At 52.5% G+C, this 57,671-nt stretch carries 48 protein-coding genes, 7 tRNA genes and 3 pseudogenes (1 of these 58 running past the window's edge); 31 read left to right on the forward strand and 27 right to left on the reverse strand.

The features are described 5' to 3' along the window. Positions 1–56 precede the first annotated feature (56 nt). Entirely contained in the window at positions 57–713 is a 657-nt protein-coding gene (locus tag INT21_RS10345; RefSeq protein WP_193061860.1) for a sensor histidine kinase, read from the forward strand. A 19-nt stretch (positions 714–732) separates the two neighbouring features. On the opposite strand, the gene tsaA is transcribed toward INT21_RS10345, so the two are convergent. After that, complete coding sequence (gene tsaA / locus INT21_RS10350; protein WP_193061859.1) at positions 733–1,461, reverse strand: tRNA (N6-threonylcarbamoyladenosine(37)-N6)-methyltransferase TrmO; 729 nt, start codon at positions 1,459–1,461, stop codon at positions 733–735. A 105-nt stretch (positions 1,462–1,566) separates the two neighbouring features. Here tsaA and INT21_RS10355 point away from each other — a divergent pair, with 105 nt between their 5' ends. Further along, positions 1,567–2,127, forward strand: coding sequence for a GNAT family N-acetyltransferase (locus tag INT21_RS10355; protein WP_089039756.1), 561 nt, complete (start codon positions 1,567–1,569; stop codon positions 2,125–2,127). A 5-nt stretch (positions 2,128–2,132) separates the two neighbouring features. On the opposite strand, the gene nadC is transcribed toward INT21_RS10355, so the two are convergent. Continuing rightward, entirely contained in the window at positions 2,133–2,987 is an 855-nt protein-coding gene (gene nadC, locus INT21_RS10360; protein ID WP_089039755.1) for a carboxylating nicotinate-nucleotide diphosphorylase, read from the reverse strand. 83 nt (positions 2,988–3,070) lie between these two features. Here nadC and ampD point away from each other — a divergent pair, with 83 nt between their 5' ends. The 7 genes from ampD to INT21_RS10395 all read left to right on the forward strand — a co-directional run bounded on the left by ampD (position 3,071) and on the right by INT21_RS10395 (position 12,400). Beyond that, on the forward strand, positions 3,071–3,637 hold the full coding sequence (ampD, locus tag INT21_RS10365) for a 1,6-anhydro-N-acetylmuramyl-L-alanine amidase AmpD (RefSeq protein WP_089039754.1): 567 nt from the start codon (positions 3,071–3,073) through the stop codon (positions 3,635–3,637). Positions 3,638–4,056: 419 nt separating this feature from the next. Then, on the forward strand, positions 4,057–6,729 hold the full coding sequence (gene aceE, locus INT21_RS10370) for a pyruvate dehydrogenase (acetyl-transferring), homodimeric type (RefSeq protein WP_193085167.1): 2,673 nt from the start codon (positions 4,057–4,059) through the stop codon (positions 6,727–6,729). Between the two features lie 58 nt (positions 6,730–6,787). Then, positions 6,788–8,821, forward strand: a complete 2,034-nt coding sequence (gene aceF / locus INT21_RS10375; protein ID WP_193085168.1) for a pyruvate dehydrogenase complex dihydrolipoyllysine-residue acetyltransferase — start codon at positions 6,788–6,790, stop codon at positions 8,819–8,821. Between the two features lie 249 nt (positions 8,822–9,070). After that, positions 9,071–9,724 carry an adenylate kinase gene (gene adk, locus INT21_RS10380; protein WP_089039751.1) on the forward strand — a complete coding sequence of 218 codons (654 nt, stop codon included), beginning with the start codon at positions 9,071–9,073 and terminating at the stop codon, positions 9,722–9,724. 109 nt (positions 9,725–9,833) lie between these two features. Continuing rightward, a complete protein-coding gene (gene tsaB / locus INT21_RS10385; RefSeq protein WP_193061856.1) occupies positions 9,834–10,535 on the forward strand; it encodes a tRNA (adenosine(37)-N6)-threonylcarbamoyltransferase complex dimerization subunit type 1 TsaB in 702 nt (233 codons plus the stop codon). A gap of 5 nt (positions 10,536–10,540) precedes the next feature. Beyond that, positions 10,541–11,251, forward strand: a complete 711-nt coding sequence (locus INT21_RS10390; RefSeq protein ID WP_443603321.1) for a class I SAM-dependent methyltransferase — start codon at positions 10,541–10,543, stop codon at positions 11,249–11,251. Positions 11,252–11,278: 27 nt separating this feature from the next. Then, on the forward strand, positions 11,279–12,400 hold the full coding sequence (locus INT21_RS10395) for a phospholipase D-like domain-containing protein (RefSeq protein WP_193085169.1): 1,122 nt from the start codon (positions 11,279–11,281) through the stop codon (positions 12,398–12,400). 18 nt (positions 12,401–12,418) lie between these two features. On the opposite strand, the gene INT21_RS10400 is transcribed toward INT21_RS10395, so the two are convergent. Continuing rightward, positions 12,419–13,093, reverse strand: a complete 675-nt coding sequence (locus INT21_RS10400) for a YecA/YgfB family protein (protein ID WP_089039747.1) — start codon at positions 13,091–13,093, stop codon at positions 12,419–12,421. A 90-nt stretch (positions 13,094–13,183) separates the two neighbouring features. Here INT21_RS10400 and INT21_RS10405 point away from each other — a divergent pair, with 90 nt between their 5' ends. The 5 genes and pseudogenes from INT21_RS10405 to INT21_RS10425 all read left to right on the forward strand — a co-directional run. Beyond that, entirely contained in the window at positions 13,184–13,732 is a 549-nt protein-coding gene (locus tag INT21_RS10405; protein WP_193061853.1) for a SprT family zinc-dependent metalloprotease, read from the forward strand. A 169-nt stretch (positions 13,733–13,901) separates the two neighbouring features. Then, on the forward strand, positions 13,902–15,851 hold the full coding sequence (acs, locus tag INT21_RS10410; RefSeq protein ID WP_193085170.1) for an acetate--CoA ligase: 1,950 nt from the start codon (positions 13,902–13,904) through the stop codon (positions 15,849–15,851). A 273-nt stretch (positions 15,852–16,124) separates the two neighbouring features. Beyond that, positions 16,125–16,427: pseudogene (locus tag INT21_RS10415) on the forward strand (response regulator); the annotation flags it as partial. Between the two features lie 68 nt (positions 16,428–16,495). After that, positions 16,496–17,727, forward strand: a protein-coding gene (locus tag INT21_RS10420) for an IS3 family transposase (RefSeq protein ID WP_226930558.1) whose coding sequence is annotated in 2 segments (ribosomal slippage) — positions 16,496–16,772 and positions 16,772–17,727 — 1,233 coding nt in all. Because the reading frame shifts where the segments join, the coding sequence is not laid out codon by codon here. Positions 17,728–17,762: 35 nt separating this feature from the next. Continuing rightward, a pseudogene (locus INT21_RS10425) lies at positions 17,763–18,128 on the forward strand (response regulator transcription factor); the annotation flags it as partial. A 419-nt stretch (positions 18,129–18,547) separates the two neighbouring features. On the opposite strand, the gene INT21_RS10430 reads toward INT21_RS10425, so the two are convergent. The 4 genes from INT21_RS10430 to INT21_RS10445 form a co-directional block, all read right to left on the reverse strand. Beyond that, positions 18,548–22,495: a NahK/ErcS family hybrid sensor histidine kinase/response regulator gene (locus INT21_RS10430; RefSeq protein ID WP_193068619.1), complete on the reverse strand. Its 3,948-nt coding sequence runs from the start codon at positions 22,493–22,495 to the stop codon at positions 18,548–18,550. Positions 22,496–22,590: 95 nt separating this feature from the next. Further along, on the reverse strand, positions 22,591–23,121 hold the full coding sequence (locus INT21_RS10435; protein WP_193061850.1) for a hypothetical protein: 531 nt from the start codon (positions 23,119–23,121) through the stop codon (positions 22,591–22,593). Positions 23,122–23,227: 106 nt separating this feature from the next. Continuing rightward, positions 23,228–25,009, reverse strand: a complete 1,782-nt coding sequence (locus INT21_RS10440) for a sodium:solute symporter family protein (RefSeq protein ID WP_193061849.1) — start codon at positions 25,007–25,009, stop codon at positions 23,228–23,230. Positions 25,010–25,015: 6 nt separating this feature from the next. Beyond that, entirely contained in the window at positions 25,016–25,276 is a 261-nt protein-coding gene (locus INT21_RS10445; RefSeq protein WP_038477966.1) for a DUF4212 domain-containing protein, read from the reverse strand. Positions 25,277–25,871: 595 nt separating this feature from the next. Here INT21_RS10445 and INT21_RS10450 point away from each other — a divergent pair. From INT21_RS10450 to ttcA, 3 genes are all read left to right on the forward strand, one after another. Beyond that, complete coding sequence (locus INT21_RS10450; protein ID WP_193061848.1) at positions 25,872–27,689, forward strand: putative nucleotidyltransferase substrate binding domain-containing protein; 1,818 nt, start codon at positions 25,872–25,874, stop codon at positions 27,687–27,689. A gap of 5 nt (positions 27,690–27,694) precedes the next feature. Beyond that, on the forward strand, positions 27,695–28,345 hold the full coding sequence (locus INT21_RS10455) for a DNA polymerase III subunit epsilon (protein ID WP_193061868.1): 651 nt from the start codon (positions 27,695–27,697) through the stop codon (positions 28,343–28,345). Positions 28,346–28,411: 66 nt separating this feature from the next. Next, on the forward strand, positions 28,412–29,377 hold the full coding sequence (ttcA, locus tag INT21_RS10460) for a tRNA 2-thiocytidine(32) synthetase TtcA (protein WP_193068621.1): 966 nt from the start codon (positions 28,412–28,414) through the stop codon (positions 29,375–29,377). Here the strand turns inward: ttcA and fnr are convergent. From fnr to ccoN, 11 genes are all read right to left on the reverse strand, one after another. Further along, on the reverse strand, positions 29,364–30,116 hold the full coding sequence (fnr, locus tag INT21_RS10465; protein ID WP_193061847.1) for a fumarate/nitrate reduction transcriptional regulator Fnr: 753 nt from the start codon (positions 30,114–30,116) through the stop codon (positions 29,364–29,366). The two genes, ttcA and fnr, sit on opposite strands and share 14 nt — an antisense overlap. Positions 30,117–30,174: 58 nt before the next feature. Beyond that, the gene (gene hemN / locus INT21_RS10470; protein ID WP_193068617.1) at positions 30,175–31,602 is read right to left on the reverse strand and encodes an oxygen-independent coproporphyrinogen III oxidase; all 1,428 of its coding nucleotides are present in this window, start codon (positions 31,600–31,602) and stop codon (positions 30,175–30,177) included. A gap of 128 nt (positions 31,603–31,730) precedes the next feature. Further along, positions 31,731–32,426 carry a sulfite exporter TauE/SafE family protein gene (locus INT21_RS10475; protein ID WP_193085171.1) on the reverse strand — a complete coding sequence of 232 codons (696 nt, stop codon included), beginning with the start codon at positions 32,424–32,426 and terminating at the stop codon, positions 31,731–31,733. Further along, entirely contained in the window at positions 32,423–32,644 is a 222-nt protein-coding gene (ccoS, locus tag INT21_RS10480) for a cbb3-type cytochrome oxidase assembly protein CcoS (protein ID WP_193061844.1), read from the reverse strand. The genes INT21_RS10475 and ccoS overlap by 4 nt, the downstream gene beginning before the upstream one ends. After that, on the reverse strand, positions 32,641–35,118 hold the full coding sequence (locus tag INT21_RS10485) for a heavy metal translocating P-type ATPase (protein WP_193061843.1): 2,478 nt from the start codon (positions 35,116–35,118) through the stop codon (positions 32,641–32,643). The genes ccoS and INT21_RS10485 overlap by 4 nt, the downstream gene beginning before the upstream one ends. After that, positions 35,115–35,639: a FixH family protein gene (locus tag INT21_RS10490; RefSeq protein WP_193061842.1), complete on the reverse strand. Its 525-nt coding sequence runs from the start codon at positions 35,637–35,639 to the stop codon at positions 35,115–35,117. The genes INT21_RS10485 and INT21_RS10490 overlap by 4 nt, the downstream gene beginning before the upstream one ends. A 7-nt stretch (positions 35,640–35,646) precedes the next feature. Beyond that, a complete protein-coding gene (ccoG, locus tag INT21_RS10495; protein WP_193061841.1) occupies positions 35,647–37,083 on the reverse strand; it encodes a cytochrome c oxidase accessory protein CcoG in 1,437 nt (478 codons plus the stop codon). Positions 37,084–37,300: 217 nt separating this feature from the next. Continuing rightward, positions 37,301–38,230: a cytochrome-c oxidase, cbb3-type subunit III gene (ccoP, locus tag INT21_RS10500; RefSeq protein ID WP_193061840.1), complete on the reverse strand. Its 930-nt coding sequence runs from the start codon at positions 38,228–38,230 to the stop codon at positions 37,301–37,303. Then, on the reverse strand, positions 38,227–38,448 hold the full coding sequence (locus INT21_RS10505) for a cbb3-type cytochrome oxidase subunit 3 (protein WP_193061839.1): 222 nt from the start codon (positions 38,446–38,448) through the stop codon (positions 38,227–38,229). Before INT21_RS10505 ends, ccoP begins: the two co-directional genes overlap by 4 nt. Positions 38,449–38,451: 3 nt before the next feature. Next, positions 38,452–39,060 carry a cytochrome-c oxidase, cbb3-type subunit II gene (gene ccoO, locus INT21_RS10510; RefSeq protein WP_193061838.1) on the reverse strand — a complete coding sequence of 203 codons (609 nt, stop codon included), beginning with the start codon at positions 39,058–39,060 and terminating at the stop codon, positions 38,452–38,454. A gap of 19 nt (positions 39,061–39,079) precedes the next feature. Beyond that, positions 39,080–40,504: a cytochrome-c oxidase, cbb3-type subunit I gene (gene ccoN, locus INT21_RS10515; RefSeq protein ID WP_193061837.1), complete on the reverse strand. Its 1,425-nt coding sequence runs from the start codon at positions 40,502–40,504 to the stop codon at positions 39,080–39,082. A gap of 177 nt (positions 40,505–40,681) precedes the next feature. On the opposite strand from ccoN, the gene INT21_RS10520 reads away from it, so the two are divergent. The 8 genes from INT21_RS10520 (at position 40,682) to INT21_RS10555 (ending at position 42,376) form a co-directional block, all read left to right on the forward strand. Further along, positions 40,682–41,431 carry an alpha/beta fold hydrolase gene (locus INT21_RS10520; protein WP_193061836.1) on the forward strand — a complete coding sequence of 250 codons (750 nt, stop codon included), beginning with the start codon at positions 40,682–40,684 and terminating at the stop codon, positions 41,429–41,431. Between the two features lie 93 nt (positions 41,432–41,524). Further along, positions 41,525–41,600 (forward strand) — tRNA-Val (locus INT21_RS10525). Positions 41,601–41,650: 50 nt separating this feature from the next. After that, positions 41,651–41,727: transfer RNA gene (locus tag INT21_RS10530), tRNA-Asp, on the forward strand. 51 nt (positions 41,728–41,778) lie between these two features. Further along, positions 41,779–41,854: transfer RNA gene (locus INT21_RS10535), tRNA-Val, on the forward strand. Positions 41,855–41,904: 50 nt separating this feature from the next. Continuing rightward, positions 41,905–41,981 (forward strand) — tRNA-Asp (locus INT21_RS10540). A 36-nt stretch (positions 41,982–42,017) separates the two neighbouring features. Beyond that, positions 42,018–42,094: transfer RNA gene (locus tag INT21_RS10545), tRNA-Asp, on the forward strand. Positions 42,095–42,145: 51 nt separating this feature from the next. Next, positions 42,146–42,221: transfer RNA gene (locus INT21_RS10550), tRNA-Val, on the forward strand. 78 nt (positions 42,222–42,299) lie between these two features. Beyond that, positions 42,300–42,376, forward strand: a tRNA-Asp gene (locus INT21_RS10555). Positions 42,377–42,523: 147 nt separating this feature from the next. Here the strand turns inward: INT21_RS10555 and INT21_RS10560 are convergent. The 5 genes from INT21_RS10560 to INT21_RS10580 all read right to left on the reverse strand — a co-directional run bounded on the left by INT21_RS10560 (position 42,524) and on the right by INT21_RS10580 (position 48,840). After that, positions 42,524–42,925, reverse strand: a complete 402-nt coding sequence (locus INT21_RS10560) for a GlcG/HbpS family heme-binding protein (protein ID WP_125751197.1) — start codon at positions 42,923–42,925, stop codon at positions 42,524–42,526. An 87-nt stretch (positions 42,926–43,012) separates the two neighbouring features. After that, positions 43,013–44,245 carry a glycolate oxidase subunit GlcF gene (gene glcF, locus INT21_RS10565; protein ID WP_089039728.1) on the reverse strand — a complete coding sequence of 411 codons (1,233 nt, stop codon included), beginning with the start codon at positions 44,243–44,245 and terminating at the stop codon, positions 43,013–43,015. A 14-nt stretch (positions 44,246–44,259) separates the two neighbouring features. Next, positions 44,260–45,360, reverse strand: a complete 1,101-nt coding sequence (gene glcE / locus INT21_RS10570; protein ID WP_193061835.1) for a glycolate oxidase subunit GlcE — start codon at positions 45,358–45,360, stop codon at positions 44,260–44,262. A gap of 51 nt (positions 45,361–45,411) precedes the next feature. Next, on the reverse strand, positions 45,412–46,911 hold the full coding sequence (gene glcD, locus INT21_RS10575; RefSeq protein WP_193085172.1) for a glycolate oxidase subunit GlcD: 1,500 nt from the start codon (positions 46,909–46,911) through the stop codon (positions 45,412–45,414). Positions 46,912–47,148: 237 nt separating this feature from the next. Continuing rightward, positions 47,149–48,840 (reverse strand): L-lactate permease, encoded by a 1,692-nt coding sequence (locus tag INT21_RS10580; RefSeq protein ID WP_193085173.1) that lies wholly within the window; start codon positions 48,838–48,840, stop codon positions 47,149–47,151. Positions 48,841–49,293: 453 nt separating this feature from the next. Between INT21_RS10580 and INT21_RS10585 the strand changes: the two genes are divergently transcribed. The 3 genes and pseudogenes from INT21_RS10585 to INT21_RS10595 all read left to right on the forward strand — a co-directional run bounded on the left by INT21_RS10585 (position 49,294) and on the right by INT21_RS10595 (position 50,776). Further along, the gene (locus INT21_RS10585) at positions 49,294–49,986 is read left to right on the forward strand and encodes a glutathione S-transferase family protein (protein ID WP_193061832.1); all 693 of its coding nucleotides are present in this window, start codon (positions 49,294–49,296) and stop codon (positions 49,984–49,986) included. Between the two features lie 93 nt (positions 49,987–50,079). Continuing rightward, positions 50,080–50,158 (forward strand): annotated as a pseudogene (locus INT21_RS20570) (thiol:disulfide oxidoreductase); the annotation flags it as partial. Between the two features lie 261 nt (positions 50,159–50,419). Beyond that, positions 50,420–50,776, forward strand: a complete 357-nt coding sequence (locus INT21_RS10595; protein ID WP_038477905.1) for a phasin family protein — start codon at positions 50,420–50,422, stop codon at positions 50,774–50,776. Between the two features lie 609 nt (positions 50,777–51,385). On the opposite strand, the gene uraD is transcribed toward INT21_RS10595, so the two are convergent. Beyond that, positions 51,386–51,928, reverse strand: coding sequence for a 2-oxo-4-hydroxy-4-carboxy-5-ureidoimidazoline decarboxylase (uraD, locus tag INT21_RS10600; protein WP_193085174.1), 543 nt, complete (start codon positions 51,926–51,928; stop codon positions 51,386–51,388). 164 nt (positions 51,929–52,092) lie between these two features. Between uraD and uraH the strand changes: the two genes are divergently transcribed. The 3 genes from uraH to INT21_RS10615 all read left to right on the forward strand — a co-directional run bounded on the left by uraH (position 52,093) and on the right by INT21_RS10615 (position 54,469). Further along, positions 52,093–52,446, forward strand: a complete 354-nt coding sequence (uraH, locus tag INT21_RS10605; protein ID WP_095604053.1) for a hydroxyisourate hydrolase — start codon at positions 52,093–52,095, stop codon at positions 52,444–52,446. Between the two features lie 82 nt (positions 52,447–52,528). Continuing rightward, positions 52,529–53,728, forward strand: coding sequence for a urate hydroxylase PuuD (locus tag INT21_RS10610; protein WP_193061831.1), 1,200 nt, complete (start codon positions 52,529–52,531; stop codon positions 53,726–53,728). 24 nt (positions 53,729–53,752) lie between these two features. Further along, positions 53,753–54,469 (forward strand): GntR family transcriptional regulator, encoded by a 717-nt coding sequence (locus INT21_RS10615; RefSeq protein ID WP_089039719.1) that lies wholly within the window; start codon positions 53,753–53,755, stop codon positions 54,467–54,469. Between the two features lie 94 nt (positions 54,470–54,563). Here INT21_RS10615 and INT21_RS10620 read toward each other — a convergent pair whose 3' ends face one another. The 3 genes from INT21_RS10620 to INT21_RS10630 all read right to left on the reverse strand — a co-directional run. After that, positions 54,564–56,030, reverse strand: a complete 1,467-nt coding sequence (locus INT21_RS10620; RefSeq protein WP_193085175.1) for an NCS1 family nucleobase:cation symporter-1 — start codon at positions 56,028–56,030, stop codon at positions 54,564–54,566. Between the two features lie 67 nt (positions 56,031–56,097). Next, positions 56,098–57,468: an NCS1 family transporter gene (locus INT21_RS10625; RefSeq protein WP_193085176.1), complete on the reverse strand. Its 1,371-nt coding sequence runs from the start codon at positions 57,466–57,468 to the stop codon at positions 56,098–56,100. Between the two features lie 192 nt (positions 57,469–57,660). Next, positions 57,661–57,671: the final stretch of an aspartate/glutamate racemase family protein gene (locus INT21_RS10630; RefSeq protein WP_193061828.1), read on the reverse strand. Its footprint extends 745 nt past the window's final position; 11 of the gene's 756 nt are visible here — the last part of the coding sequence; the start codon falls outside the window, past its right edge; its stop codon occupies positions 57,661–57,663.

Below are 57,671 nucleotides of genomic sequence, written 5' to 3' on the forward strand. Positions count from 1 at the left end.
CCTGACTCAAACAAACCGGTCTCCGGAATAACCGGGGCGGTTCACAACGATCTAGTATGCTTAGTTTCTTGTCACATGACATGAAAGCTCCTCAGGCAAGAGCGCTAGCATTTCTAGAAGCCCAAAAAGATCCAGCGTCGGCCACGACACAAGCTAATTTCTATAATCATTTGGAACAGTGCCTCACGATGGGGCTTGGGATGATTAATGACTTTATTAACTTAACACGAGTTAAGTCATTTGACTTGAAAAGAGAGTTTGTGCTCTTTGAAGATGTTGTTATGGAGGTGCTCGATCAAGTTTATCCGCTAGCGAAAGTGAAAGATATTAAACTAGTCAGTGAGCTACAAGATGAAGACGGGGCTCCTGTATTGGGCGATAAAGGCTACCTTGCAAGATCGGTATTTAACTTAATTGAAAATGCTGTTAAGTATACACTGTCTGGTGGCGAGGTTAATGTTCTTGTGTGTCGACAAGGTAAGTGGGTTGTGCTGCAGGTTTCTGATACTGGTGTTGGTGTTGAGCCCGAAGAGATTAATAATATTTTTGACGACTTTACGCGCAGCGATAAAGATAGCGTGGCGGAAGGGCATGGCCTCGGACTGGCATTGGTGAAAACGGTAGTCGCTAAGCATGGCGGTGAGATTTACTGTGAAAGTGAATTTGGTAAAGGCAGTCAATTTACCATGAAGCTACCTTCTTGTGAGTTGTGAGTTGTCGAAGTGCCAATTGTTAGTTGTTTTTTTGAATGTTGATGATATAAACGACGTTGCCTAGCTCAGGCATCTGTTGTACTTGAAAACGAATATTGACATCTCTTAACTGCATGCCATATTCCCGTTCTAGTTGATCCTGATGGTAGGCGGGTCGTGGGTCTTGGCCTAATACTTGAGTAATGAGCCGCCTTAAGTCACTAGCATCTGCGCGTTGAGCGAGCGCTGTTTCGGCCGCTGAGGAGAATTCTACAGGGTAGAAAGGTGGCGGTGCTGGGGCAAAGCCTGAGCGTGCATTCGGAACGGCTTCAGTCCAAGGCAGGTAAGGTTTGATATCCACTACCGGTGTACCTGTCATTAAATCTGCTCCTTTGAGCAGTAGGCTTACACCATTGTGCGTATCAATACCCACTAGCTCAACAAGTGATAGCCCTAAACGATTAGGCCGATGTGTGCTACGACTCGCGAAGACCCCTATTTTTTTATTGCCACCCAGTCGGGGAGGGCGTACAAGGGGAGCCCACTCTTCGGGACTGCGGTGAAAAATAAAGCTGATCCATAAGTGGCTAAATGCTTCTAGTCCACGAACGCTTAATGGTGTGTTGAAGGGGGGCGTTAATACCAGTGTCGCTTTCGCTGCCGTCGCTAGTCCTGGTTGGCGAGGAATGCCAAACTTATCAGGGTAGTCGCTTTCAATATAACCTATAGGGTTGATGGTAAATGACTCATTTATGGATATATCGTGCATGACACACCTTACGTGTAGATAAAAACGAAGTATAAAGCAGTCAAGCATCGAGTTGGGATGCAATGACCCGTTAAGGTGCGATAATTAAATAGTGGAGTTGTATATATGCTAAGTACTAATGTGACAAGTACTAACGCGACAAGTACTAACGCGAGCCAAACACCTTCTGCGCCCACTCCACGAATTATCTATCGTGAAGGGTTTGCCCGTGATGCAGCTGACCAAGCAGAGGTGTTTTATCACGCTGTGATGCAGGGCGCCGCTTCCCATTATGGTGTAGACGAACGCCGAGCTTGGGCGAGTGCTCTGCCACGCGAGGCAAGCGCCTGGGCGGCCAGACAAACGCTTTATACTACATTGGTCGCCAGCTGTGATGGGCGATGTGTAGGGTTTTTAGAGCTGGATGTTGCGGCCAAACGTATAGAGACACTTTATGTGTGGCCTTCACTGACTGGACGTGGGATCGGTACCACACTGTTGATACACGCTGAACGTATGTTGCTTGAGCAGGGCGTCTCGAGTGTAGAAATTGAAGCAAGTTTAGTGCTTTATGAACGTTTGATTCGCCGAGGTTTTAGCAACCTCGGCGAGCAGTGGGTAGAGCGCAGTGGCGAACTTTTGAAACGCTATCGCTTAGTCAAAAAGCTCAACGCTGTCGAAACCTGAGCACATCAAACGTCGAAGGTGTGGGTAATACGCATTGATAAATCGATCGATTTTAGGTCTTTGGTAAGTGCGCCGCTGGAAATACAGTCAACACCGGTATCGGCAATTGCCTTTAATGTGGCTGCGCCGACATTGCCAGAGGCCTCAAGTGTTGCCCGCCCACCATTTATTTCGACGGCTACATGTAAGTCTTCTAAGGCGAAATTATCGAGCATGATAATGTCTGCCTTTGCGGCGAGTGCTTGATCAAGCTCCTCAAACGTTTCCACCTCTACCTCTACTGGCAGGTCACTTGCCAGTTTACGAGCTTGCTCAACGGCTGCCTGAATACCGCCACAAGCAGTAATATGATTCTCTTTAATTAAGAAGGCATCCCACAATCCAATGCGATGATTATGTCCACCGCCACAGGTGACTGCGTACTTTTGGGCTAGGCGCATTCCAGGCAACGTTTTACGCGTATCGAGTAGACGGACATTAGTGCCTTCAATTAAATCAACGTAATGTCGTGTTGAAGTAGCCGTGGCAGACAATGTTTGCAGCATATTTAGCGCCGCTCGCTCACCGGTCAGTAGGCTGCGAGCAGGCCCTTCTAGCTCTAAAAAACACTGATCTGCTTGAAGAGAGTCTCCGTCTGCTGCCTGCCAACGTAGCGTAACGCGGTTATCTAACCGTCGAAAAATCTCGTCTACCCAGGCAACACCACAAAGTACTGCGGGTTCACGCGTAATGATGCTGGCGGTTGCCCATTGGTTCTCAGGGATTAGCTGCGCTGTAATATCGCCAGGGCCAATGTCCTCAGCTAGTAAGCGGGCTGCGCTAGCGCGTATCTCGTCGGCAAGAGCGTTTTCATAATGCATGGCGGTGCGTTCTCTAGGCGTTATTGGGTGTGTTGGGCATTATAGTGAAAGGGAACGCCAACGTAGAGGAGAGTGTATCTGTTATGAAAAGTACAGCCTTTGAGGGGCAGTGGCCAAGCGCTAGGCAAGTGGCATCACCCAACTGCGATCAGCGCCCCAATAGTGAGGTCTCGCTACTGCTTATTCATGCGATTAGTTTGCCGCCCGGCCAGTTTAGTGGTGATGCCATTGAAGCGCTGTTTACTAACCAGCTAAATTCAGCCGAGCACCCCTTTTTTGCTGAGATTGCACATCTTAGGGTATCGGCTCACTTTCTGATTCGCCGCGATGGCGAGTGCTTACAGTTTGTTGATACAGATCATCGCGCTTGGCATGCCGGGCGCTCATTCTGGTTGGATCCGTATCAAAAGGCGTGGCGAACAGCCTTAAATGACTTTTCAGTGGGTATTGAATTGGAAGGTGACGACGTGACCCCCTTTACCAAAGCGCAATATCAAAGGTTAGTAGCGGTAACTCAGTGGCTAATAGCGCGCTACCCACAGCTGGATAAGTCGCGTATTACCGGTCATGCCCACGTGGCTCCACTGCGTAAAACTGATCCAGGACCAGCCTTTGATTGGGCTTATTATTTTCAGCAGTTAGATGCTTAGCGCCGGGCTAATAAATTCGTCAAAGAACGTTGTAAACTTAATTAAGTGCTTCACTCGTAAGTAAATAAAACGGTAGTTTGGCTACATTTTTGAGCGTTTGGTAGATGCATCTAAAGTCTTACTGTTTTTTTATGTTGCGGTGCAATAGTCTGTTTTCGATAGCCTTTTAGGGCTTGCTGGAATTGGCAGAGTGACGACTTTGCGGTATCTTCTCATATACAAAAGGCTAACTTTTACGACAATTGTGTAGCTTTACTACATCGAAAAGTACGTAGCTTGTTGAATGTAGAAAGAAAACATCTACACGGCGCTTAGGCGTCGGCGTTTTATCGGCCTGTGGTGGCTAAACACCGCAGCCGCCCCAGGCCCTAAGGGTTGGCGGGGCTCATTGTCATTTATCGTCATTCGGAGAGACCTCTATGAGTCTGGAGACAAGAGAAGATCTCGATCCGCTCGAAACCACGGAGTGGCTGGAATCCCTGGAATCAGTACTGGATCGTGAGGGCGAAGATCGTGCCCGCTACCTGATGACCCGCTTGGCGGATCGCCTGCGCCGGGACGGGATGAAGGTACCCTTCTCGGTGACAACCCCGCACCGGAATACGATCCCTGTGCATCGCGAAGCACCGATGCCCGGCGATCTGTTTATGGAGCGCCGCATTCGGTCGTTGATTCGTTACAACGCCATTGCCCAGGTCATCCGTAATAACCGCGCCAACCCCGGGCTGGGCGGCCACATTGCCAGCTTTATGTCGTCGGCCACGCTGTACGATGTTGGCTTTAACCACTTCTTCCGCGCCCCCAAAGGCGATTTTGAAGGCGACCTGATTTACATCCAGGGCCACGTTGCCCCGGGGATTTACGCGCGTTCCTACTTGGAAGGCCGTTTATCAGAAGAGCAGATGGATAAATTCCGTCGCGAAGTCGACGGCGATGGCCTGTCTTCCTACCCGCACCCGTGGCTGATGCCGGACTACTGGCAGTTCCCCACGGTGTCCATGGGCCTTGGCCCGATTCAGGCCATCTATCAAGCCCACGTGATGAAGTACCTGCATCACCGTGAGCTGAAAGACATGTACGACCGTAAGATCTGGTGCTTCATGGGCGATGGCGAGTGTGATGAGCCGGAGTCACTGGGCGCAATTTCCCTGGCGGGGCGTGAAAACCTCGATAACCTGATCTTCGTTATCAACTGCAACCTGCAGCGCTTGGACGGTCCGGTGCGCGGCAACTCCCGCGTCATGGACGAGTTCGAAGGCGTGTTCCGTGGTGCCGGTTGGAACGTCATCAAGGTGGTCTGGGGACGTCACTGGGATCCGCTGTTCGAGAAGGACAAGAAAGGCATCCTGCAAAAGCGCATGGATGAAGCGGTCGACGGTGAGTACCAGAACTACAAGGCCAACGGCGGTTCGTACACCCGTGAGCACTTCTTCGGTAAGTACCCCGAAACCGAAGCGATGGTCAACGACCTGTCTGATGAAGACATCTGGAAGCTCAACCGCGGTGGCCACGACCCGTTCAAGGTCTACGCGGCCTACCACGAAGCGGTCAACCAGACCAACGGTAAGCCCACGGTCATTCTGGCGCACACCGTCAAAGGCTACGGCATGGGCAGTGGCGATGGCGAAGCCGCCAACGAATCCCACCAGGTCAAGAGCATGGAGTACGAGGCGTTGCGTAAATTCCGCGACCGCTTCGGTATTCCGCTCACCGACGAGCAGCTCAAAGATGTGCCCTATTACAAGCCGGAAGAAGACTCCCCCGAGCTGAAATACATGCACCTGCAGCGGGAACGCTTAAACGGCTACCTGCCGAGCCGCCGCAGTGACTTTGAGGCGCTGGAGATCCCCAGCCTGGAAGACAAAACCTTTGCCGCGCAAATGGTCGGTTCCAAAGGGCGCGAAGTCTCGACCACCATGGCGTTCGTGCGCGTTCTGAACGGTCTGGTGAAGGATAAGAAGCTCGGCAAACATGTCGTCCCGATTATTCCTGACGAAGCGCGTACTTTCGGCATGGAAGGCATGTTCCGTCAGCTTGGCATCTACACCTCGGAAGGTCAGAAGTATGAGCCGGTCGATAAAGGCCAGATCATGTTCTACCGCGAGGATCAGAAAGGCCAGATTCTCGAAGAAGGGATTAGTGAAGCCGGTGCCATGTCCGCGTGGATTGCCGCCGCGACGTCCTACAGCAACAACAACGTCACCCTGCTGCCGTTCTACGTCTACTACTCGATGTTCGGCTTCCAGCGCATTGGTGACTTGGCCTGGGCCGCCGGTGACCTGCAAGCCCGCGGCTTTATGGTCGGCGGCACTGCCGGGCGTACCACGCTCAACGGTGAAGGCCTGCAGCACCAGGATGGCCACAGCTTGATTCAAGCCTCCACCATCCCCAACTGCCGCAGCTACGACCCGACCTATGCCCACGAAGTGGCGGTCATCCTCCAGGATGGTCTGAAGCGCATGTTCTCCGATAAAGAGAACTGCTTCTACTACCTGACGGTGATGAACGAAAACTACGAGCACCCCGCGCTTGAGAGCGTGCCCACCGACGATATCGTCAAAGGCATGTACCTGCTCAACGAAACGCAGGGCGACAAAGGCCGCGTGCAGTTGATGGGCTCTGGCACCATCCTGCGCGAAGTCGAAGCGGCTGCCGAGCTGTTGGCCAACGACTGGGGCATTGGCGCGGATATCTGGAGCGTGACCAGCTTTAACGAGCTGCGCCGCGAAGCGCTGCTGCTGGAGCGTGAAGGCTTCCTGAACCCGGACGCTGAGGCCAACAAGCCCCACGTGACGAAGTGCCTGGAAGGCCGTGACGGCCCGGTGATTGCCTCCACCGACTACATGAAGCTCTACGCCGACCAGGTGCGTGCCTGGGTGCCTAGCGAGTACACCGTGCTGGGCACGGACGGCTTTGGCCGTTCCGACACCCGCGAGAAGCTGCGCTACTTCTTTGAAGTAGACCGCTACTTCGTCACCGTGGCGGCGCTACGCGCGCTGGCAGACCGTGGTGAGCTTGATCGCAAGCACGTCGGCGAGGCGCTGAAGAAGTATGGCATTGATGCCAGCAAGCCAAACCCGCTGACCAGCTAAACCGCTGCCCGGCGGGCAAACGCCCGCCGGCTCGATCCGATTTGGAAGGAGCGCGACCTTGAGTAGCGAAATCATCAAAGTTCCCGATATCGGTGGCGATACCGATGTCGAAATCATCGAGATTGCGGTGTCAGAAGGCGACGTCATTGAAGCGGAAGACACCCTAATCACCCTGGAATCTGACAAAGCCAGCATGGACGTCCCGGCCCCGAAAGGCGGCAAGGTGCTCAAAGTGCTGGTCAAAGAAGGCGATAGCGTCTCCGAAGGCGACGACATCGTTGAGCTGGAGGTTGAAGGCGGCACAGACGGTGGCGAAGAGACGTCAGCCCCCGCGTCTGACAGCCAGCCCAACGACGCGCCAGCGAAAGAAGACAAACCGACGCAGGAAGACGCCCCCGCACCGGCAGCGAAGAAAGCCAGCGGCGGCAAGCAAACGGTCGATATTAAAGTGCCTGACCTGGGCGGTTCCGACAGCGTTGAGATCATCGAAGTCGCGGTCAGCGCCGGTGATGAGGTCAACGCCGAAGACACCCTGATCACCCTGGAGTCTGACAAAGCCTCCATGGACGTGCCCAGCCCGCACGGCGGTAAGATCGTTGCGCTCACGGTTAAGGAAGGCGATACCGTCTCGGAAGGCGACGTGATCGGCCAGATGGAAATCGCTGGCGACGGCGGTGATACATCGGCTGAAGAAGACGCATCGCAGGCCGCTAGCCAAGCCAGCAGCGAGCCGCAAGCCGCTGCTGAAGAACCGGCCGTTGAAGAAGATAGCGGTAGCGGTGAGCCTGAGCGCAAAGAGATTCGTGTACCTGACTTGTCAGGTTCTTCTGACGTGCCGATTATCGAAATTGGTGTGGCGGCAGGTGATGAGGTCAACGAAGAAGACCCTCTTATCACTCTGGAATCTGACAAAGCGTCGATGGACGTGCCGAGCCCTTACAAAGGCAAGCTCTTAGAGCTTACTGTGAAAGAGGGGGACACCGTCTCTGAAGGCGATGTGATTGGTTATATAGAAGTAGCGGGTGCCAAGAAGGCAGCCCCTAAAAAAGCGGCGCCGGAGAAAGCTCAGTCCTCTAGTGCCAGTCAGTCAAGTGCGAAGCCTGCCGCTTCACCAGAAGGCACGCCTAGCCCTGAAGCGCAGATGGCCTCTCATAAGCCCCGCGATGGGAAACTGGTACACGCAGGCCCCGCCGTTCGGATGCTGGCACGTGAGCTCGGCGTCGACCTCGGTCTTGTTAAGCCTAGTGGCCCGAAAGATCGGGTGCTGAAAGAGGATGTGCAGGCCTACGTGAAACAGGCCATTGCCAACCAGGGTAAAGCACAAACAGCGGCTGCCCCGGCGGCGAGTGGTGGTGCTGGCATTCCCGCGATACCGGAAGTTGACTTCAGTCAGTTTGGCGACATAGAAGAGAAGCCGATGGGTCGCCTGCTCAAGATGGGCGCGACCAATCTGCACCGCAGCTGGCTCAATGTGCCTCACGTGACGCAGTTCGATGAGGCCGATATTACCGAGCTTGAAAGCTTCCGTAAGGCCATGAAAGCCGAGGCTGAAGCCCAGGGCGCCAAGCTGACACCGTTGCCGTTTATGGTCAAAGCCTGTGCCTTTGCACTGCGTAAATTCCCCCAGTTCAACGTCAGCCTGAAAGGCGACGGCGAAACGCTGGTATGGAAAAACTACGTGCATATTGGGATTGCCGTGGATACGCCGGATGGCCTGATGGTGCCGGTGGTGCGTAACGCTGATAAGAAATCCTTGATCGAGATAGCCAAGGAGATGGCGGAGCTAGGCAAGAAAGCGCAAACCAAGAAGCTTAAGCGTGATGAGATGACCGGTGGCTGCTTCACCATTTCGAGCCTTGGCTCGATTGGTGGCACCGCGTTCACACCGATCGTTAATGCGCCGGAAGTGGCGATCCTGGGGGTATCGAAAGCGCAGATGAAGCCGGTATGGGATGGCAGCGCCTTCCAACCGCGCTTAATGATGCCGCTCTCGCTCTCCTATGATCACCGGGCGATTAACGGTGCGGATGCTGCCCGCTTTACGGCCTTTCTGGCCGATGTGCTGACGGATATTCGCCGATTGCTGCTGTAATCGTCTCACAGTAAGCCACCAGCGGCGCCCAATAGGGCGCCGCTTGTGTTTAAAACAGTTCAGTAGGTCTGCAACGAAGGGTGACCAAAGTACAAGAAATTGCCACCTGACTGTTTTTGCTTAAGAAAATGTTAAAAAAATGCGTTATCAGGCTTTTGGGGAGTTGTGTCATCCGAACGGCACGGTTATTGTCAGTCCATTATTCAAAAATTATTCATATCTAACGACTAACATTCAAGGAGCAGTGCCATGCGTTTAATCCTGTTGGGTGCCCCCGGCGCGGGGAAGGGGACTCAGGCTCAGTTTATCTGTGAGCAATTTAAGATCCCTCAAATTTCCACCGGGGATATGCTGCGCGCGGCCATCAAGGACGGTACCGAGTTGGGTCTCAAAGTAAAAGAGATTATGAATAGCGGCGGTTTGGTGTCCGACGATGTCATTATCGATCTTGTTAAAGAGCGTATTAGCCAACCCGACTGTGAAAATGGTTTCTTGTTCGATGGTTTTCCGCGCACCATCCCGCAAGCCGATGCGATGAAAGAAGCTGGCGTTAAGCTGGACCACGTGTTGGAAATTGCCGTACCAGACGAAGAAATTGTGAGCCGTCTTGCAGGGCGTCGTGTGCATCCGGCATCTGGGCGTGTTTACCATGTCGACCATAATCCGCCCAAAGAGCCGGGTAAAGATGACGTGACTGGGGAAGCGCTGATTCAGCGTGAAGATGATCAAGAGTCTACCGTGCGCAACCGTCTGTCGGTTTATCACGACCAAACCGCACCGTTGGTAGATTATTATCAGCAGTGGGCGAAAGAAGACCCTGAGGCCGCGCCGCAGTATCATCGCGTAGAAGGCGTAGGCAGCGTGGCTGACATTACTCGGCAAGTGAAAGAAGCGCTTTGCTAAGTAGCACATGCTAGTGAATGTCACGATGGCCCGCAGGTTACCTGCGGGCCATCGTCGTTGAGGCCGCGTAAAGGTATAATGACGGTCTATTTTATGGAGTGCAGAATCGATGTCATCGTTATACCTTCTCGCACTGGACGCATCTTCTAGTGCCTGCTCTGCGGCTTTATTGCGCCAGCAGGGTAGCCAGCGTGAATGCTTGGCGCGTTTCGAGATGACGCCAAGGGCCCATACCCGGCGCTTAATGCCGATGGTGGATGACATTCTCGCTGAGGCCAATATTTCTACGCAGCAGCTAGATGCGGTTGCGTTTGGGCGTGGCCCTGGTTCATTCACCGGCTTGCGCATCGCTGCCGGTGCAGCGCAAGGCTTGGCGTTTGGGCTGGATCGTCCATTGTTGGGTATTTCCACCTTGGAAGCGCTCGCGCTTCAGGCCCATCGCCGCTACCATTTTCGCCATGTAGTGACCGCGTTAGATGCCCGTATGGGCGAAATCTATGCGGCTACTTGGCACTGTTTAAATGACACGCTTAGCTTGCAAAGTGACGAAGTAGTCGTGGCGCCTGCTAACTTTTGTTTGCCTGCGGAGGAGACCGACTGGGTAGGCGTGGGCTCGGGGTTTACGCTGTGGGATGACTTTGCGTTAAGCCTACAAGCCAACATGTCTCAGCACCTCACTGATCTTGAGCCACGGGCCGAAGAGATGGCATGGCTCGCCGCTCGTGATTTGGAAGCGGGGTTAGGTCAGGCAGCCAATGAAGCACAGCCAGTTTATTTGCGCAACGACGTGGCCTGGAAAAAGCCAGCATGAGCCACATGGCAAGCCCAGAGACGCTTGTGCTGCCTTCGGGGTTAGCGCTTAGCTACGTTGATGGCCAATTGGCACTGTCAGGTGATGAGCGCCAATACGGAAAACCGCTTAGCGTGGATTTTGCCGCTGGAAAGGCAGCCCATCGCCGTCAGTTTGGTGGTGGTCGCGGGCAGTTAGTGGCAAAAGCCTGTGGGCTTGCTAAAGGCATCACACCTAACGTCGTGGATGCCACGGCTGGTTTGGGTAGGGATGCGTTCGTACTGGCAAGCCTGGGCGCAAATGTCTTACTAATTGAACGTGTCGCGGCGATTGCCGCACTGCTTCAAGATGGTCTCGCGCGTGCTGCAAAAACACAGACGACAGCAGAGATTGCCTTGCGTATGACGCTCCGCCATGGTGATGCCGCTAAGCAGTTGGCTGCTCTTGTGGAAAGCGCAGCTTTTGATCCTGAGGTTATTCATCTTGATCCGATGTTTCCGCACCGTGAGAAGTCGGCGTTGGTCAAGAAAGAGATGCGCGTGTTTCGAGAGTTGGCGGGAGACGATGATGATGCACCAAGCTTATTAGAAGCGGCGTTGGATGTAGCGACGCATCGAGTAGTGGTCAAGCGACCCCGTAAAGCACCCCCTATCGGCGGCCCCGCGCCGCAGCATACGCTGGAAGGTAAAACGAGCCGGTACGATTTGTACGTCCATCGTTCGCTAACTCGTCGCTGAGCCGTTTCATCAAGAGAAGGAGTCTCTATGCAGCACGTGTGGCGTGAAGGCAACCGCACTACTCTGTTGCCGGAAGCAACGCGATTTTTGCCAGCTATGTTTGATGCGGTTAGTCAAGCGGAGCACTACGTGCTGGTGGAGCTCTACTTGATGGAGTCAGGTAAGTTAGCGAACCAGATGAGTAATGCGCTGATCGACGCTGCTGAACGCGGTGTAAAGGTGTGTTTGCTGCTCGATGGTTATGGCTCCATGGGATTGGAGCAGCGTGATCGTATACGCCTAGAGCAAGCAGGTGTCGCATTACGGTTCTTTAATCCCATTGGTTTTCACTCGCTGGCTCGCAACTTAAGCCGTGACCACCGTAAAATTGTTGTCGTGGATGGAGAGGTTGCGTTTACCGGCGGATTTGGCGCGGTGGATGAGTTTCTGGAAGCATGGTACGAAATTGCGGTGCGCATCGAAGGCCCGGTAGTCGCTGATTGGGAAGAGCTTTTTCGCCGCTTATGGCGTTCCCGGCTAACACGGCAAGCAGGTGATGGGCGGGCTAGCTCAGTGTTGCCGCCACAGCGGACAGCCGTACATTATGCTGATGGCATACGCGGCCGAGTGATGTCAGCGAGGGGTTATCGTTACCAAGCTATTCGCCACTCGCTCCATGCGCGGGTAAATCAGGCAAACAAGCGGCTTTGGCTATGTACACCTTATTTTGTGCCGACCTTCACGCTGCGCCGACGCCTGATTCGCGCGGCACGGCGTGGCGTGGATGTTTGTTTACTATTACCGGGCAGTAAACATGACCACCCAGGCGTGCGCTATGCAGGACAACGGTTTTACCAAGCGTTGTTAAAAGCCGGCGTGCGGATTTTTGAGTTCCAGCCCACGTTTATTCATGCCAAGTTTGTGTTAGCCGATGACTGGGTCAGTCTTGGCTCATGTAACTTCGACCATTGGAATCTGCACTGGAACCTTGAAGCTAATCAAGAAGTAGAAAACCAAGCCTTCGCCAAACAAGTTCAATCGCTGTTTGAGCGTAACTTTGCTGCCAGCCAAGAAGTCGATGCTGCCGCCTGGGCCGCACGGCCCTGGCGGCAGCGAGCCCGAGAGTGGGTCTATGGCGTAGTGGATGGTATTGTCACCCGCCTTAAATAATGCGCGGTTAGCAATCGGCTATCGACGCTTTTTACCTTTGGCCGGGGTTTTCTTGCGTGGCTTAGGTTTCGGCGTTTCGGGGGGCACGCGGTAATGAAGATAAAGATCCAGGACTAGTTCTGGCAGTTGAGCAACAAAGGTTTCCTGACTGGCCTGATCTTGGGCCATCTCAGCCATTTCTGGCTCATCATCGAATAAACCTGAAAGCGACATAAAGGGTAACAGTAGCGTGGCGGCAGCTTCTTCGTCATCTTGGAACCACGCGCTTTCGTCGCTAAAGACACCTTCCATAAACCCCGCGCACCAGTCGCCGATGGGCGTTTCCTCCGCGGGGATACCATCGAGCGTTAGCTCGAAGGGTAGCTCTGGTAAACCACCTTGTTCAAGCACTGCGACGGCGTTGTCACGTAGCAGTGTTAACAGTTGGATAATCTCGTCTCGTTCGGCATCATCCCGATAACTTGGCTCTCCCTGAAACAGCTCAGCTAGCCATTGACTGGTGGGTAATTCGCTAGGGGCAACCGCCAGCGCCACTAAAAAGCCATGGGCAGAGATAAGATCCAGCGCATCTTCGCCGACCTGCTCTGAGTCGAGAAAGTCATCCAATCGATCAAGCTGCTCGTCATCAAGTAGTGGCTGAGGTGGGGTGGTATTGGGCGACGTTGCTGCGGGAACGTTATTGCGCTCTGCCATAAGGGGCCTCATCATAAAAATCGTCTTTGAGAAAAAGATGTTGATCGGCAACACTCGTTGGCAACATCGTTACTGGTTAGTTTATCACTAATGAAGACTTTACCACTGCCCCCATGGCCTGCTGAAAAACTTGCAACACTCTCTTCAGAGGCGCTCATGCACGCCGTGCGAGACAGAACTGATGAAGCGTTAAGACGCTGCCAAGAAGTCTATCCTGCGCTGCCAGCGCCAAAGGTGTGGTTCGACCTAAAAGGTGCCTCAGCAGGGCAGGCCCATCTAGGGCGTGGCGGGCTGCGTTTTAATCCTGTTTTACTGAGCAATAATCGGCAGGCGTTTTTTGACGAGGTGATTCCCCATGAAATGGCGCATTGGTTAGTCTTTCATTTAGCCAATGGCACGCGGCTCAAACCGCATGGTCGAGAATGGCAAGCCGTCATGCGAGACCTGTTTGGCCTTGAGCCTAAGGTGACTCATCGCTTTGATGTTCAGGATGCCCAGTCTCGGCCATATTATTATCAATGTGGCTGTCAAACGCATTGTTTCACAGCCAGGCGTCATTCTTTAGTGGTAAAGGGGCGTCGCTATCGCTGCCGCCATTGTGATCAGACCTTGGTCTACAGTGCTTTTAGAAAACCTTGAAAGTGTTTTAACTTATTGTTTTTAATATTGAAAATGTTAATACCAATGTCTAAAGGGAAGCCGGCGTTGGGAGGTTTATGCTAGGTAAATATTAAGCGCGTCGGTGCGACTAATAATAATACCGACACCATTTTCTAGAGAGTGCAATTTCACGGACAGAGGCAACTTCATGAGCGAGCATAAAAACGTCTATCCAGTGCGCGATAGTATCGCTGCCAGTGCATGGGCTGATAAAGATAAATATGCGGCAATGTATCAGCAGTCCATGGACGACCCGGAAAGTTTCTGGGCTGAGCAAGCAAAGCGTCTGGATTGGATCAAGACGCCAACCAAGATTAAAAACACCTCCTTTGCACGCGATAATGTTGATATTCGCTGGTTTGAAGATGGTGAGCTAAACGTTAGCGCCAACTGTCTAGATCGCCACTTGGAGAAGCGTGGCGACCAAACGGCGATTATCTGGGAAGGGGATAACCCTAACGATTCAAAACACATTACTTACCGTGAGCTTTATGAGCGCACGAACCAGCTGGCCAACGGCCTGAAGTCGCTGGGAGTTAACAAAGGCGATACAGTGACGCTGTATATGCCGATGATTCCCGAGGCGGCCATGGCCATGTTGGCATGTGCACGTATTGGTGCTGTGCACTCTGTTGTGTTTGGCGGCTTTTCGCCGGATGCCGTCGCTCAGCGGGTCATTGGTGCTGATTCTAAACTGGTGATCACTGCTGATGAGTCGGTGCGTGGTGGTAAACACGTGCCCCTTAAGGAGAACGTCGATTCAGCGTTGACGCGTAACGGCACCGATGTATGTAAAAACGTATTGGTGGTGAAGCGTACAGGCGGTGATATTGATTGGCAGGAAGGTCGTGACATTTGGTTTGACGAGCTGGTGGATAAGCAGTCTACCGAATGCCCAGTTGAGGCCATGAATGCCGAAGATCCACTGTTTATTCTCTATACCTCTGGGTCAACCGGTGCGCCTAAGGGCTTAAAGCATACCACTGGCGGCTACCTGACCTACGCCGCGATGACCCATCAGTATGTTTTCGACTATCAAGAAGGTGAAATTTACTGGTGTACAGCGGACGTAGGCTGGGTGACGGGCCACAGCTATATCGTGTACGGACCGTTTGCCAATGGTGCAACCACGCTAATGTTTGAAGGCGTACCGAGCTACCCAAGCCATGGCCGCATGGGCGAAATTGTCGATAAGCATCAGGTCAATATCCTCTATACCGCGCCTACCGCTGTCCGTGCCTTAATGGCGCATGGTGATAACGTGATGGACTCTAGCAAACGTGATTCATTGCGCTTGCTGGGTTCTGTGGGCGAACCTATCAACCCAGAAGCCTGGGAGTGGTTCTATCGCGTTATTGGCAATGAGCAGTGTCCTATTGTGGATACTTGGTGGCAAACCGAAACGGGCGGCATTATGATCGCGCCACTTCCCGGTGCTACAGATCTAAAGCCTGGTTCTGCGACAACGCCCTTCTTTGGTGTGAACCCCGCGCTGGTGGATAATGAAGGCCATAAATTAGAAGGCGAGACGGAAGGCAATCTAGTCATTCTCGACTCCTGGCCGGGCCAAGCGCGCTCCATTTGGGGCGACCACGAACGCTTTGTACAAACCTACTTCTCTACTTACGATGGCATGTATTTTACTGGGGATGGCTGTCGTCGGGATGAGGATGGCTATTACTGGATTACAGGGCGGGTTGACGACGTGCTTAACGTCTCAGGCCACCGTATGGGCACTGCTGAAATAGAGTCGTCTCTGGTTGCTCACTCGGCAGTGGCAGAAGCCGCCGTCGTTGGCTTCCCGCACGATATTAAGGGCCAGGGCATCTATATCTATGTAACGCTCAATGATGATGTTGATCCCACGGATGAACTCAAGAAAGAGCTGACTCAATGGGTACGTAAAGATATTGGCCCGATTGCATCGCCAGATGTAATTCAGTGGGCGCCAGGGCTGCCAAAAACACGTTCTGGTAAAATTATGCGGCGCATTTTACGTAAAATTGCAGCTAATGAGTGTGACGGCCTGGGCGATACCAGCACGCTGGCTGATCCGTCAGTAGTGGACGAACTCATCGAGCATCGTGCCAACCAGTAATGCTCTTTGCCCCCAGTTATCTTTCTAATGGGGGCACTTTTAAATGACGGATGTCATTCATTTGCTATGTTAAATAAGGCAAACTGGACAGATCCGTTGCAGTGCCGGCCATGGAGCCGGCACTGTTATTTCTGTTTGGATGACGTATCTATGACAAATAGTGCATGTGATGCTTGGGAATGACGAAGCCCATGGGGTACCATGCTTCAACCGTATGAGCCTAGCGTCGCGGCGGTAGTCAACCCCGCTGCTCGAGGAACCGGAGGAATATCCATGGCAGTAGCCCATAAGTTTATCGTCGCAGACGACCATCCGCTGTTTCGTGCAGCGCTCACTCAGGCGTTGCGCCAGTTAGCCCCCCAGGCTGAGATTGTCGAAGCCGACACCATGGAAGCCACCACTGAGGTCGTTAATCGACATCCTGATGCTGATTTGATTTTGCTAGACCTCCATATGCCAGGAGCGCATGGCTTCTCAGGTTTGATTCAATTGCGTGGCCAGATGCCCGATATTCCGGTGGCGGTTGTTTCAGGCAGTGACGAGCCCTATGTAGTACGTCGTGCCATCGATTACGGCGTATAGTGGACCCCGAAAACAAGACACTGGTTTAAGATATGCTGAGGCCGGTTTCGAAGGGACCAGAGATGTCGAAGCAAAAACGTAACACCCACTCTCCAGAGCTGAAGGCCAAGGTGGCCTTGGAGGCGGTTCGTGGCCTCAAGACGGCCAACGAAATCGCGCAGGAGTTCGGGGTCCACCCCGTACAGGTCGGCCAGTGGAAGAAGGCACTGCTGGCTGACTCCGCCACCTTGTTCGACAAGAAGCGTGGCCCGAAGCCCAAACCTGAGTATCAGACTGACGAAAAGCTCTACGGTGAAATCGGCCGTCTGAAGATGGAGCTCGACTGGTTGAAAAAAAAGTCCGGGATCAGCCTGCCATGATCCGCCGCGGCTGGATTGACGCGACTGACCGGGTGCCGCTACTCCGACAGTGCGCCTTGGCAGGCATTGCCAGATCAACGGTTTACGCTCAACGACAGCTGAAGATGCCAGAGGATCTGGATATTGAGCTATGCCATGCGCTCGATGAGATCTACACGCGCTGGCCGTTCTACGGCAGCCGCCGGATGGTGGTTGAACTCGGTCGCCGAGGCTTCCGGGTCAACCGCAAGCGTGTGCAGCGACTGATGCGGGGCATGGGGCTGGCAGGAATGGCGCCGGGCCCCATGACCAGCCGGCCGCACCCGGAGCACAAGATCCACCCGTACCTGCTGCGAGGTGTGTCAATCACACGCCCCAATCAGGTGTGGAGTACTGATGTGACGTACATCCGGCTGGCATATGGCTTCGTGTACCTGGTGGCGATCATCGACTGGTACAGCCGCAAGGTGCTGAGCTGGCGGCTGAGCAACACCATGGACGCCGACTTCTGCGTAGACGCCCTGGAGAGCGCCCTACGGCTACACGGCACGCCGGAGATCTTCAACAGCGACCAGGGGTCTCAGTTCACGAGCCAAGCCTTCACGGGAGTGCTCAAGGATGCGGGCATCGCCATCAGCATGGATGGCCGTGGCCGGGCATTCGACAACATCTTCGTCGAGCGGTTATGGCGGACGGTCAAGTACGAGGACGTGTATCTCAAAGGCTATGCGCGCCTCGGCGAGCTGACCCTCGGCCTGTCCGACTACTTTGCGTTTTACAACACACAGCGGCCCCACCAGTCACTGGGCAACCGCACGCCAGACGATGTTTATCAGTCGGGCCTCGGTGGCGGCGCCTCCATTCCTGACCACTTCGGTAGTCAGAGGGTCACGCCACAGGATCAAGACTCAGGGCAGCGCTGTGCAGCTGCACCCATGGTCGAGGCGATAGCTTAAACTCAGATGATTTCTGTCTTGACGATGGGGTCCACTATAGCGCGTCAGGCTTTATTCCTAAATCTTCCTCGCTACAGTTGATTGCTGAAGCGGTGGGGGAAATTCTGCAAGGGGAAGTTTGGCTGCCAGAAGCGTTGGCGAACGTCTTAGATGAAACCAGCGAAGAAGAGTCGCGTTTTGCGGAGGCAATTGCCTCTCTGACGCCGCAGCAGTTTCGTGTGCTCAATATGCTGACGGAAGGTTTGTTGAATAAACAGATCGCCTATGAGCTTAGCGTCTCAGAAGCCACTATTAAGGCCCACGTGACGGCTATTCTGCGGAAGCTGGGAGTGCACTCGCGCACCCAGGCTGTTATTGCTGCTCAGAAACTTGAAGTGGAACCGCCGAAAGTTTCTTCTTGAAGGGTAAGTTGGATTCCCGATAACCCCCTTCGGGAATGACGGTGTGGTGCGTCTATCTCGCGGCTCCGTCATTCCCGCGTTCCTCACCACTGTGTCATTCCCGCATGCTTTTAGCGGGAATCCATTTTGAAGCAGGCTCCTAGGCATCAGCGAGAAAGGTCAAACTGGATTCCCGATAACCCCCTTCGGGAATGACGGTGTGATGCATCTGTCTCGCTTCGGGAATGGCGGTATGGTGCATCTGCCTCGCCGCTTTGTCATTCCCGCATGCTTTTAGCGGGAATCCATTTTGAAGCAGGCTCCTAGGCATCAGCGAGAAAGGTCAAATTGGATTCCCGATAACCCCCTTCGGGAATGACGGTGTGGTGCATCTGTCTCGCTTCGGGAATGACAATGTGATGCATCAATCCGCCGTATCATTACGTTTTCCCTCCTGCTCGGCTAGCCTGAAGAGTGCGAGTTAAAAGCGCGCGTAGCGCGGCGGGTTTGACCGGCTTAAGCAGCAGTTGATAACCCGCACGCTTGATCTCCTCGGCCACCGCTTCCGTGCGGTCGGCGGTAATCACAATGCCTGGTACGGCTCCCTCAAAGCGCTCGCTGAGTGCTTCGAGTGCCATTAGCCCCGTGACTTCATTGTCCAGATGATAGTCGGCCAAGATGGCGTCGGGGTCGCCGTCCATATTACGCAGAATCGATTTTGCACCGCCAATGCTGGTCGCCGTGAATACTTCACACCCCCAGCCGCTTAGCATGGCCGTCATGCCCTCTAAAATGAGCGTTTCGTTATCGATACACACAATGCGGGTACCCGCTAACTTATTACCGCTACGGCGGTTTTGAGGTTCTTGGTCCGCTAAGGTTACTTCACGGGCGGCAACAATGGGAACGCTGACGCAGAATGCAGTCCCCGCCCCTACCCAGGATCGAACCTTAATTGGGTGGTCAAGTACACGGCTCATACGATCAGCGATTGAGAGACCTAAGCCAAGCCCTTTCTCACTCTCTTTATGGCGTGAGACTTGATCCAATCGGCGGAACTCTTGGAAAATTTCCGTTAGCTTCGATTCAGGAATACCAGGCCCGCTATCCCATACTTCTATGGAAAGCCGTCCCGCTTGGCGGCGGCAGCCTAGTAGCACACGACCTTCTTGGGTATAGCGGATCGCGTTGGATAAAAAGTTTTGTACAATCCGGCGAAGCATCTGCGGATCGGAATCTACCCATTGTTGCGTCGGTACGACGACAAGATCCAGCCCACGGTCATCGGCCATCACTTCAAATTCGGCACGCAATGGGCGAATAATATCTGCGAGTGCAAAATGGCTGCGTCGCGGTGTAAGCGCACCCGCATCAAGCTTTGAAATATCTAGCAGAGTGCCAAGCAGCTCTTCAGCGGCTTGAAGTGAGTTATCAATATGGCTGATGGTGCGCTGGGTGTCGCTAGCGGTGACGTTTTGCATTAATGCAGAGGTAAACAGCCGGGCTGCGTTCAGCGGCTGTAGCAAGTCATGACTAGCGGCAGCCAAAAAGCGCGTTTTGGAGGCGTTAGCATCTTCAGCTAACTGTTTCGCTTGGCGCAGCGCTTGCTCTGCTTCAGCGCGCACACGGTTCTCTTGGCGCAGCGCCGCGTTGGCCTCGGAAAGTGCTTGCGTGCGCTCGCGAACGCGCTCTTCCAGGGTTTCGTTGGTCACTTTTAAGGCGATTTCGGCTTGGCGGCGCTCGGTAATGTCTTGATAAAGCGCGAAGAAGCCTAAAATCGATTGGCTATCGCCAAAGTGGGGCGTATAGGTGACCAGCATATAGCGCATGGCATCATTAACGCGCATTGAGACTTCAAAACTGACGCGTTCGCCTGCCAGCGTTCGCTGAACCCACGGCATGCGCTCTTCGGCTTTTTTAACCGGTAATACGTCTTCGTAGCGGCGTCCAATCACGGCATTACGATCTATGTCGAAAGCTTGTTCGTAGGCGCGATTGGTAAATAGGTAACGGCACTCTTTATCAAAGTAGGCAATCAGTGCGGGTACATTATCGGTGTAGATACGGATGTTGTTTTCAGAGCGGATCAGCGCCTCTTCGATGCGCTTCTGCTGAGTAATATCTTGATAGGTATAGACAAAACCACCACCAGGCATCGGGTTGCCTTGGACTTCCAATACGCTGCCATCTTGGCGATAGCGCACATAGCGGTGAGGCTGGCCGTCGCGAATGTTGTCTAGCAGCAGTTGGACATGCTCTTCCGGGTCACCTGGGCCATATTCGCCGCTGTGCGCGTTGTAGCGAAAAATGCGATCCATGGGGGCGCCGACCCGTATCAAGTGATCAGGGAAGCGGAACAGCTCTAAATAGCGTTGGTTCCACACCACCAAGCGCAAATTTTGGTCAACCACGCTAATACCCTGGTTGATGTTTTCAATGGTGGCTTGCAGTAGTGCGCGGTTGAACTCTAAGACTTGAGAGGCTTCATCAACGATTGAAATGACATCTGAAATGCCGATGCCGCGCCCCTGAAGCGCCGAGTTAACGACTATCCGTGCTGACGATGCGCCTAACACTGACGCAAGAAAGCGCTCAGTAAATTGGATGACGTCGATAGACGCCCGTGAACTATCTTCCATGGGTTTGCCCGCGCGGCGTGCGTAATCCTCAAATGCACGATCCACTTGGTCTGCCCCAAGAAAACGCTCACACAGCACTTTAAGGTCACCGACAGTGGTGGCACCTGTCCATGGGCGGTTTACGGATGTTTGACGAGTTTCTACGCTATCGACAAACAGCGATGCCTGAATACGCTCGACGACCCGCTGAGAAGTCACCTGTGACACAAAGATATAGCAGAACAAGTTGATACCCAGCGACAGCATGACTCCGTGGGTAAATGGATCGCTGAGGTTTAAGCCAAAGAGGGTTGTCGGCGATAGCCAATTAAGCCCTAAGGGGCCGCCCGCCAGCCATGCTTGAGGCAGCACTCCGGCATTGATCATAGCCGGCATTAACAAGCTGTATGCCCAAATCGCAAAGCCTGCGTTCATGCCAACAATAACGCCGAGGCGGTTACCGCGCTTCCAATACAGCCCGCCGATGAGTGCGGGGGCAAACTGAGCGGCGGCCGCAAAGGACAGCATGCCAATTGAGGCCAACGAGGTGAATTCGGCAATGAGCTGATAGAAGCCGTAAGCCATTGCCAATACAGCAACAATCGTCAGGCGGCGCGCGCGGAGTACTAAGCGGCCATAGTCACGAGCTTTGGTGTCGAACCAACGCAACCTAAATAGTGCTGGGATCACAATTTCATTAGAAATCATGATGGATACTGCCACTGCCGCCACAATAACCATGCCTGTCGCGGCAGAAAATCCGCCAATAAAGGTGAGCAGGGTCAGCCACTGCTGGCCAGACGCCATCGAAAGAGCAAGTACGTAAGTATCAGGCTCAACCCCGCTTTCCGAAAACAGCAGTAGACCGGCTGCCGCCAAAGGCACCACAAAAAAGGCGACAGCAAGTAAGTAAAGAGGAAATAGCCAGCGTGCTTTCGTTGCATCATCTGGATGGATATTTTCCACCACTGCCACATGAAACTGACGAGGCAGGCAAAGTATGGCGAGCATGGCGAGCAGCGTTTGCGCCCAGAAACTTTGGCCAAAATCTTGGTTGGCTAGCTGGCGCTGCAACTCCAATTGACTTTCGGCGTGGCCCATCAGTTCGCCGAGGCCATCAAACATGCCCCAGGTAACAAAAGCGCCGAGGATGACAAAAGCCAGCAACTTTACCAGAGATTCAAATGCTACTGCATGAATTAACCCTTCGTGGTGCTCTGTCGCGTCCGTGTGGCGAGTGCCAAAAAGGATAGCGAAGATTGCCATGACGATAGCGACATAAAACGCTGTGTCGCCAAACAGCGGCGTATGGGTCATATCCGCTGCGTCAGTAAGAACACTAAAGGTGGTAGACACCGCTTTTAACTGCAGGGCAATGTAGGGCAGGGTGCCAATGAGGGCAACTAAACTAGCAAACGCCGCAAGGGATTGGGTTTTGCCGTAGCGGGAAGCAATAAAGTCAGCGATTGACGTGACGTTTTGGTGTTTGGCAACACGAATCATTTTTGCCAGAACAGGCCAAAACAGTAAAAACGTTAAGATTGGCCCGACAAAGATACTGGCGAATGACCAGCCAGCCGTGGCTGCTTGCCCCACCGCGCCGTAAAACGTCCACGAGGTGCAGTAAATGGCCAATGCCAAACTGTAGATGATTGGCCGTCTGCGACTGGCGCCGTGAGTCCGTGCACGACGATCACCGAACCAGGCAATTCCAAACAGCACCGCAATGTAAAGCAGTGATACCGCGACCAGCAGACCGCCATGAAACATGTCGTCTCCCCACGTTGAAGGCTTCGCCTAGCGACGATCTAATATCAAATAACGATCATCTAACTAAAGACCCTATTCTAGGCGAAGGAGGGGCATCACGTCTGCTGATCGGCGGCAAGTTGGCAAACGGTTGTTAACAACGGCGCAGTTTGCCGTAGCGTGCGACGCTCGCTTAACTCAGCGTCGCCCGTCTCTGTATTCAGGGGGACTATCTCGCGGTGAGTACAGTTCAAGACATAAGGCTGGGTGGTCAGTATATCGGTATGGCGGCGTTCGAATTGATAGAGAATAAATTCAGCAATTAACTCATCGTCAATGTGACGAGCGCGCACATTGTCGCTATCAACGATGCTGAATTTAGTCGTCATCGGGAACACAAAGGTCCATGGTCGCCACACGGCACTAGACGTATCGCTGGAAATGACGATGGCAGTTTCAGGTAGTTGAGAGCGCTTGTGTTCAAACCAGCTGTATTCGGTTGAGACCTGATACCCCAGCATACCCAGGCCACCAAAAACGGGCACAATCCATTTAGGCAGCCGTTTACGGCTAAGCGTTCTAAGTAATAGACCTATCCCTGCGGCGGCAAGCCCTGCAAATACAGCGGCAACAAGATGCCAGATCATAAAATATCCTTTCTAAATGACATCGGGCTCCCCTAAGGAAGCCCGATGATAAGTATCGATTCCGAATCTAATGGCAGTGTGCCAAAGAGGAGGAGCCGATTATGACTTAGTGGTCGACCGCGACACCAGCACCTTTCGGATAACGAACGCTTTCTACCAGGTCTTGAATCTCCTGCGGAGGCTCTTCCGTTGCGCTAGAGACAGCAAACGCAGTTGCAAAGTTAATCATCGCACCTACTGCACCGAAGGAGAGCGGTGAAATGCCCAGAATCCAATTATCTGGCGTGTTGGCCAGCATGTTGGTGCCGGGGACGAAGAACCAACCGAGATAGGTGAAGATGTAGAGCAGGGTGCAGATTAGACCTGCCAGCATGCCGCAAATCGCGCCTTTGCTGTTCATGCGCTTGGAGAAAATGCCCATCATCAGCGCTGGGAACAGTGAGGCACCAGCGATACCAAAGGCAAGTGCAACCGTCTGCGCTGCGAACCCGGGCGGATTAAGCCCAAGATAGGTAGCCAGAAGAATCGCGCCGCCCATTGAAATACGTGCTGCCAGCATTTCACCCTTTTCAGAGATCTTCGGATTGATCATTGTTTTGATCAAATCGTGACTAATGGCTGACGAGATGGCCAATAGTAGACCTGCTGCTGTTGAGAGGGCCGCAGCAATACCGCCTGCTGCAATCAGGCCGATAACCCAGCCTGGCAAGTTGGCAATTTCTGGGTTTGCTAATACCAGAATGTCATTATTAACGGTCAGCTCGTTACCTTCCCAGCCACGATCAGAATAGTCGGTAGCATCATTGTACATTTGGATGCGGCCGTCATTGTTAAGATCGTTGAAGGCGATAAGCCCGGTTTCTTCCCACGTGCGCACCCACTCAGGACGATCTTCATAGAGAATCGGATTGCGGGCGGCTTCTTCGTAATTCTCTACTTGTCCTGCCATCTCTGGATAGACGGTGGTAGCCAAGTTCAGGCGCGCCATGGAACCAACCGCAGGAGCGGTGAGATACAGCAGCGCAATAAACACGAGTGCCCAACCAGCGGACCAGCGCGCGTCAGCAACTTTCGGCACAGTGAAAAAGCGAATAATAACATGGGGTAAACCAGCAGTACCCACCATTAGCGACAGGGTAAACAGCACCATGTTCAGCTTATTATCGACGTCGGCGGTATAGTCGCGGAAACCAAGTGCATTGACCACTTCGTCCAGCTTGGTCAGTAGCGGAATACCAGACTCCGTATGAGTACTGAACATACCAAACATCGGAATCGGGTTGCCGGTTAGTTGCATGGCAATGAACACCGCCGGAATAGTGTAGGCGATGATAAGCACTACGTACTGAGCGACCTGCGTGTAGGTAATGCCTTTCATGCCGCCAAAAACGGCATACAGGAACACAATCAGCGCTGCGATCCAGATACCCCAGGTGTTGCTCACTTCCAAGAAGCGCGAGAAAGCAACACCAGCACCGGTCATTTGACCGATAACGTAAGTAACAGAGGCAACGATCAAACACACAATCGCGACGAAGCGCGCAGTGTTGCTGTAGAAACGGTCACCAATAAAGTCAGGCACTGTAAACTTGCCAAACTTACGCAGGTAAGGCGCTAGCAGCATTGCCAGGATAACGTAACCACCTGTCCAGCCCATCAAGAAGGTGGAGTTAGCGTATCCGCCAGACGCTAGCAGACCGGCCATTGAAATAAACGATGCCGCTGACATCCAGTCAGCGGCAGTCGCCATACCGTTGGTGATAGGGTGAACGCCACCACCAGCAACGTAGAAGTCTTTAGTCGACCCGGCTCGTGCCCATATCGCAATCCCGATATAGAGCGCAAACGACGCGCCGACAAACAGTAAGTTAATGGCAAACTGGCTCATACTGGCTTACTCCCCAAGGCCGAATTTTGCATCGAGTTTGTTCATTCTCCAGGCATAGAAGAAGATCAGTACGATGAAGGTGAGGATGGAGCCCTGTTGAGCGAACCAAAAGCCCAAGTCAGTCCCACCAACGGGAATGCCCGCTAACAGCGGACGAAAGAGGATGGCACATCCATAAGAAACGAACGCCCAAACGGCCAAGCATCCAAAGATTAATCGGACGTTGGCTTTCCAGTATTCAGCAGCATTGGATTTGTCATCTGCCATTGTGGTGCTCTCCAGTTGTGATTTTTAGGGTTGGAAAGTTAACTCAGGATAGCGTGTGATCCATTAGGGCAATCCTTCATAGAAAACCGCTCTTTTAGTTGTCTGCGATGATTTAGTGCGATTAGACGCATATCACCTTGTTGGTTAAGTTGCTCTGCTGGTTAATGGTTTGGCAAGGTTTTCTTCAGTGCCTTGATAAGTGTTTAACAAGTGCCACGTGAACATCCTGTATAGCCCGTTGTTAATAGTGGGCAATAATTGCAAAAAATAAATCCCAGACTTTGGTATCAATGAGCTTTCAGTACGTATTGTGATGTTTGTTTTTTAAAATAAATACTTGTTTTTGATATTTTTTTAGTTTCTCTTCCTGGGTGATAGGACGATGGTCTATGGGTCGCTTAAAAGCAATGTTTGCTACTTTTAATAGGTGGTATATTAAATGGCCAAGTTTGCTAATTCATGTCGCTACTTTGGTCGCTAAACGAACGTCTTTACGACGTTAGCGGTATAGCAAAAGGTATAATAAAGGCGTTGGTTAAAAAGCAATCAAATCTTAAGCCATTGTGTTCTTCATCGCGATTAACTGGGGTCACTCATGATTGACGTTGATCTTTCCCAATTGCCCTTCACATTAATTGATGATGAAGGGCGTGACCACGTTCGTCGTGGTATGGACATCGCCTATTTTGATCGTGATGAAATTATTATCGAGATGGGGCAAGCGGGTGAATCGGTATTTTTGATTCACAAGGGCGAAGTTGCTGAACTGGATCCTACCCTGCCAGCGTCCAGTGCACGGATTGGGCACTACACGGCTGGTGATCTGTTTGGTGCCATTAGTATTCTGAATGGTAAAAGCCGCTATCGCTTCCAAGCTGAGCAAGAATGCTTGTGCTATGTGATGCCGAAGGCGCTATTTATAAAACTATGCCGTCATCATCCCGACTTCGAAAATTTCTTCAAACAGTCGCTATCTCACAAAGCGCGGTTAATGACTGAAAAGCGTGCCGAAGGCGGCGTGACCATGGCCGGCTTTATGTTGGCTAAGGTCAGCGAATGTATGCGTGAACCTCTTATCATGGATGCATCGACAGATATTGCCAGCGCGGTGCGTCAGCTCAACGATAGCCATGCAGATAGTTTGCTAGTCAAAACCCAGGGGGAGTTTGGCATTGTCACCAAAACCGATTTGCTCAATGGTGTGGTGCTGAACAACTTTGAGCATACAGCGCCCGTTGAGGATGTGGCCCATTTCTCGTTGGTAACCGTTACCCCCCATCAATACTTATTTGAAGCGCTCGTGCTGATGACGCGGCATAAAGTAACGCGGGTGGTGGTGATGGAACAGGGCGCCCTGAAAGGGGTGGTGGAGCTAACGGATGTCCTTAGCTATTTTTCGAGCCGTAGCTATGTCGTTAGTCTGCAGGTGGAGCAGGCAAGTAGCTTAGAAGCATTGGCGGCTGCCAGCCAACGTACGCCAGAATTGGTGAATGCGCTTATGGCGCAAGGGGTCAAACTACGTTTTGCCATGGACCTACTGGCCGCGTTGAATGGCCGAATCATCAATAAAGCGTGGTCATTTGTTATTCCTGAGCAGTATCACTCCCAAAGTTGCCTAATGGTGATGGGTAGTGAAGGGCGCGGCGAACAAATTCTTAAAACAGATCAAGATAATGGCCTGATTTTAGCCGATGACAGCCAATGGCCTTCGCTTGCCGAAGACATGAATGCGCTTACCCAAACGCTGATTCAGCTCGGCTACCCACCATGCCCAGGTAATATCATGGTGTCTAATCCTGAATGGGTTGGCACTGTGTCGCAATGGAAAAACAACATTGCTAAATGGGTGAGTGCAAGAGATGGCGATAGCCTAATGAAGCTGGCGATTTTACTGGATGCCCATGGTGTGGCTGGTAATCCGCAATTGCTAGACAGCGTGCGTGCGGAGCTGTTTGAACGCTGCTCACGGGATGAGCTATTGCTGTCCTACTTTGCGCGCGCTGCACTGCGTTTCTCAACACCGCTAACGCTATTTGGCTCCTTAAAAAAGCCCCAGCATGGGATCGATATTAAAAAAGGCGGTATTTTTCCCATTGTTCATGGGGTGCGCACAATGGCCCTCGAGCGACGCATTAATGCTACTTCCACCTTAGATCGCCTGGACGCTTTAGCAGAAGATGGTCGTCTTGATCGCCGTTTTGCGGATGACCTGGGCGAGGCGCTGGCGCTGTTTACCGAACTACGTTTAAAGCAGCAGTTGCAGACAGCAGAAGCGTCGACTCAGCAGCGCAGCAACCGTGTGGTGGTGCAAGAACTCTCGTCCCTTGAGCGTGATCTGCTGCGTGAGGCGCTGCATATCGTAAAAGATTTTAAGCAGCGGCTCTCCCATCGTTATCATTTGGAGTATTCGTGAGCGGAATGCGCTTGTTAGACCGGCATATGTCACTACTCAGTGGCTCGCTGCGTACATTAATGCAGCGCGAAAGCGACCGCCGACGCTGGGCAGATTCCCCCTACGCATGGCTGTTTCAGCCCTACATGGGGGAGGAAATGGTGGCGCTTGCCTGCCAGGCTAGCCCAGGCCAAGCGCCGGTGGTCAGCGTCGCTGCTGTTGTCTTAAGCCCAGGGAGAGTGCAGACCAGCCGAGCCTGGGTGGCTACCCTGGCAGAAGAGCAGAACAACAACGCCCCCGCGCTGCGGCGACATCATCAGCTGTATGCGACGGACACGGTGCTGGCGCCTAACGCTGAGCATCTTGGGGCGCTAGCTGAATTCATCGGTAATCGGCCGCTAATTGGTTGGCAGTTAGGCCGCTCGGTGGAACACCTTAATCTTTTGTTTAAAGCAGGGTTGGGATTTGGTTTGCCCAATGCCCAGGTCGATGTTGGTAAGCTACACTATCGCCAACTGCGTCGCTTACATCCGCAGTGTGAGACGAACGGCCACTTGACGGAAGCGCTCGCTCGTTGGCAAATGCCCGCTCTTCAGTGGATGGGAGTGCTGGGGGATGCAACCGCAAGCGCGCTTTTATATCTGCGTTTGCAGCGCGAGATCGCCCAGCAGGGATAGTCGTTACTACCCTCATGGGATGAATCCACGGGTTTATCTTGGGTGGACGTGGTGAGTCTTGTTAGAATGCCCGCTGCTTCTTCTACCATCGGCAGTGCCTACACCATGCTACAACCTGACTATTTTGACCCCGCAGCGCCTGATACTGTTTCTGTTGACAGCCCTGCTGTTAATAGCGCACAGACACCATCCGAGCATCACGCCGCTAAACAGAAGCGTGAATTTAATAAGCTACAAAAGCGCTTACGGCGAGAGGTTGGCAACGCCATCATTGATTATCAAATGATTGGTGAAGGTGACAAGGTGATGGTGTGCCTGTCTGGCGGCAAAGATAGCTATACGATGCTGGAGATACTGCTTAACCTGCAGCGCAACGCGCCGGTTAATTTCTCTCTGGTCGCCGTCAATATGGATCAAAAACAGCCAGGCTTCCCGGAGCATGTGTTGCCCCAATACCTAGATAAAATGGGGGTTGAATACCACATTCTAGAGCGTGACACCTACTCGGTGGTGAAAGAGAAAACCCCGGAAGGAAAAACGACCTGCGCGCTCTGCTCACGACTAAGACGTGGCTCTCTTTATGGGTTTGCCGAGGAAATTGGGGCTACGAAAATTGCCCTAGGGCATCATCGTGAAGATATTTTAGAAACGTTATTTCTTAACATGTTCTTTGGTGGCACTTTGAAAGCAATGCCTCCCAAGCTTTTATCTGACGATGGCAAGAATATTGTCATTCGCCCCCTTGCCTACTGCAAAGAGGCTGATATTGCAGAGTTTGCTCGGCTAATGGAATTCCCGATTATTCCCTGCAACTTATGTGGCTCTCAGCCCAATCTCCAGCGTCAAGTTGTCAAAGATATGTTGGCTGAGTGGGATAAAAAACATCCAGGACGTCTAGAGAGCATGTTTAAAGCGGTGACCAATGTAGCGCCTTCCCAGCTAGCAGACCGCCGTTTATTTGACTTTGCTGGCCTTGAAGCCAAACAAGCGGCGTTGATGGAAGGGCGTATTCAGGCGCTTAGCGTGGACTAGCCGACTGTTCTTCCTCTTCAGTTAGCGTGATGAGGCGCCGCATATCTAAAATATTAACCTCGCGCCCTGAAACAGCCACCACCTCTTGCTGTTGAAAGCGGCTAAGAATACGGCTGACCGTCTCTACCGCCAAGCCTAAGTAATTGCCGATGTCGGCGCGGGACATGGAGAGTCTGAAGCTATAAGGCGAGTATCCACGTCGACGAAAACGGTCTGAAAGGGTGACTAAAAAGCTGGCTAGTCGTTGATCGGCCGTCTTACGCGATAGCAAGCGCATCATGCGCCGGTCATCCCGCAATTCTTTGCTCATGCTCCGATAAAGCTGGCCACGTAGTTCGGGCAGTTCTTCGGAAAGCAGGTCCAAGCGATCAAATGGAATTTCACATACCGTTGTGGTTTCCAGTGCAATGACGCTACCGGGGTAGTGCTCTTCATCAATTCCGTCCAATCCCACTAGTTCGCTGGGAAGGTAGAAATTTGTCAGCTGATCATTGCCGTTCCCTTCGCTGGTCACCTGTTTCAGGCTGCCTGAGCGGACGGCATACACACTGGTGAAGTGATCGCCCTGGCGAAACAGGGGCTCGCCTTTTTTGAGCGGTGCGCGGCGGCGAATGATGGCATCAAACTGGCCCATATCCTCAAGCTCTAAGGCAAGCGGCAGACACAGCGAGCTTAGGCTACAGGTCTGACAGCGCGCCTCTTGCAGTAGTGAGCGTCGTTGGCTGGCGGGGTGTGGCATATCATTCTCCCTTTCTCGTTAGCCATCATAGGCCCAGAGGCAAGACGTCTCAACAAGCTTATACAATCTTAGAGTAGCGCTGAGTCGGCTGGTCAGCTATGCGAGCATCAAAGGCCATCGCCAAATGGCGAATCAGCAGCCGCCCAGTGGGGGTGGCGCTAATAACTTGCCGATGGCGAGTGATTAAACCGTCTTGCTCAGCTGTCTTCAATTGCTCAATTGCGGTGGAAAAATAATCACTAGCATCGATGTGCCAACGCCTTCCAACTGCCGCTAGATCAATGTGCATGTCGCACATTAGCCGTTCAATCACGTCTCTTCGTATTAGGTCATCCTTATTTAACCTTAATCCTTTGACGGTTGCCAGCTTACCTTGATCTAAGGCTGCTTCATATTGGCCAAGCTGAGTCGGGTTTTGTGCGTAAACGTCGTCAACCCGTGATATAGCGGATACGCCTAAGCCAACTAAATCGCACTGTGCATGGCTAGAGTAGCCCTGAAAATTGCGTTGTAAGGTGCCGTTGCGCTGTGCAATCGCTAGGCTATCGTCAGGTCGTGCAAAGTGATCCATGCCAATATGCACATAGCCTGCATTAGTCAGCATTTCTATGGTGGTATGCAAAATAGCCAGCTTTTCATCAGCGCTGGGAAGGTCCGTTTCGTTAATGCGTCGCTGTGGCGCAAAGCGGGTGGGCATGTGCGCATAATTAAATACCGACAGCCGTGCGGGGTTGAGTTCGATGACTTGGTTTAGCGTCTCGGCAAAGCTTTTTTCGGTTTGAAATGGCAGCCCATAAATCAAATCAAGATTGAGTGAGCGAAAACCAAGACGGTGAGCTTCTTCCATTAACGTTTCGGTGAGTACCCGGGGTTGTACGCGGTTGATAGCTTTTTGTACCTGCAGGTTTAAATCCTGTACGCCAAGGCTTAGTCGATTAAAGCCGAGAGATTGTAGGTGGCGCAAAGTAAATACGTCTGCTTCGCGAGGGTCTATTTCAATAGCGTAATCGCGATCGGCTGAGCTAGATAAACCAAAACGGGCATCTAGGCGATCAATCAGGTCTCCCATCTGTGCCAAGGTTAGAAATGTGGGCGTACCACCTCCCCAGTGTAACTGTTGCACCGGGCGTGAAGTGTCTAAATGGCGGGCAGTGAGCACCATTTCCCGATCTAGCCGAGAAAGGTAAGGTTCCGCAAGGGCGGTATTCTTCGTTGCGATTTTATTGCAAGCACAGTAGAAGCAAATTTTTCGACAAAAGGGCACATGCACATATAGGGATAGCGGACGGTGGCTCTCGTTACTGCGCGCTAGCGCCTGAGTAAAGTCATCGGCGCTGAACTGCTCATGAAACGCGAGAGCTGTTGGGTAGGATGTGTAACGTGGGCCACTTTTGTCATAGCGACGCAGTAGCGTTTCATCCCAGGCATTAGCCCCAGACACTTCCGTGTTGGTAGGTGAGAAGGCAGCAGTGGCATGAACGGGCATGGCGAGCGCTCCGAAGTGAGAAGTAAACAAAAGGAGTGACTGAGCGCCGTCGCTCAGTGTTCTCTCGGCATGCTACGTCGGTGTCACTTGGAATGCGTTGAGCTATATCAAACTATAGGAGGGTCTGACTAATGCGTTGTTAGGGAGATAAGCGTCCATAGTTGCCAAAGGGCGAAACTGATAATCGACAGTGCAGCGACGCTGCGAGTGGCAGGGTGGCGAATTAAATGGCTTAACTGCTGTGCTGCAAGTCCTGTTGCCAGCAGAGCGGGGAGTGTACCCAGTCCAAAAGCACCCATTAGCAGCGCGCCATCGAGTGGGTCTGCAATCGCTAAGCTCCAGGCTAGCATGGAGTAAACCAAACCACAGGGCAGCCAGCCCCACAGCGTCCCTAGGGCGAAGGCTTGAGGAAGATGCACGACAGGCATCAGGCGTCTACCTACTGGCTCTATATAACGCCAAAGGTGTCTTCCCACCGCTTCTACTTTCAGCAGTCCTTTCCACCAGTTGGCGATATAGAGCGCCATTAGGATGAGCATCAATGCGGCGAAAGCCTGCAGTGCAACACGTGCAGACGGTGAAAGTGAGATAAGTGTGCCAAGTGCAGCAACAATGGCACCCGCCACCATATAGCTGAGAATGCGTCCGGCGTTATAGCTAATCAGCAGCCCACCCATGCGGGCAGGGTGTCGCATGCTAGGCGGTACGGCAAAGGTCAGCGCGCTCATAATGCCGCCACACATGCCGATACAGTGGGCGCCGCCCATTAAGCCAAATACAAACGCGGCTAGCAGGGGCGGTAAATCAAGTCCCGTAGGATTCATGCAGGTGGCTCTTGGTTATCTTGAGAAGAAGAGCCACTTTTTTTACGCGCGGCACGCTGCTCGGGAGTCAGGTCATTCTCATCATCGTCGAATAGGATGCGGTGGGCTGGGCCTTCCAAATCGTCAAATTGGCCGTGTTTCACGGCCCAAAAAAACGCCCACACCGCGAGGCCCAGAAGAGTGAGTGAAAGGGGAATCAGTAAGTATAAAATCGTCATGCCATCACCGGTGTTGATAGGGCAATCTGAGGGGCGGGCGGCGTACGCCAGCGAGTGAGACGCAGCGCGTTACCTACCACAACCAGGGAGCTTAGCGACATGCCAATCGCAGCGAGCCAGGGGGGAATTAAGCCCATTGCTGCTAAAGGCAGTGCCGAAAAATTGTAGCAAACCGACCACAGCATATTTTGACGCATAATTCGGCGTGTGGCGCAGGAAATATCAATCGCCTCAAAAATACGCATTAGGCGTGGACTGAGCAGTATCGCGTCGGCGCGGGTCCGGGCAAGATCTGTGGCGCCATTCATAGCAATGGCAACGTCAGCGCCAGCCAATACCGGCACATCATTGATACCGTCACCGATCATCACGACACGCTCACCGCTGGCTTGTAACTCACGTAATCGCGCCAGCTTGCCCTCAGGCGATCTGCCAGCGTGCCACGTGGTAATATTGAGCTGTTCTGCCAAGCTTTCTACCGCTTCTTGCGTGTCACCAGAAAGTAGTTCTACTTTCAGTCCACGGGCTTGAAGTGCGGCAACGGTTTGAGCCGCATCTTCACGAACGCCATCGTGCAGCTTGAACCAGGCACGTGGTGCGTTGTTTTCACTGAGCAAAAGCCACTGGCCGGTGCCTGGCTGGGGCAGCGCGGTTGTCGTCGCAAAATCGGGTTTACCTAATCGCCATGTTGCGCCGTTCAAAGTGCCTTCTAGCCCGCTTCCGGTCACACTTTTGACGTTGCGTGCCTGCAGAGTGGCATCCCGAAATGGGCGAAAAGCCCTGGCAATGGGGTGTTCAGAGTGTGCCTCTAGCGCCGCTGCGATGGCTTGGGCACGCTCTTCACTGAGCGTCGTCTCGCTGTGGGCGAGATGCTGTTGGTCAATAGGATACGTTTGGGTTAGCTGCATTTCGCCGCGGGTCAGCGTACCGGTCTTATCAAAAATCACGCGGGTGACGTTGGAGAGTGATTCGATCGCGTCAGCACGTGTAATGAGTACGCCTCGCTGGCGCAATTGGCCATGTCCTGCTGTCAGCGCAGTAGGGGTGGCCAGTGCCAGTGCACAAGGGCAGGTGACTACTAATACCGAGAGTAGCACCCATAGCACACGAGACGGATCAATAAACCACCATGCTACAGTGACACACGCGGTAACGATCAGCAGCCGTAATACAAACAGGTGCGCCATACGCGCCGCCATCTGGGCAAGTCGTGGGCGACTTGCAAAGGCGCGATCGGTTAAATCGACAATACCGGCCACTCTGGCGCTATTGCCAGCATGGGTTACCTTTATGGTGAGCGGGTTTTCCATGTTTTGGCTGCCACCCACCACGCTTTCGCCTACCCGTCGAGTCACTGGCAAATACTCACCGGTCAGCATCGACTCATCAAGGCTGGATTCGCCGTCTTCGATAATGCCATCAGCGGGAACGCCATGACCGGGCTTGATGAGCACGCGGTCGCCTTCTTTAAGTTCACTGGCAGGCAGAATGCGTTCACTGCCATCAGCTTCAAGGCGAATAGCGGACACTGGCAAAACGCCGCTCAGCGCATTGCCACTGTGGCCGCTGCGCCGTCTGGCCCTACCTTCTACATAACGGCCAAATAGCAAGAAAAAGGTAAACATGGCGACCGAGTCGAAATAAACATCGCCAACGTTAAACAGCACTGCATAACTGCTCGCCAAATAGGCGCCGCCAATGGCTAGCGAGACCGGCACATCCATGCCAAGAACGCCGGTTTTTAGATCACGCAATGCGTTACGGAAAAAAGGTTGCGCTGAGAAAAATACCACGGGCGTGGCCAGGGCAAACGATAGCCAGTGAAACAGAGTGTAAAAGTCTTCGCTAAGCTCACCAGGCCCCGACACATAAATGGGAATGGAGAACATCATGACCTGCATCATCCCGACGGCCGCGACAATCAGGCGGCGCACATTCATGCGTTCTTCATGTTGCAAGCGCGTTTGGGCTTGGTCAGGTTCATAGGGCTGCGCATTGTAGCCAATGGCCGCTAGTTCAGCGAACAGCTGTGAGAGGTTGATGACGGCGGGGTCCCAGCTCACACGTAGGCGATGATGGGTAAGGTTGACCGCGCTAGAAGTAACGCCATCAAGTGCATTCAAACGGTGTTCAATGAGCCAGGCGCAGGCTGCACAGGTGATGCCGTCTATTGCGAGTGTGGCGCGTACTTGTCCTTCGTCACCCTCTGGGTGAACAAACTGCGCTTGTAGCCCTGGGTCATCAAATACCGACCAGGTTTCTGCTTTGGCAGCTTGGCGCTCGTCAGGGCGCTCTGGCATTTCTGTGCGATAGCGATAATAGCTTTCCAACCCGCCATCGACGATGGCATGGGCGACGGCTTCGCAACCTGGGCAGCATAGTGATTTGGATGTGTCGTCAATGTTAATTCGCCACGGTGCCCCTTCGGGCACCGGGTTGCCGCAGTGGTAGCAGCTAAGGGTGGTCGTGGTCATTCGTTCTCCGAGCGCCCGCCAGGTAGTAGTGCAATGGTGTTTTCGTCAGGAAAGCGTGCTTCTCCGATAAGGCGCCATTCTGATTCATCGCCTTGCTCTGGCTGCAGCTGTAGATACCAGCGATAGCGCAGATTGTCAGGTCCTTGAGTGATATAGCGACCTTCGCGCACATGCTCTAGTACAAACGACTGGTCACGATCGTCTTCGGTAGGAAAAATAAGATCTAGATAGAGCTTGTCTGGGCGAGCATCACCAGCAAGATCAACAACAATATCGCTGGTAAGCGGATCAATGCGTAACTCGGCACTTAAATTTAAAGTGCGCGCTTGCTCTTGCTTGGCGAATACCATGTTAATTGCTTTGCCGTGCTCGTAGTAATCTTCTTGTACCACCATACCGTCGTAGCTTTTGACCGACATAACCGCAAAGGTTGTGCTGACAATAATGGAGGAAAACAACAAGCCTAACAAAAACCATGGCCAGAACTGTTTGTACCAAGGCGTAATCGTAGGGTCTGACATAACGCATTTATCTCCTGGCGTTACCTAAGAAGCGGGCTTCACGCTCCTGACGGATTTGCTCATCTTGTTGTGCTTGTAGCACAAAAGTAATGGGGTGGCTGGGCTGGCTTAGATCTTGAGGGTTTGCCAGTACGGTGACGACCTGAATGCGAGATTCGCCTGCCGGCACGCTAATCGACGCGCTATCTAGCGTTAAGCTGGGAAGGCCTAACACACTGATTTGGTAAGTGTGTGGCTGGTTATCAAGGTTACGCACCGTGAGGCTGTAAACATTGCTGATTTGCCCTTCTCGGGTCATTTGATACAGCTGTGTGCGCTCACGCTCGGTGTCGAAACTAAGTGGAATGCGGTCGTTAACCGTCCAGGCAAACGCAACGACCATAATAATCAGCGCGGCAAAGTAGCTCAGCAGTCGAGGCCGTAAAATGTGGCTTTTCTTGCCTTCTAGCGCATTTTCCGTTGTATAGCGAATAAGCCCTTTGGGGTAGCCCATTTTGTCCATGACGCTGTCACAGGCATCAATGCAGGCTGCACAGGTAATGCACTCGTACTGGAGCCCATCACGAATATCAATGCCTGTTGGGCAAACCTGAACGCATAGCTCGCAGTCTACACAGTCGCCAAAGCCAGCTTCTCTCGCCTGAGTATGGCTAAGTGACTTCTTCCGCCGACCTCTTGGCTCGCCGCGTGCTTCGTCGTACGACACGATCAGTGTGTCGCGATCAAACATGACTGATTGGAAGCGCGCGTAGGGGCACATGTAAATGCACACCTGCTCGCGCAGCCAGCCTGCATTTAAATAGGTAAATACTAAAAAGAAGCCAACCCAAAAATAGGACCAGCCATGGGCTTCTAGCGTAGGCAGTTCCGTCACTAGCGTGCGGATGGGGGTGAAGTAACCCACAAAAGTGATGCCAGTAGCCAAAGAAATCAGTAACCAAGCGGAATGTTTAGCTCCTTTCCGCCACGCTTTGTCAGCATTCATTGGCTGCTTGTCTAGCTTAATACGGTGGTTTCTAGATCCCTCTATGCGGTGCTCAAGCCAAATAAATAAGAATGTCCAGACGCTTTGTGGGCAGGTATAGCCACACCAAACACGTCCAGCAAAAACAGTAATAAAAAATAGCCCAAAGGCACAGATAATAAGCAGCCACGAAAGTAATACGAACTCTTGGGGATAAAATGTGGCAGCAAAAATATGAAACTCTCGGCCTGGAAGGTCAAACCAGATAGCAGGGCGGTCGCCCCAGTTCAGCCATGGAAGCAGAAAAAAGCCCAGCATAAGCGCCCAGTTGGTGCTGCGCCTTACTTTCTGGAAGAGCCCTTTAATTTCGCGCACATAAATATGTCGGCGCTTAGCATACATGCTCTGAGTTGTACTTTCCCCAGGGGGATGGTGCCCAACGGGCGGCGGCGTAATATCTTGGCTAGGTATTTTTTCCATGGCGATGATCGCAGCTCACTAAGGCGGGAATGGGCGGCAGCATGGATATCGTGGCGTTAAACCTGCGACGCTAGATAACACAACTGTATGCCGTGTCGCTAAATAATAGTGTAACGGATAGAAAGGGTATCTGGACGGACGGTGGATGAAGAAAGGGTGCGGTATGAAACCGCACCCTCGTGATACTACCTACAAGCGGTTGCGACTAACTAAGCGATTAGTCGTTGAAGCGTAGGCTGTAGACATAAGCGGCTACTAGATGAACACGCTCTTCACCGATATAAGCCGCTTGTGCTGGCATGTGGCCGTTACGACCATTGCGCAGTGTTTGGCGGACAGAATCGGCAACGCTTTGTCCCGGTGCCAAATAGAGCCATACATCATCAGTAAGGTTAGGTGCGCCAAGCGCGGTATTTCCCGTTCCACTGGGTGTATGACATGCCGCGCACGCTGCTAGGAAAGTGCTTTCGCCACTGGCTGCACGGTCTGCATCATGCTCTTCGCCAGACATTGAGAGAACGTACTGAGTGAGGTTCTCAATGTTGTTCTCGCCAAGCTGCTGCCAGGCAGGCATTAATCCATTACGACCATTATTCAACGTCGTCATGATGTTTTCCGGCTCACCGCCATACAGCCAGTCGTCATCGGTGAGGTTCGGGAAGCCGTAACCACCTTGGGCGTTAGAGCCGTGACATACCGCACAGTTGTTCAGGAAAACACGCTCTGCTACCCGCATTGCTTCAGCGTCTTTTGCCAGTTCAGGAATAGGTATTTCCTGATACTGAGCAAAAATCGGTGTGAAGCGCTCTTCAGCACTCGCAACTTCTTCTTCCCACTGGCCTTCTTGGGACCAGCCCAAAATGCCTGCATAGTTACCTAGGCCTGGGTAAAGTACTAAGTAGCCCAAGGCAAAAATAACGGTGAGGATAAACAGCTTGAACCACCACTGGGGTAGTGCGTTGTCGTACTCTTCAATTCCGTCGGCCGCGTGGCCAGTGGTTTCTACATTGCCATCAGCGTCGGGCGTTTTATCGGTACGGCGGTTGGCAAATAATATCCAAACGGTTAGCGCGATGGTGCCCAACGTGATGACAATAATCCAGGCGCTCCAGAAGCTGGATAGGGAGTCACCCCATAAATTATTCATGTATTTTTATCTCCCCTGTCGTGGCGGGAATCCACTTCGTGCTCAGACGAAGCATGCTTGTCACGGGTTGGTTGCTTATCATCGTCATCGGCGAAAGGCAGGTTAGCAGCTTCGTCGAAGTCTGGTCTGCGTCGCTTGGAGTATGCCCACAGGCCAATGCCAATAAAAACGAAAATCAGTATCAGCGTGATAAGGCCGCTAAATGTTCCCATGTCCATAGCTTAACGAGTGCCCTCAAGCACGGTGCCTAACTGCTGCAAGTAGGCCACCAGTGCGGTAATTTCCTGGGTGCCGCGAACGTCTTCTGTCGCAGTGGCGATATCTTCGTCGGTATACGGCACACCTAATTGACGCAACGTGCGCATCTTGTCAGGAGTGGCGTCACCATCGAGGGTGTTTTCAAATAGCCAGGGGTAGGCTGGCATAATTGATTCGGGCACTACATCGCGGGGGTTGTAGAGGTGAGCACGATGCCAGTCGTCGCTATAACGGCCACCGACGCGGGCAAGGTCCGGCCCAGTGCGCTTGGACCCCCACAGGAAGTTGTGCTCATAGACCAGCTCCCCAGCCACGTTATAGTGGCCATAGCGTTCGGTTTCTGCCCTGAAGGGGCGAACCATCTGGGAGTGGCAGCCCACGCAGCCTTCACGGCGATAGATACCGCGACCTTCCAGCTCCAGTGCAGAGAGCGGCTCTAAGCCATCAACCGGCTCGGTGATCTTCTTTTGGAAGAAAAGTGGAACGATCTGAGCCAAGCCGGCGAAACTGATCACGACAAGGATCAATATGGCAAGTAGGCCAACGTTCTTTTCGATAATCTCGTGTTTCATTGGTCTCAACTTCCCCGTGTTAAGCGGCTTGCGGCGTTGGCTGGCTAAGGGTCTCACGACGCTTGACGGTCAAGTAAACGTTGAGCGCCATAATTAACATACCCGTAACCCAGAAAAGGCCGCCGATCAAGCGTACAAAGTAGCCTGGTGCGCTAGCTTCAACGGCTTCAATAAAGGTGTACATCAAGGTGCCATCAGCATTAATCGCCCGCCACATCAAGCCTTGCATAATACCGTTGACCCACATGGCGGCGATATACAACACAGTACCAATGGTGGCTAACCAGAAATGCACCGCAATTAGATTGACGGAGTACATCTCGGTACGCCCAAAGACCCGCGGGATCATATGGTACATTGAGCCAATGGTAATCATCGCTACCCAACCTAGTGCACCAGCGTGCACGTGACCAATGGTCCAGTCGGTGTAATGTGACAGCGCGTTGACGGTCTTAATGGCCATCATTGGCCCTTCAAACGTCGACATGCCGTAGAACGACAGCGCCACCACCAGGAAGCGAAGTGTTGGATCGGTGCGCAGTTTATGCCAAGCGCCAGACAGGGTCATCATGCCGTTGATCATACCGCCCCAGGAAGGTGCAAGCAGAATGATAGACATAATCATACCCAGCGACTGTACCCAGTCGGGCAGCGCTGTGTAGTGCAGGTGGTGCGGGCCGACCCACATGTAGATCATGATTAACGCCCAGAAGTGGACGATGGAGAGACGGTAGGAATAGATCGGGCGTTCAGCCTGTTTCGGCACGAAGTAGTACATCATGCCCAGGAAGCCTGCCGTAAGGAAGAAGCCGACCGCATTGTGGCCGTACCACCACTGCACCATCGCATCCACTGCTCCGGCGTAAACTGAGATAGAGTACATCGGGGTAACGGGGATCGCCGCGTTATTAACGATGTGCAGCACCGCAATGGTCAAAATAAACGCGGCGTAGAACCAGTTCGCCACATAAATATGAGACGTGGTGCGCTTTTTAATCGTCATTAGGAAGACGACGGCATAGCTGATCCATACGACCGCGAGCAAAATATTAATCGGCCACTCCAGCTCAGCGTACTCTTTGGTCGTGGTGTGACCCAGAGGTAGCGTCACGACTGCTGAGATAATGACTGCTTGCCAGCCCCAGAACGTAAAAGCCGCCAACTTGTCAGAGAAAAGCCGTGTCTGGCAGGTGCGCTGAACAACGTAGTACGACGTGGCAATGAGCGCCGAACCGCCAAAGGCGAAGATAACGGCATTGGTATGAAGAGGACGCAGGCGTCCAAAGCTAGTCCAAGGTAAGCCAAGGTTCAGTTGCGGCCAAACTAGCTGGGAGGCAAGGATAACGCCAAGCGTCATACCTACAATGCCCCACACAACGGTCATGATCGCGAACTGCCGAACTACCTTGTAGTTGTAGGTCGGGTGTTCCAGTGCTGTGTTCATTTCATGTTCCCATCGAACGCGGTTAGGGGGTAACCCGCAGCATTTTGCATTAGCATTTTGCCCGGGTGCGGCCACCCGCTTGATGATGCAGGTCAAGATCCGAGAGAGATTCTATCGCAGCCGCGCCCTAAGCTGAACACGCCAATAGAAGTAACACTGAATTATTAGGAGTTAATCTTGTCTTACTACGCGGGTTCTGGGTTCGTCGATATACACCCAGCAGCTTTAAACGATGCGTTAGCTAACCCCAGCGTACAGCGGTTTATAGTGACTGGGCACGGCCCGCTTTCGGTTTTAGGATCGCCTAAGGTGGGCCGAATACTACTTGCTCATGGCGCTGGGGCGGGTCATTGCTCTGTATTTATGCGGCAATTTGCCGCGACGTTAGCGGCGCAAGGCATGCAGGTGTTGGCAATTGATTTTCCCTACATGCAGCAGATTAACGAGCAGGGGAAGCGCCGTCCGCCACCCCCCATCAAGCAAACGGTGGCTAGCTTTGCCTCATGGTACGCGCTACTGACGCCTTTGAGCGATCAGCCCTTGTGGGTGGGCGGTAAATCGATGGGTGGGCGTGTTGCCACTTTATTTGCCAGTGAAATGCTCGCCAATGACGTGCATGGCCCTGGCGTTATTGTCGCAGGCTATCCATTTCATCCACCCAGAAAACCAGACAAAACCCGTTTGGAACATTTTCCCGCTATTCGTTGCCCCGTGCAGATTCTCCAGGGGGAACGAGATCCCTTTGGCAATGTAGATGAGGTTTCAGGCTATAACCTGCCTAATAATATTAACGTTGCTTGGCTTGCTGATGGCGATCATGATTTTAAACCTAGACGTGTTTCTGGATTAAATCAGCAAGTTTTGATTGACGAAGCGGCCATACTTGCGGCATCCTTCGTCCGCGCTCACCAAGCACGGTATGTGTGAGGAGTGGCAATACGCTGGTTTGAATCGAAAATTTGAACGCGCCGTGTTGACATCTCACTAAGTTCCTGTAGAATGCAGCGCCACGTGACCAGCGGGTGGTTAGCTCAGTTGGGAGAGCACCAGCCTTACAAGCTGGGGGTCACTGGTTCGAACCCAGTACCACCCACCATTTATTTGGTCGTTTGGAAACGTGAAGCAGTAGCAATTGATGCATTAAGTGGACCGGTAGTTCAGTTGGTTAGAATGCCGGCCTGTCACGCCGGAGGTCGCGAGTTCGAGTCTCGTCCGGTCCGCCACGATAACTTATCAAGTTGTACCATTTAAAGCACCATTGCTTTAAATGCCCTGGGTGGTTAGCTCAGTTGGGAGAGCACCAGCCTTACAAGCTGGGGGTCACTGGTTCGAACCCAGTACCACCCACCATTTATTTGGTCGTTTGGAAACGTGAAGCAGTAGCAATTGATGCATTAAGTGGACCGGTAGTTCAGTTGGTTAGAATGCCGGCCTGTCACGCCGGAGGTCGCGAGTTCGAGTCTCGTCCGGTCCGCCATCATCAGTTATTACCGCATAAAAGTTATCGCTATTCGGACCGGTAGTTCAGTTGGTTAGAATGCCGGCCTGTCACGCCGGAGGTCGCGAGTTCGAGTCTCGTCCGGTCCGCCACGATAACTTATCAAGTTGTACCATTTAAAGCACCATTGCTTTAAATGCCCTGGGTGGTTAGCTCAGTTGGGAGAGCACCAGCCTTACAAGCTGGGGGTCACTGGTTCGAACCCAGTACCACCCACCATTTAACTGAATGTTTTTAAGCGCCCCTGAACCGCTTTTAAATAGCTGGTTTTATGGTTAGAAATAAGTGCCTTAAAGTGGACCGGTAGTTCAGTCGGTTAGAATGCCGGCCTGTCACGCCGGAGGTCGCGAGTTCGAGTCTCGTCCGGTCCGCCATTTAAGCACTCATCGACTAAAAGCTTTAGTCGAACGAATTCTAAAAAAGCCCAGATCAATGATCTGGGCTTTTTGTTGCGTATAATTTATCTCTCTAGACTCATTCTCTAGCGCCATAACGTGCAGCCATAAAGCTGCACGATAATATTAGGCGATAGCGCTTACCCCCGCTTTGGCGATCTGTACGTCCTGGTCAGGCTTTACGCCTGAGATGCCGACAGCACCCACGACGTTGCCATCGACGATGATAGGAACACCACCTGACAGCAGGCCTTGCAGCGGCGCAGAAACAAATGCCGTGCGCCCACCGTTAATCATCTCTTCAAACACTTGGGTCTCTTTACGGCCTAGTGCTGCACTGCGCGCTTTATGTGTTGCCACATCGGCACTGAAGGGCGCAGCACCGTCTAAGCGGCGCAGAGCGAGTAGATGCCCGCCATCATCCGTTACGGCAATGGTGACTGGCCAGCCGTTGTTATCGGCTTCTTTTTGAGCAGCATCTAGTACCTGAATGACATCGGCTTGGCCGAGAACAGCTTTGCTTTGCATCAAACTTTCCTTTTGATCAAGGGGAGTAAAGTGCCGCGCTATGGATTGCTTGTCAAAGCTTGTTAGCGCGGCAAAGTGAATTAGTGTTTATACCAGGGCAGCATCCACCACTTCCACCCAGTGGCGTACCGGGGTGCGATTGGCACTAGCAAGGTGGGTTTGGCAGCCAATATTGGCAGTGACGATAACCTCTGGGTTGCTAGCTTCCAGCGCATTGAGTTTATTGTCGCGCAGCTGTGTGGCAAGCGCTGGCTGGGTAACCGAGTAGGTGCCAGCTGAGCCACAGCATAGATGCGCATCTTGTACCGGCGTTAGCGAAAACCCCAGCTTGCTGAGCACGCCTTCAACCGCACCATTGAGCTTCTGGGCGTGCTGCAGTGTGCAAGGGCAGTGAAACGCCAGACGTTGGTGCTCTTTCAGCTCGAGTTTCTCTACGGGCTCTTCGCGCAGTATTTCGACAATATCTTTCGCCAGTGCGCTGACTTTTTGCGCTTTCTGGGCATAGGCTGGGTCATCTTTGAGCATGTCGCCATACTCTTTGACAAAAGCGCCGCAGCCGCTGGCCGTTTGAACAATGGCTTCAGCCCCTTGTTCGATCTGTGGCCACCAAGCATCGATATTGGCACGCATACGAGCGCGACCATCGTCCTGGGCATTCAGGTGAAAATCAATGGCCCCACAACAACCTGCTTCGCTGATGGGTGTCACGCTAATCCCAAGCCGGTCGAGCAGTCGAGCAGTCGCTGCATTGGTGTTCGGCGATAGACCTGGTTGAACGCATCCTTCTAATATTAGCACCTTGCGAGAATGACGTTGGCTATCCGGGCGTTGGCCTGCGTCGACTGGTGCCGGTGGCATCTTACTGCGTAGCTTGCCAGGCACCAGGGGTTTGAAGGTTTGCCCTAAGGACAGAAGTGCTTTGAAGCGCTTAGGATCTACCAGCATCTTACGCAGCGCATAGCGTTGGGCGCGTTCGGCCATGGAACGAGGAACCCTGCGGTCAATTTCTGCACGACCGATATCCAAAAGTTTGTGATATTCCACACCTGAAGGGCAGGTGGTCTCACAATTGCGACAGGTCAAGCAGCGGTCTAAATGCAGGCGTGTCTCTTCGGTGACCTGATCATTATCATCGCGGCTTTCCAGCAGCTCTTTCATTAAATAGATGCGCCCGCGTGGTCCGTCCCGCTCGTCGCCTAGCAGTTGATAGGTGGGGCAGGTGGCATTACAAAAGCCGCAGTGTACGCAGGTGCGCAGAATGCGCTCGGCCTCCTGAATATGCGGTTTTTGGCGATCAGCATCGGTAAAGTGCGTCTGCATGTCTACTCTCCTGATTAAAACGCCGCATAAAGACGGCCTGGGTTGAAAATGCCGTAGGCATCCAACTCGGCCTTCAGGTTGCGATGATACTTTTCGACCACGGGGTTGAGCGGAGTGAAGGGTGACTCTGCTCCACCTTGGGCGTAGGGGGTAAAGCAAGTGGCATGACCACCTGCCTGCTGGCAAGCCGTGCGCAACGTATCAGCTGCCGCGCTGGTTTTTATCCACCGCTGGCTGCCACCCCAGTCATAGAAGATATCGCTTTGGGGGATATCCAAGGCTAGCGGCGGCGTATTGGGGGGTAATGATAAGCGCCACAGTGCTTGCCCTTCATTCAGACTGAAAAAAGGATGCTGATGGTCGCGCAGTTGCTGCCAGAAATCGCTGGAAAGTGATTCACCACCCAGGCGTTCCTTGGTCGCATTAACGGAACTTGCGCCGCCTTCTAAACGAATAAATAGCTCGCCTGCGTGCCATCCGGCTGCGGTAATGGGCAGCGGCTGTCGCCCTAGTTCGGCGAGCTTAGCCAAGGCATCTTCAAGACTCATGCTTAGGCGTAGGCTGTGAGTGGCAGTAGGAATAGGCAGGACTTTAAACGAGATATCCGCTAGCACGCCTAGCGTCCCCTGAGCACCTGCCATTAAGCGTGAGAGGTCGTATCCGGCGACGTTTTTCATGACTTCACCGCCAAAACGCAACAACTTGCCTTCTTGGGTGATCACGCGTGTGCCCAAGACAAAGTCTCTTGCTGCGCCAGCCCATGGGCGGCGTGGGCCGGACATGCCGGTGGCAACAGCACCGCCAATGGTGCTGGCATCGCTGAATGCGGGTGGTTCAAAGGCCAGCATTTGATTTTCTTCGGCTAGAGCTGCGTTGAGTGCGCTTAACCGCGTACCGGCACGAACAGTAATTACAAGCTCTACCGGGTCATAAGAGATAATGCCGCTATGGGGCGACATGTTTAAGGCGTTGCCTTCTACCGCTCGGCCGTAAAAAGCGCGGGTATCGCCACCAACTATGCGCAGTGGCGTGCGGTTGGCATAGGCGCTGCGCACCTGTTCGCACAGGTCGTCAGCGATATCTTGATCGGCAGCATGTATCGCTAGTTCAGTCATGGTGATTCCTAATCATTATGCTTCCTAGTGGTTAGTCGACTAGGAGTCGCATCAGAAGCGTGGTAGTTCCGGATGCGGTAGTTCGTTGTTGTGCACATGCATCGCGCCAAACTCAGCACAGCGCGCCAGGGTAGGAATATTTTTTCCTGGGTTGAGTAAGCGCTGTGGGTCAAAAGCGGCTTTCAAGGCATGGAATACCGTTAGCTCATCGGCTTGAAACTGACTGCACATCTGATTAATTTTTTCGCGGCCGACACCATGTTCGCCAGTGATGGAGCCGCCCGCCGCGACGCATAGCTCGAGAATTTTTCCGCCGACGTCCTCTGCAAGAGCCAGCTCTCCCTCTTTATTGGCATCAAATAGAATCAGCGGGTGCATATTGCCGTCACCGGCATGGAAGACGTTGGCAATCGCCAAGCCACTCTCTTCCGACAGGGCGGCAATACCTTTGAGAACGCGAGGGAGTTCGCGGCGAGGGATGGTGCCATCCATGCAGTAGTAGTCAGGCGACATGCGCCCCACCGCGGGGAAAGCATTTTTTCGCCCTGCCCAGAATTTGGCCCGCTCAGCCTCATCGCGAGCCTGTTGAATGTCGGTCGCCCCCGCTTTTTCTAAGACGCGGCGAACGGTTTGGCAATCGTCGTCCACATCGGCTTCAACGCCATCTAGCTCACACAGAAGAATGGCTTCTGCTTCAACGGGGTAACCTGCCTTGATGAAATCTTCAGCAGCCTTGATGGCCAGCTTATCCATCATTTCTAATCCGCCAGGAATGATCCCCGCAGCAATAATGTCACCAACAGCACGGCCCGCTTTTTCTACGTCGTCAAAGCTGGCCATGAGTACCTTGGCGGTTTCAGGTTTGGGCAGCAGCTTTACGGTGATTTCAGTGACCACACCCAACATGCCTTCAGAGCCATTCATCAACGCGAGGAGGTCAAAGCCTGGTGCATCCAGCGCTTCGGATCCCAGCGTCATACGCTCGCCTTCAATCGTCATGACATCAACACGCATCACGTTATGAACGGTGAGACCATACTTGAGGCAGTGCACGCCACCCGCATTTTCCGCCACGTTGCCACCAATGGAGCAAGCGATCTGTGACGATGGATCGGGTGCATAATAAAGCCCGTAAGGGGCCGCGGCTTCAGAAATAGCTAAGTTGCGCACGCCTGGCTGTACACGTGCAAGACGAGCATCCGGGTCAACATTGATAATCGTGTTGAAGCGCGACATCACTAGCAAAACGCCTCGTTCAAGCGGTAAAGCACCGCCTGAAAGCCCCGTGCCTGCGCCGCGAGTAACCACCGGAACACCCAAGGCGTGGCAGCGTTTTAAAAGGCCTTCTACCTGTTCCAGCGTCTCGGGTAATGCAACCAGCATCGGCAGGATGCGATAAGCGGCAAGGCCGTCGCACTCAAAGGGATGCAAGTCCTCTTCACGGTGCAGCAGCGTTAAAGACGGCACTGCGTTTTGCAGATCATCTAAAACATCTGCTTTATCGCGGTGAATGAATTCGCCATCGAGGCGTTCATCGAAAAGAAAGTTCATGTTAGCTCCTGTGGGTGAGGAGAGCAGAAAATTATCTAATCACTTTATGAAAAATCTTTCCATAAATAACCAGTTCAGTGCTGGAAAACTTTTGCATACAGTGAAAATGCTAATAACGCGTTGGTGATTTACTGGTTCTGCTGAGGCTGTCGGGCAGCAATTCCTTGTGAAGCGGCCTGCTGGGTTGCCCTTAGGCTACCCAGCAGGGGTGACTCACTTTTGATTAACGTTTTCCCGTTACATCAGTGGGTCGGTAATGCCAATCACATAAAAGGCAATAAGGGCAATGATCCCAGTAAAGATCAGATAGTAGATCGTGGGAATAATTGTTTTACGAATCGTTGTACCTTCGCGACCCAGTAGGCCCACCGTCGCTGATGCGGCGACAACATTGTGAATCGCAATCATGTTACCCGCTGCGGCACCAACGGCTTGTAGCGCGACCATCATCGCGGTGGACAGCCCAAGTGTTTCGGCAACGCTAAATTGGAATTCCGCTAGCATCAGATTAGAAATGGTATTTGAACCGGCAATAAAGGCACCCATAGCCCCAACCGCAGGTGCAAAGAAGGGATAGATACCCCCCACGCTGTTAGCTACCGCCTGGGCCATCATGACGGGCATTGACACAAGATCAGCACCATTCACGCCAGAGTTAATCAGGATGCGCACCATGGGAACGGTGAAGATCAAGACAAAGCCAGCACCGAAGATGGTTTTAGTAGATTCAGACACGGCAGCGCTGATTTTCTGCGGGTTCATGCGGTGCAAGAAGTAGGTGACAATAACCACCGCGATAATGATGCCGCCTGGCAAATACAGCGGCTGTACGCCGCCACTGATACCGGCTTCGCCTAAAATGTTGCTCCAGCTTAGGTTAACGGAGGTCAGCGCAGCTTTCAGCGGTTCAACGATGCGTGAAGCAACCAAGAATACCGCGAGTAGGACGTAAGGAATCCAGCCCTTGAAGGTCGACATTGGCGCTTTACCAGCAACGTCATCTAGCTTGATTTGCAGGTTGCCGATCCATTCGTCTGGCCAAGACGTTGATTCAGGAAAGTCCCAGGTGTCTTTCGGTAGCAAGAAGCCTTTGCGAGCAGCGGGTACTACAATCGCTAAGCCCACCATTGCCCCAATCATTGACGGGAATTCTGGACCTAAGAGAACGCCGACCAGCATGTAAGGCACGACGAACGAAATGCCAGTAAAGATCGCAAAGGGTGCAATGGATAGACCTTCTTTCCAGGAGCGGTTCGCACCGAAGAAGCGCACCATGATCAATACCAAAATCAGAGGCATTAATATGCCTACGATGCCGTGAGTAATAGCCACAGAGCTAGTAATTTGCTGGAAAAAAACGTCCCACGTAGAGCCGCTAGCTTCCAACTGGGCAGTGATGCCAGCGCGATCCAGCCCGCTACCGACACCCACTACAACTGGGGTGCCGACGGCGCCAAAAGAGACCGGAGTGGACTGAATCATCATGCCGACAACAACGGCTGCCAGTGCAGGGAAGCCAAGCGCTACCATGAGCGGTGCGGCTACTGCTGCGGGGGTACCAAAGCCAGAAGCCCCTTCAATGAAGCAGCCGAATAACCAAGCAACAATTAGCGCCTGAACGCGACGGTCAGGGCTAATGCCTGAAAAACCGTTACGAATCGCAGTGATGCCGCCAGAATGCTTAAGCGTATTTAGCAGCAAGATGGCGCCAAAAATTATCCATAAAAGGCCTGCTGTTTGAATCAGCCCTTGAATGGTAGACGCGGCAACGCGGCTAAACGACATATCCCAAGCGGTCAGACCAATGACGGCTGCGGTCAGGAAAACAATCGGCATCGCTATTTTTGCGGGTATTTTAAAACCAATGAGCAAAATACCGGCAAGCAGCAGCGGCAGAAATGCCAGAAGTGCAAGTGTAGTTTCATTCATTTTAGGAATGGCCCCTTTTTATTGATTTGGTGTGCTCGGCAGATGCCAGCGGTCGTGGCAATGCTGGTTGGATCAGTGCGAAAGATACGGTTAGGTAGGAAAAATGGCTATATTGGATAATTGGTAAGACCAATTAAGAGTGGTTGTATGTATAGGCGTTGAACCACTCTTTTAAATTTAACGAATTGTTTTTATTTGCTTTTAAATTTCCACAATGCAGTAGGGCTGCCTGCAACCCATTAGACTAATAGACAGTACAGTTTCCATCTGAAAAGGCAGTACAGGGCAAATGAATGGAGCAAAAGTCGCTCGCTTACTTAGCTGATATGAAGACCTTCGGGGTGGGTTCAGAGCAAGTAAAACCCGTTACTTGCGTCCTTGGTGGCTTAAGCCCATTGTTGTCAGCGTGTGTTTGGTTTTAACCACGTTTCTAATTACAAGGAGGCCGTCACAGTGGCAATAACTCTTTATGACTTATGCGGACGCGATGAGCGCTTACGCTTTTCTCCCTATTGCTGGCGCGTTCGTATGGCACTGGCACACAAAGGGTTGGAATATACGACTGTTCCTTGGCGTTTTCTTGATAAAGAGGCACTTGCCTTTGCCGACTACGACAAAGTGCCGGTGTTAACCGATGGTGACACGGTTGTCACTGATAGCTTCGAGATCATGCGCTACTTAGATAAGGCCTACCCTGCCAATCCAGTATTGGGAGAGGGGGTGAGCTATCAACGAGTCCACTTTTTTAAGCTCTATATTGAGCGTAGCGTGACCCCGGCACTTTTTCGCACGGTCGCGCTGGATTTATTAGCGGCCATACATCCTGACGACCGTGCCTACTTCAGAGAGACCCGCGAAGCCCGTTTTGGTATGCGTTTAGAGGACGTCAATAATCCAGAGCAGGGGCGAGCACAGCTGAAAAAACTGTTGGCTCCTGTGCGTGATCAGCTTCGGAGTAGCCCATTTTTAGATGGCGAAGCACCCAGTGGAGCAGATTACCTACTATTTGGCAGCATGATGTGGGCATATACAGTGTCACTTGAGCCATTAGTTGACGCTAATGATCCGGTTGATGAGTGGTTTAAGCGTATGCTGGAGGTGCACGAAGCGGTCGCGGGTAAGGCCATTACTATTCGTGATCTATAATGTGTCAGGCGGCAATAATGCCGCCTGTATCCATCGTATGTACGAGGAAAGCCACACAAACGACTTATGTCGTATGTGTGAGAGGAGATGGCAATGATTGATCTGTATTACTGGACAACTCCCAATGGCCACAAAATCTCCATCATGCTTGAAGAAGCTAAACTTTTTTATTCTTTGATCGAAGACGTCAATCTGCAGGCGGGGGGAGAAATAGATGAGCAGGCACGTAACTACTTGTCTGGCAATCGCTAAGTAGTCACTGATTGGTTGATGAGGTTGCCGCCTTCAATCGCTAGCAGCAATATTATTAAAAAAATAATGTTGCGCTGCACAAAAGGCGCTGCTAGCTTTGTTGTTAGTAAAGGCAACCGCCTGATCATCGACCGCTTATCGATGCGTGTCGAATCGCTAGCTCACTTAAGGAGATTATGTGATGAACAAGGCCGCAGAGAAATCCACCCAGCAGTTTGAGTCTGTCTTTGTATCGCCAATGCGCTCTTATACCCTGGCAGCGCTTGATTATTATCAGCAAGTCGTCAGCGCGCAAATGGATGCAGCACGTGCATACTCTGACATGACGGTTGCTCAAGCACGCACATGGTTAGACGTTAAAGATGCCGACAGCTTTAAAAAAGCCATGGAAAGCCAGCAAAAAACAGCCTCTGACCTAATGGAGCGTATGAAAGGAGACTCTGAAAAAGTCACCTCCATTAGCCAAAACTTTATGCAAGAGAGCCAGAAAATGGCGGAAGAGACCACTAAGAAAGCCGTGGAAACCGCTAAGCAGTAACCTATTTTTCATTAGGTAAATGATTGATAGTAAACGATCAGACACTGTTAATTGATCGATGAAATGCCGCACCGTTAGGTGCGGCATTTTTTGTCTATATGCATTTAACGCGTTGTAAGACGTTATTTCTGCAAGCAAAAAAGAGTGGCTGTAGCGCTGTAATACTAGTCAGTTAAGGCTGACTAGTATTGCCCCCTAGCCCCATATAGCAAAGCGGCCACCTCCCAAGGCGTACACCGCACGTCATTCCCGAGTCACCGCACGTCATTCCCAAGTCACCGCACCGTCATTCCCAAGTCACCGCACGTCATTCCCAAGTCACCGCACCGTCATTCCCAAGTCACCGCACCGTCATTCCCGAGTGGGGTTATCGGGAATCCACCTTGACCTTGACCTGCAGCAGCCCGAAATCCCAGGTCAACATGGATTCCCGCTAAGGGCATGCGGGAATGACGAGGGCGGCTCGGAGGGCTGGGGTGGAGTCATCGTCAGGCACTTATTAAACAAAGCCAATCGGCGGTTTTTTTTGCGTTCAGAAAGAAAAAAGCCAGTCAGCCTTAACTGACTGGCATTAGGCTGTAGCGCTGGCGTTTTCGTGGTGATTGCCCGTTACAACGGCTGTTCAGCCCGGACGTTCAGCCTGAAGCGGGCGATACGAATAATCTCCTTAATTGCTGTTTCACGCTCTTCAGCTAAACCATTGTGTAAGCGTGCTTCAAACGCCGCCAAAATGGCGTGGCGATCAAGCCCCTTCACCGCAATGACGAAGGGGAAGCCAAATTTTTCTTTGTAAGCGGCGTTAAGTTGTTCGAAGCGGGCAAACTCTTCAGGCGTACATTGATCTAGCCCAACGCCTGCTTGCTCGCGTGTAGAGTCTTGGGTCAGCTCACCCGACATCGCCGCTTTGCCTGCTAAGTCAGGGTGGGCCTGAATAACCGCAATTTGCTGTTCAGGTGTGGCCCGCTGCAGCATAAGTCCCATCAGGTCAGCTAGCGCATCCGGCGCGTCATGCGCATTACTTAACCCTTCTTTCCAGGCAGCTTCCGCCACCCAGGGAGAGTGCTCATATACATCGCCGTAATGTTGGGTAAAGCTTTCTAAGCTGCATGTGCTAGGAGCGGGTGAAAGGGTAAGTGATGTTGAGGTAGCCACTAAATTTCTCCAGTATGTTTAATCATGGGAATACTGTATACAATAAATGGTATCAACGGTACTCTTTGACCGATAGGTTAAGTCGGTCAACTGCTATCAACAGCAGTTACCAACAACTATTATCAACAACAGTCAACAACAACTGTGATTATTAAGGAGTTGCTATGGGACGGTTAACGACTCACGTACTCGATACCGCTAAAGGACAGCCTGGCCAGGGGATTACCATTGACGTGTTCCGCCTAGCAGGCACCACGCGCGAACACTTGGGCAGTGTGATTACCAACAGCGACGGTCGTTGTGATGCGCCTATCTTAGAGGGTGATGCCCTCACGGTAGGCGAGTACGAGCTGGTTTTCCACGCGGGTGACTACTTGCGCGCCCAAGGCATCGCTTCTCAAGAGCCGCGCTTTTTGGACGTGATTCCTTTACGTTTTGGCGTTGCAGATGCCAGCCAGCACTACCATGTGCCGTTACTGCTATCCCCTTATAGTTACTCTACCTACCGCGGTAGCTAGAGCTTGGCTATCTTTTCGCCGATTTTTGCCTAGCCTGACGTTCGCTCGCTGAGTTACCAGGTAAACCTGCTAGGACTTGTTTATGCAAGCATATATTATTGATTTTGCTAACTTATTGTTACGCTGGCTGCACGTCATAGCAGCCATTGCCTGGATCGGTGAGTCGATCTATTTTGTTATGCTGGATAATGGCTTAAGAACGCCGAAAGCAGCCGAAGATCGTGAAAAAGGCGTATTTGGAGAGATGTGGGCCGTGCATGGCGGTGGTTTCTACCATAATCAAAAGTATGCTACTGCGCCTGCCAAGCTGCCGAATGATCTTCATTGGTCGTTCTGGAAAGCCTATACGACGTGGCTATCGGGTTTTGCCTTGTTCGTTATTCTGTATATGGCAAACCCGGGCTTCTATCTAGTTAACCCCAACAGCAACTGGGCGTGGGCGGCGAGTATGACAGGCTGGCAGGCCAATCTACTGGCGCTGGCCTTCTTGCTCGGTGGTTGGGTGGTTTATAACGAGCTCTGTAAACGCATAAGCCCTAACATGGACCGCGACGGTCTTCTAAGCATTGCCGTTGCGGTGATGATGATAGTGGTCGCCTATTTAAGCACCCAGATGTTCACAGGGCGTGCCGCCTTTCTATTAACCGGGGCTGTGATGGCCACTGCCATGTCAGCTAACGTGTTCTTTTGGATTATTCCCGGCCAGCGCCGCATGGTGAAAGCCATGAAGGCAGGCGAAGCGCCTAATCCATTGGATGGCAAGCGAGGCAAGCAGCGTTCGGTACATAACACCTACTTTACGTTGCCGGTAGTACTGTTGATGGTGAGTAACCACTACTCTTTCATCTACTCCCATGAGCTTTCCTGGGTGGTCATGGTACTGTTTATTTTTGCCGGTGCCCTTATTAGGCAATTCTTTGTATTAATGCACGCAGGGAAAACACAGCCAGCCTATCCTGCCGTAGGGATAGGGCTTATTCTATTAGCGTTTTGGGTAGCCGCACCAAGCCCTAGTGCTGGTAATGCGAGCGCGTCTGGTGCGCCCAGCCAAGCCCAAATTTCAGGGTTAATTGATCAGCATTGTAGTCAATGCCATGCTCGCAACCCTGAGCATGCCGGTTTTTCAGCACCGCCTGCAGGCTACGCGTTTGATACTTGGGATGAAATCCTGGGACATCAAGCGCAAATTAAGCAAGTTGTCGCGAGTCGATATATGCCACTTGGCAACATCACCAACATGAGTGATGAAGAGCGCGATATTATTGCCGCGTGGGAGGAGTGATTAAAGTCGCAGACAGGAGACCCTATGAGTGATGCGCAGGCGGCGTTAAAGCAAAGACCCGTAGAAAAAGAAGGCGAGGAGCGTCACGAGTCAATCTATCGCGCGGTTAGCGACGCCATTGTAGAGCAGCGGCTAAAACCGGGTGCTCGGCTGCGCGAAGACGCCTTGTCAGACGTCTTTGGTATCAGCCGTACCGGTATTCGTAAAATCTTGCAGCGCTTAGCATTAGAACAGTTGGTGACGCTCACGCCACGGCGGGGAGCCAGCGTAACACGGCCGACTGCCGAAGAGGCCAAGGATGTGTTCGACGCACGCCAGATGATTGAGTGTGGGCTGATGCCTGATGTAGCAAAGCGGATTGGAGAGAAAGAAGCCGCTGAACTACGGGAAATGGCTCGTCAAGAGCGTCAAGCGCTGCGCAATGGCCAACAGAGCATCGCTATCCGCCTGTCTGCTGACTTTCACGTGCGCCTTGCCCAGCTTTCGGGTAACGCAACGCTTGCGGAGTTTGTTGAGCGTCTGTGCTCACGCTCGTCGTTGATTCTGGCGGTTTACGGTCATCGTGGTCACTTAGGCTGCGAATCCCACGATCACGATGATTTGATCGGCTATCTGGAAGCGGGCAATGGCGAGCGTGCGAAAGCGTTTATGAGCCGCCATCTCAAAGCGATTGAAGCCTCACTTTCGATGGTTGAAGAAGAAGAGAATGTGCCAGACCTGCAGCAGATTTTTGGTGGTTAAGCAGGTTAAGTAGTGAAATATAAGCAGTGAAAAAGCCAGGCCTAAAGGCCTGGGCTTTTTTGTGAAGGTAGGAAGTTAAATGCTGTGTGAGTGCTTACACCGCAGGTGCTGGGACGGCCTTAAACTGGCGCATTAAACCATAATAGAGCAGCCCACCTAATCCTGCGCCAATCAGCCAACCATAGCCGCCAAGGCTTTCGAACGCGGGCACGATGACCGTAGAGAGCGAGAATAACGCTGCACCGCCGAAAGCAATCAAGGCGCGGCTATTCCAGCCATTAACGTAGTAGTAAGCGCTGCTGGGCGCTGAGGAGAATAGCTCTTGCATATTGAGGTGTTGGCGTTTGATCAGATAGTAATCCACCACAATGATGCCGTAAAACGGCGCTACTATGGCACCTAAGGCGTTCACGAAGCCGGGTACGCCGATTTGGCTGATCACTGAAATCCATAGCGCACCGACAAAGAACGCAATCACTGCGGTAATCAGGCCACCCATTTTAAAACTAATTTTGCTGGGAAACAGGTTGGCCAAGTCGTAAGCCGGTGGAATAAAGTTAGCGACCAAGTTGATGCCTACGGTGGCCGCGAAGAAGGTGAGGGCAGCCACAATGGTCAATGGTAGTGAATCAACACGCTCAACAATGTCGGCGGGATTGGTCAGTGCATCGCCAAACAGTACCAATGTGCCAGCCGTAATGATTAACGCAATAAACGAGAAAAAGGCGACGTTTAATGGCAATCCCAGCAAGTTGCCAAGTTTCATTTGGCGCTCGGTTTTGACAAAACGCGTGAAATCGCCAAAGTTAATCACTACCGCTGCAAAGTAGGCCACCATGGTGCCAACAATTGCCAGAAACGCCCCAAGACTACTGCCACTTTGCTCACCGCTACCGCTAAAAATAGTGCTCACTGCGGGTAGCAGTTCACTTCCGGCCTGGAACCATACAATGATCATCAGTACGACCATCACCACATAAACCAGCGGCCCAGCCCAGTTTAGAAAGTGTTTGATGCGCTCAATGCCCTGCCAGAAAATGGCGATTTGAAATAACCAAACAATCACGAAAGACAGCCAAGCGACCCCTGAAAGGCCCAGAAAAGTGCTGCCATTGCCAGCCCCAAACAGGGCTGTGATGAGCAGCGCCACAGCCGTTGAGGCAAAGTAAGTCTGTACGCCGTACCAAAAAATACCAACGATTGCGCGTAACAACGCTGGCATGTTAGCTCCCCGTACCCCCATGCTGGCGCGAACCATAACAGGAAAAGGGATGCCGTATTTGACGCTTGGTTTGCCGGTTAGGTTGACCAGGAACATGACAATGACACCGGCAAGAATGATGGCTGCCATCACTGCCCAGCCATTCAGGCCGTAGGACAGAAACAGCGATGCCGCTAAGGTGTAGCCAAACAGGCTTTGAATATCATTCGACCACACGTTGAAGATTTCAAACGCGCCCCAGTTACGGTCTTGGGGCTTTAAGGGCGCAAGGTCTTCATTGTAAAGAGTGGGATCAATTTGCTTTATATCGAGATCACTGCTGGACGGCTGCTTATTCATGGTTAACGCTCTCTTGTCGGAAACGATTGCCTGCCACGCACCGTGAGCAGGCAGACACGCATCATGGTTACTGGGTAAAACGTTGGCAGGCAGGCCAATGCTTCATCAGTAGGTAATAGGTCAACCCGGCAGGAATAAGGCTGGAGTACCATGAGATCGAAGAGAATGTCAGCGCGGCCACAATGCCGACTACCGTGGCAATTAAGGCGGCTTTGTTGACGCCTTGATAGGGGCCAGAAGGGTCGTATAGTTTACTAATGTCCAGTGTGCGGCGGCGGATGATGTAGTAATCGACGACGAGAATGGCAAAGATAGGCCCAAGAAACGCTGAGTACGTTTGTACGAATAGCTGCAGACCAGCAGCCGACTCAGGCTGAACAAGTTTCCATGGGAAAGTGGCAAATGCCAGTAGGCCTACAATAACGGTGGCGACCGGAAACTTAAGTTTGAATACGTCCATTAATACGTAGGTGGGGGGCACCACATTATTAAGTACGTTCGTGGTTACCTGTGCAAAGGCGATGAATAGCAGCGTGGTCATTAGCAGTGGCGTGTTGTCTACAGCGTTAGCAAATACCTGAATGGGGTCTGCTGTGCCTGTCGCCTCTGACACCATGTAGCCAATCAAGCCCATAAACAGCGTACAGGGCAGAATAGACATGGCATAGATCGTCGTTAATAAGCTCTGGCGGGTGCCTTTCTTGTGCTCTCGTGAATAGTCGCTAACATTCAGCATCATGGTGCTATAGATGCCCAGAAACAGCATGGTAGCGCTCCAGAACGGCAAGCCCCAAGAGCCTTCCATGGTCAAGATGCTGGCCGACAGCTCATCGCCGTAGCGTTGCACCGTGGCGTAGAACATATACATCAGCGAAAGCAAAATAAAGACGCTGCCTATATTCTCAAGCCATTTAATCCCCTGAAAGCCCAGCACTGACAAACCAATCTGCAAAAATTGGAAGGTAATAAAGTAGAAAATCAGATTATCGAAACCGAACAATGTGGCAGACACCATATTTAGCGCGCCTGCGCCAATCCAGCTTTGAAAGCCGTACCACACCACCGCTGGCACAGCCCTTACCAAGCCAGGAATGCGGGTGCCACTAAAGCCAAAGGCACTACGCGCTTGCACCATAAAGGGAATGCCATATTTGTAGCCAGCTGCGCCATTAACTGCCAGCGCAATACCGATCACAAAGCAGCCAATCGCTATCGTGAGTGTTGCCTGTAGTAGGTTTAAGGTGCCCACCACGCTTGAGCCCATGGCAAAGGTACCAATTGAGACGCATCCACCAAACCAGGCTAAAAAGTAGGACGTTCGCCCCATGATTCGCGTGCTTTGCGGTGCTAGGCTTTCTGCGCCGATGGCTTTGTCAGCTATTGCGGTGTTCGCAACGGATGGTTCTTCTGACGTAAGAGCAGGGTTGGAGTTGCTCATGTTTCCGTCCTCGCAAGATTATCGGTGTTATTGGCAGCCTGAGCGCATTACGCGCCCAAGCGATGCTTGCGGCATGGCGTGCTAACGGGAGTACAGTTATTTTTGAAGTTATTGTTTTTAAGGACTGTTTTTAAGACCTGTTTTTAAGGCCAATCTTTTAAGTCATGGCTACTACGTGTTTTTTAGTGATATTTACCTTGGTA

The sequence above is a fragment of the Halomonas sp. 3F2F genome (genome assembly GCF_014897805.1).
Lineage (GTDB): Bacteria > Pseudomonadota > Gammaproteobacteria > Pseudomonadales > Halomonadaceae > Vreelandella.

Excerpts from the sequence above, each read along its gene's own strand:
- INT21_RS10595 (WP_038477905.1), top strand. The coding sequence starts at position 50,420 with ATGAACAAGGCCGCAGAGAAATCCACCCAGCAGTTTGAGTCTGTCTTT.
- INT21_RS10450 (WP_193061848.1), top strand. The coding sequence starts at position 25,872 with ATGATTGACGTTGATCTTTCCCAATTGCCCTTCACATTAATTGATGAT.
- uraH (WP_095604053.1), top strand. The coding sequence starts at position 52,093 with ATGGGACGGTTAACGACTCACGTACTCGATACCGCTAAAGGACAGCCT.
- ccoN (WP_193061837.1), bottom strand. The coding sequence starts at position 40,504 with ATGAACACAGCACTGGAACACCCGACCTACAACTACAAGGTAGTTCGG.
- INT21_RS10475 (WP_193085171.1), bottom strand. The coding sequence starts at position 32,426 with ATGAATCCTACGGGACTTGATTTACCGCCCCTGCTAGCCGCGTTTGTA.
- INT21_RS10490 (WP_193061842.1), bottom strand. The coding sequence starts at position 35,639 with ATGTCAGACCCTACGATTACGCCTTGGTACAAACAGTTCTGGCCATGG.
- glcD (WP_193085172.1), bottom strand. The coding sequence starts at position 46,911 with ATGAACTTTCTTTTCGATGAACGCCTCGATGGCGAATTCATTCACCGC.
- ccoO (WP_193061838.1), bottom strand. The coding sequence starts at position 39,060 with ATGAAACACGAGATTATCGAAAAGAACGTTGGCCTACTTGCCATATTG.
- ampD (WP_089039754.1), top strand. The coding sequence starts at position 3,071 with ATGAAAAGTACAGCCTTTGAGGGGCAGTGGCCAAGCGCTAGGCAAGTG.
- INT21_RS10395 (WP_193085169.1), top strand. The coding sequence starts at position 11,279 with ATGCAGCACGTGTGGCGTGAAGGCAACCGCACTACTCTGTTGCCGGAA.
- acs (WP_193085170.1), top strand. The coding sequence starts at position 13,902 with ATGAGCGAGCATAAAAACGTCTATCCAGTGCGCGATAGTATCGCTGCC.
- tsaA (WP_193061859.1), bottom strand. The coding sequence starts at position 1,461 with ATGCACGATATATCCATAAATGAGTCATTTACCATCAACCCTATAGGT.
- ccoP (WP_193061840.1), bottom strand. The coding sequence starts at position 38,230 with ATGAATAATTTATGGGGTGACTCCCTATCCAGCTTCTGGAGCGCCTGG.
- INT21_RS10440 (WP_193061849.1), bottom strand. The coding sequence starts at position 25,009 with ATGAGCCAGTTTGCCATTAACTTACTGTTTGTCGGCGCGTCGTTTGCG.
- glcF (WP_089039728.1), bottom strand. The coding sequence starts at position 44,245 with ATGCAGACGCACTTTACCGATGCTGATCGCCAAAAACCGCATATTCAG.
- INT21_RS10405 (WP_193061853.1), top strand. The coding sequence starts at position 13,184 with ATGAAGACTTTACCACTGCCCCCATGGCCTGCTGAAAAACTTGCAACA.
- INT21_RS10445 (WP_038477966.1), bottom strand. The coding sequence starts at position 25,276 with ATGGCAGATGACAAATCCAATGCTGCTGAATACTGGAAAGCCAACGTC.
- INT21_RS10610 (WP_193061831.1), top strand. The coding sequence starts at position 52,529 with ATGCAAGCATATATTATTGATTTTGCTAACTTATTGTTACGCTGGCTG.
- INT21_RS10560 (WP_125751197.1), bottom strand. The coding sequence starts at position 42,925 with ATGCAAAGCAAAGCTGTTCTCGGCCAAGCCGATGTCATTCAGGTACTA.
- INT21_RS10620 (WP_193085175.1), bottom strand. The coding sequence starts at position 56,030 with ATGAATAAGCAGCCGTCCAGCAGTGATCTCGATATAAAGCAAATTGAT.
- fnr (WP_193061847.1), bottom strand. The coding sequence starts at position 30,116 with ATGCCACACCCCGCCAGCCAACGACGCTCACTACTGCAAGAGGCGCGC.
- INT21_RS10345 (WP_193061860.1), top strand. The coding sequence starts at position 57 with ATGCTTAGTTTCTTGTCACATGACATGAAAGCTCCTCAGGCAAGAGCG.
- hemN (WP_193068617.1), bottom strand. The coding sequence starts at position 31,602 with ATGCCCGTTCATGCCACTGCTGCCTTCTCACCTACCAACACGGAAGTG.
- INT21_RS10355 (WP_089039756.1), top strand. The coding sequence starts at position 1,567 with ATGCTAAGTACTAATGTGACAAGTACTAACGCGACAAGTACTAACGCG.
- INT21_RS10485 (WP_193061843.1), bottom strand. The coding sequence starts at position 35,118 with ATGACCACGACCACCCTTAGCTGCTACCACTGCGGCAACCCGGTGCCC.
- adk (WP_089039751.1), top strand. The coding sequence starts at position 9,071 with ATGCGTTTAATCCTGTTGGGTGCCCCCGGCGCGGGGAAGGGGACTCAG.
- nadC (WP_089039755.1), bottom strand. The coding sequence starts at position 2,987 with ATGCATTATGAAAACGCTCTTGCCGACGAGATACGCGCTAGCGCAGCC.
- INT21_RS10505 (WP_193061839.1), bottom strand. The coding sequence starts at position 38,448 with ATGGACATGGGAACATTTAGCGGCCTTATCACGCTGATACTGATTTTC.
- INT21_RS10580 (WP_193085173.1), bottom strand. The coding sequence starts at position 48,840 with ATGAATGAAACTACACTTGCACTTCTGGCATTTCTGCCGCTGCTGCTT.
- INT21_RS10400 (WP_089039747.1), bottom strand. The coding sequence starts at position 13,093 with ATGGCAGAGCGCAATAACGTTCCCGCAGCAACGTCGCCCAATACCACC.
- ttcA (WP_193068621.1), top strand. The coding sequence starts at position 28,412 with ATGCCCGCTGCTTCTTCTACCATCGGCAGTGCCTACACCATGCTACAA.
- INT21_RS10390 (WP_443603321.1), top strand. The coding sequence starts at position 10,541 with ATGGCAAGCCCAGAGACGCTTGTGCTGCCTTCGGGGTTAGCGCTTAGC.
- INT21_RS10615 (WP_089039719.1), top strand. The coding sequence starts at position 53,753 with ATGAGTGATGCGCAGGCGGCGTTAAAGCAAAGACCCGTAGAAAAAGAA.
- INT21_RS10435 (WP_193061850.1), bottom strand. The coding sequence starts at position 23,121 with ATGATCTGGCATCTTGTTGCCGCTGTATTTGCAGGGCTTGCCGCCGCA.
- ccoG (WP_193061841.1), bottom strand. The coding sequence starts at position 37,083 with ATGGAAAAAATACCTAGCCAAGATATTACGCCGCCGCCCGTTGGGCAC.
- tsaB (WP_193061856.1), top strand. The coding sequence starts at position 9,834 with ATGTCATCGTTATACCTTCTCGCACTGGACGCATCTTCTAGTGCCTGC.
- ccoS (WP_193061844.1), bottom strand. The coding sequence starts at position 32,644 with ATGACGATTTTATACTTACTGATTCCCCTTTCACTCACTCTTCTGGGC.
- INT21_RS10455 (WP_193061868.1), top strand. The coding sequence starts at position 27,695 with ATGCGCTTGTTAGACCGGCATATGTCACTACTCAGTGGCTCGCTGCGT.
- INT21_RS10430 (WP_193068619.1), bottom strand. The coding sequence starts at position 22,495 with ATGTTTCATGGCGGTCTGCTGGTCGCGGTATCACTGCTTTACATTGCG.
- aceE (WP_193085167.1), top strand. The coding sequence starts at position 4,057 with ATGAGTCTGGAGACAAGAGAAGATCTCGATCCGCTCGAAACCACGGAG.
- glcE (WP_193061835.1), bottom strand. The coding sequence starts at position 45,360 with ATGACTGAACTAGCGATACATGCTGCCGATCAAGATATCGCTGACGAC.
- INT21_RS10625 (WP_193085176.1), bottom strand. The coding sequence starts at position 57,468 with ATGAGCAACTCCAACCCTGCTCTTACGTCAGAAGAACCATCCGTTGCG.